Source organism: Sagittula sp. P11, assembly GCF_002814095.1.
Lineage (GTDB): Bacteria > Pseudomonadota > Alphaproteobacteria > Rhodobacterales > Rhodobacteraceae > Sagittula.
This window is the reverse complement of the sequence record NZ_CP021915.1, coordinates 114,023-170,945: the sequence shown is the minus strand read 5'-3', so window position 1 is coordinate 170,945 and position 56,923 is coordinate 114,023. Positions and strand designations below refer to the sequence as shown.

The following is a 56,923-nucleotide window of genomic DNA, read 5'->3' as shown; positions in this document are numbered from 1 at the left end:
ATAATCCATTCGGCCACGGACCCTTCTTCCATTTCCTCGATCAGCGCCGTGCCGCCCGCAAAACGTTCCGCCATTTCCGCGGCGGCCTGTTTCGCCTCGTCGGGGGAAAGACCCAAACGGACGAGCCCGTGATCGGACTTATGCGGATAGTCATCGTGACACAGCTTGGCGACACAGCGCCCGTGGTCGGGGTCACGTCGGGGCACCGGGATTCCAATCCGTTGCAGCAGATCCTTCGCATCGGCCTCGTGGATAACCGTGCGCCCGGCACGCTGCCAGTTTTCCAGCGTTTCTCTTTGGGTCATGCCACTTCTCCTGTCGCGACCGCGAGTGCGGCGAGGCCCGATGCCGCCCGAGCGGGCGAATCATAGACAGGAACGGCTCGTTCGCGCAGCGCCTCGCCCGAGGCATTGCTGCGTGCCGAACCGGTCCAGACGATCAGAATCGGCTTGTCTGTGCTGTCGAACGCCTCGGCCAAGGCCTCGATGAACTGCTGATCTGGCACAAATGTGATAATTGCGATGGCAATATCCACGCCCGGATCGGCGGCAACGGCCTCCAGACAGCGTCCGACATATGTGGGATTCGCCAAAACCACACCGGTCAGATCGACCGGGTTTGTCACCGACCCATAAAAGGGCACATAGCGCGACAGCGCCGTCTGCGTCGTTTCATCCAGCACCGGAACCTCGAAGCCGGCGCTTTCGGCCAAGTCGGTCATTTCGACGCCAAGCCCGCCGGTGACAGAAATGATCCCGACCCTGTTTCCGGCAGGTCGTCGACCCGCGGCGAGCGCCGTCACGGCATCGACGGCGGCGACGGATTCACGGGCGCGGATGACACCGGTTTCGCGAAAGACCGCGCTGATCACCCGGTCGTCCCCGGCCATGGCGCCGGTATGCGACTGGACCGCGCGTGACCCGGCGCGGCTGCGCCCACCCTTGACCGCGACAATATGCTTCCCCGCCTGTGTCAGCCGCTGGGCCGCTTCGGAAAAACGGCGTCCGTCGCGCAGTTCCTCGACGTAGCAAAGAACCACCCGCGTCTGGGGGTCGTTGCCCAGATAATCCAGCAGGTCCGCTGCGGTCAGGTCGGTTTCGTTGCCGCTGGAAACGATGGCGTTGATGCCCACGCCGCGTTCGCCCAGGCGCAACGCCATAAGGCCCGCAAGCGCGCCGGACTGGGAAATCATGGCCACGGGACCAGGCCGAAGATCGTTGAACATCGGGCTGAAGGTCAGTTGCAGGTCCGCCGCGGGGCGCACCACGCCTTCGCAGTTCGGTCCGACCAGTCTGAAGGGCGCGTCTTGCATGATCCGGCGCAAGCGCTCTTCGTTGTCATGCCCTTCTTCCCCGGCTTCGGAAAAGCCCGAGGTGACCCCGACCACGACCTTTACATCGAGCCTGGTGCAGGTCTCCAGAGCGTCCAGCGCGACCCCGACCGGCGTTGCCAGCACAACCACGTCGATCGGGCTGTCAATCTCGTCCAGACTGCGCACAGCCGGAAGGCCTTCGATCTCGCCGCCCGAAGGGTTCACGGGGATAATCGTGCCGCTGTAACCGTTGCTCTTCAGCAGGGCCATGACGGCCTGCCCCAACTTGCCCTTGGTGCGGGACGCGCCGACCACCGCAATGGTGCGAGGGTCGAACAACCCGTCCAGTGCGTCGGCTACCGTGGGCCGGCATGCCGTCATTCGATTCGTGTTTGGCTCTGCCATTCTTTCCTCCGTCAAGTGAAAAAACATCGGCTCGTTTCGGCGATCTAACGGTTGTTCGATTGTTCTCGCAATGGATTCTAGTTCCGAGCAGAATGAGGCTTTCAGAGCCGCAAACTAGGGCTTGACGTCGGAAAATTCGCAGAACGAGGCAGACACGTGAAAATGGAAAATGGGCCACTGAGCGATGTCAGGGTGATTGAACTGGGGCATGTGATCGCAGCACCGATGTGCGGCGCATTGCTGTCCGATTTTGGCGCCGACGTGGTCAAGATCGAGCGTCCGGGGCAGGGTGACATGCTGCGGGTACTGAGCGCGCGGGCCAGTGATGGCGTTGGCGCCTGGTGGAAGACCCTGGCACGAAACAAGCGTCTGATGGCGCTGGATTGGAAGAGTGAAGACGGCCGCGCCATTCTGCGCCGGCTGGTCGAAAACGCCCATGTGCTTATCGAGAACTTTCGACCCGGTGTTCTGGAACGGGCAGGGTTGGCCCCAGAGGTCCTGCATGAGTGGAACCCCGATCTGGTGATCGTGCGGATCTCGGGCTATGGCCAGACGGGGCCGCGCGCCTCGTGGCCGGGTTTCGGTCGGGCCGGCGAGGCCATGAGCGGACTGGCGCACATCACCGGCTTTGCCGACAACGCGCCGATGCACCCCGGCTTTCCCGCTGCGGATTCGACCACAGGCCTGATGGCGGCCTACGGCGCGATGATGGCGCTGCATGCGGTGCAGAACGGCCGCGCCCGGGGGCAAGTGGTGGACCTGGCTATTTTCGAGCCGCTGTTGCGCCTGATCGACTATCACGTTCCGACGCGAACCGGCGCGGGGCTGCCGGTTGACCGAAACGGGCTCCAGGCGCCCAATTCCTACGCCCCGGCGGGGGTGTTTCGCGCCCGCGACGGGAAATGGGTCACAATCAGCGCAGGCAGTGCCGCGACCGGGCGGCGGCTTCTGGAAGCCGCGGGCGGAAAGGAATGGGCGGAACAGCCGCAATTCCAAAGCCTCGATGGCTTCGCGGAGCACATGGACGAGATTGTGGACCGTCTCGGCGCATTTGTGGCACAGCATGACGCGCAGAAGGCGATTGACATCTTCCAGGCCCACGATGCCGTGGCTGCGATGGTCTATGACGTCGATGACATCCTGGCCGATCCGCAGATCGCCGCGCGAAGGGACATTGTTGGGGTGGAGGGCGACGACACCAAGGTCGTCGGACCCGTGCCAAAGCTGGACAAGACGCCGGGACGGCTGCGCTGGCTTGGGCGCCGCGAACTGGGTGCTGACACCCGGGCGATTTTACAAGAGCTCGCGTACGACACCGGGCAAATCGACACCCTAATCGAACAAGGCACTGTGGCCGAACCGGGCCGCTGAGCCGGGTCTGCAAGACGTGAGGAGAAAATCATGACCTATCAGATGACATCCGAACAGCAGGGAATCCGCGATGCGATCCTGCGGATCTGCGAAGAATTCGACGACGAATTCTGGCTGACACGCGATCGCGTAGGCGGTTTCCCGCGAGAGCTGCATCAAAAGCTGGCCCGCGATGGCTGGCTGGGGATTGCAATCCCCGAAGAGTACGGAGGTGCCGGTCTTGGCATCGTCGATGCCGCGATCATGATGCAGGCCATTGCGGAATCCGGCGGCGGCAACAGCGCCGCATCGGCGATTCACATGAATATCTTCGGTCTGAACCCAGTCGTGAAATTCGGCACCGATGACCAGAAAAAGAAATACCTTCCGCCTTTGGTGGCAGGCGATGAACGTGCGTGTTTCGGGGTGACCGAGCCGACAACCGGTCTGGACACCACCAAACTGAAAACACGCGCCGTGCGACAGGGTGACCGATATGTGGTGCACGGCCAGAAGGTCTGGATTTCAACCGCCCAGGAGGCCGACAAGATCCTGTTGCTGGCGCGCACGACCCCGCTTGAGGACGTCAAGAAACCGACAGAAGGATTAAGCCTTTTTTACACCGATCTGGACCGATCTTTCGTCACCGTGCGCGAGATCGAAAAGATGGGCCGCAAATGTGTCGACTCGAACGAACTGTTCATCGACGGGCTTCCGATCCCCGCCGGGGATCTGATCGGCGAAGAAGGCCAGGGCTTTCGTCAGATCCTGCACGGGCTGAACCCCGAACGGGTTCTAATTGCCGCTGAAGCAGTCGGAATCGGGCGGAATGCGCTTCGGCGCGCCGCGGATTACGCCAATGAGCGCGTCGTTTTTGGCAGACCAATCGGTCAGAATCAGGGTGTACAGCACCCCCTGGCCGCCAGCTGGGCGGAACTGGAGGCGGCCAACCTGATGGCGATGCACGCCGGCGCGCTCTACGACGCGGGCAAGCCCTGCGGAAATGAAGCCAACGCAGGAAAATATCTGGCCGCCGAAGCGGCGGTGAAGGCGACACAGACCGCGCAGCTGACCTTCGGGGGGTTCGGATACGCCAAGGAATACCATGTCGAGCGTCTTGTTCGCGAGGCCATCCTGTTCCGCATCGCGCCGGTCACCCCGCAGCTGGTGCTTTCGTTTATCGCGGAACATGCCCTCGGCCTGCCAAAATCCTACTAGTTACGAACATCAAAGGAAGTCCCATGCGAATTCATGGAATGGATGCCATTTTCAACCCTCGCTCGGTAGCGGTGATTGGCGCCTCAAGCGATCCCAAGCGCATCGGCGGAAGGCCGGTGGATTTTCTCAAGCGGCACGGTTTCGACGGCCCGATCCTGCCTATCAACCCGAAATCGCCAGAGGTGCAGGGCCTGACGGCGTATCCGTCGATCTCGGAGGCACCCACGACACCGGACCTGGCCGTGATCGCGCTGCCCGCGCCGCTGGCCGTTCAGGCGGTCGAACAGTGCGCGGCCCAAGGTGTGCGGGGGGCGGTGATCTTCAGTTCGGGGTTCTCGGAGGTCGATGCCGACGGGGCCGCCCTTCAGGCGCGCATGGTCGACATCGCGCGCGAGGGCGGCATGCGGCTTGTGGGGCCGAACTGCCTTGGCATCGCGAATGTGCGCCACAACCTCTATGCGACATTCACGCCCGGGGTCGAAAAACACCTGCCAAAACCCGGCGGCGTGTCGATCGTCAGTCAAAGCGGCGCGTTCGGCTCGTATTGCATGACGCTCGTTCGAATGCGCGGACTTGGGGTCAATATCTGGGCGACGACGGGCAATTCCTGCGATGTCGATTTTGCCGATGCCGTGGCCTATTGCGCGCAGGATGACGATACCCGCGTCATCATGGGATATCTCGAAGGGGCAACCGATCGCGACAGGCTGGTCGAGGCACTTGAGCTGGCGCGGGCCCGGGGAAAGCCGGTGGTCATGATGAAGGTCGGGCGCAGCGCGGTCGGAGCAGAGGCCGCGCAGTCGCATACCGCCTCATTGGCTGGGGCAGACGCGGTTTATGACGCGGCGTTCCGGCAGTACGGCGTTTACCGGGCGCAATCGGTCGATGAAATGTTCGATGTGACTTATGCCTGTGCCGAATCCGCGTCGATGATGCAGGGCGACCGGCTGGGCCTTGTGACAGTCTCGGGCGGGGTCGGGGTGCTGATGGCCGACGAAGCCGAAAAGCTGAAACTGGACGTGCCTGCGCTTCCCGATCATGCACAGAAAAAGCTGAAAGAGGTGCTGCCATTTGCCGGTGTCCGAAACCCGGTCGATGTGACGGCGCAGCTGGTCAACCAGATCGATCTTCTGGAAACCAACATGGATGTGTTGTTTGGTGACGGCGAGATCGATGGGGCCATCATCTTCATGTCGACGGTCGGACTTGTCGCCGACCTGAACGAAGCCATTCGGCGCGGACTGGAGCGCATTCGCGAGAAATATCCCGATCGGCCAATGCTGTTCTGTTCGCTGACAGAGCCAGAGGGGCGCGCCGCGTACGAAAAGTCGGGGTTCATCGTGTTCGAGGAACCGACCCGTGCAGTCCGGGCGATGGCCGCATTGCGCTATTTTGCCCGTTCCTTCGCGCGGGCAGGCGAAAAGGACCCGATACCCGAACTCTCCAACCTGTCGCCGTTGCCGGACGGAATTGTGAACGAGATCGAGGCCAAGGCCCTGCTTGCAGAGGCCGGAATCGGGATCGTGCGCGAAACCCTGGCCACCACCCCCGAAGCGGCAGCTCAGGCAGCGCAAGAAATGGGATTCCCGGTCGTGCTGAAGATTGCCTCGCCCGACATCTTGCACAAATCCGACATCGGGGGCGTCGCGCTTGATCTGCGTTCGGCCGAAGATGTCCGCTCTGCCGGGGCACGAATCTTGGAATTGGCGTCCGAGAAGATGCCCGGTGCGCGGATCGACGGGCTGGTCGTGGCGGAACAGGCAGCACCTGGACTGGAGGCTATACTCGGCGTGACCCAGGACCCGGCTTTCGGCCCGGTGGTCATGTTCGGTCTGGGCGGGGTGTTTGTCGAGGCCCTCGAAGACGTGTCTTTCCGCGTCGCACCATTCGGACCTGTCGAAGCGCGCCGTATGATTGACGAAATCCGCAGCCGCAAACTGCTGGACGCATTCCGGGGCGCGCCCGAACGCGACATCGACGCCCTCGCCGGCGCCCTTGCCCGACTGTCTGCTTTTGCCGCCCATCACGGGGCCGCGCTTGAGACCATTGATGTCAATCCATTGATCGTCGGAGCAAGCGGGCAGGGAGCCGTCGCCGCTGACGGTGTGATCATACCCGCCAATCGAGGAGGCCACTGACAACCGAACCCGAAATCTTTCCTGATCCCCAAGCCGCTTGCGGCGTGCCCCCGGCAGTTTTCTAACAGTTGACAGAATTTACAAGCGCGGCCATCCTTCCGTATGGAACGCTGTGCATATAACTGCACACGAAGGGAGGAGATCATGGAAACCGCGCATCAGACTTCAGCAAGAACAGGCGGCGATCAAATTGTGAAATCGGTGGCGCGCACCTGTCAGACTTTGGTGTATTTCGATGAAGTTCAGCGACCGCTTTCGGTCGTGGAAGTGTCCAAGGAACTGGGGTACCCGCAGTCAAGTACCTCGGCGCTGCTCAAAAGCTTGGTGAAGCTTGGATTTCTGACCCACGATGCCCGAAAGAAGAGTTATTTTCCCACCGAGCGCGTTCCGCTTTTAGGGTCGTGGATGAATCCAGATCTGTTCGGCGAAGGCACCATCCACCGGCTGCTCAAGGCAATTTCGGAACGCACACGGCATGTGGTGGTTCTGGCAACCAAGAATGGGGACGAAGCCGAGTACGTGCAAGTTGTCCGCCCGAAAGATTCGCCGATCCACCACATATCGCTCGGGACACGTCGTCCGCTGGGTAACTCAGGTGTCGGGCGCGTTCTGATGAGTCGTTTCAGTGACGACGAAGTGCGCAGTCTGTTCCGCAGGATCAACGCCTATCGCGCGCCCGACAAACCGGCAGTGGATGTGAAAGCTTTCGTGGCCTCGTTGGCAGAAACCCGTGCCAAGGGCTATTACCTCTCAACCGATCAGGTGGTTCAAGGGAGCGGCTTGATTTCCATGCCGTTTCCTAACCATCTGAACTCGCGGCTTTTCGCTGTCGGGGTTGGCGCTCCAACTGATGTTATCTTGAGATCCGAAAAAGAGATCGTAGGGATCATGCACGAAGAAATCGTTCGAAATCTGAAGAAGATGGGTCAACAGTCCCTGACCGCCTGACCGCCTGGATCAGCCAGCGCCGTAAAAAATGGCCCGGCTTGACGAAGACGGGACTTGGGGGGCGCGGACGAAACGCGCCACTTGCCAATGTCAGGGTCCGTTTTCAGGCGGCGGAAATAGCCTCTTCGCGTCAGGCTCAAGGTTGAGCCTGACCGGCGGGGCGTCGTTAGCACCGGCATCCCCGAAGGCCGGGCGGTGTAGGATGCGCTGCCCAGAGCAGTGCGACCACGGTTTCGGCCCGCCCCAAGAATACCGGCTTGAAGAGAGGCGCCGCGAAAGAGGCCGACCATCATCGTGTTGATCGTAAGCGGCGTCTACGCCCCACCGGAGTTCAGCTCGACGGCTTGAAGTTCCAGGGTAGCAACTCGTCGATCCGGTTCGCGGGATGCCCTGCCGCGATCGCCTCGAGCGTCGCCTTGAGATAGACAAAGGGTACGATTTCGTTGATCTTTGCTGTGGCGATGAGCGAGGCGATGCGGCCCCAGGTCCGACCACCTTCGTCGTGGCCGGCGAAGAGTGCGTTCTTCCGCGTCAGGGCGATCGGCCTGATGAGATTCTCCACGGCATTGGAGTCGATCTCGACGCGTCCGTCCTGCAGGAAGGTCTGTAGCCCGTCCCACTGCCGGTGGATATAGGCGAGTTTCTCTCCGAGGCGGGACTTGGCGGAGATCCGGCGGCGCTGGCTCTGCAACCATTCGCCGAACTGGGCCACCAGCGGCGCGGTGCGTGTCTGTCTCGCCGACAGGCGCTGTCCCGGTCCCATGCCGCGGATCTCGGTTTCGATCCGGTAGAACTCGGCGATCCGGCGCAGCCCCTCGGCGGCGATCTCCGATCCATCACGGTCGAAGACTTCCTTCAGCTTCCGGCGGGCATGTGCCCAGCAGTGCGCAACCGTGATCGGCGCGCCGCCCTTGCGCGAGGGGCGCGTCAGCCGATCGTAGCCGGGATAGCCGTCCAGCTGCAGGATGCCGTCGAAGCCCTGCAGGATCTGCTCCGCGTTCACGCCGGCGCGGCTCGGGCGGTAAGTGAAGACCACGCCGGGCGGGTCATCGCCGCCCCAGCCCCGATCATCTCGGGCCAGCGCCCAGAGGAAGCCAGTCTTCGTCCTGCCTCGCCCGGGCTCCAGAACCGGCGCCGTCGTTTCGTCCATGAAGAGTTTGCCCGAGCCCTTCAGGTGCTCGGCGAGCCGGTCGACCACCGGGGCAAGGTGGAAGGCCGCGGTGCCGACCCAATCGGCGGGCGTGCTGCGCCGAAGGTCGATCCCGGAACGCGCGAGGATCTGGCTCTGGCGATAGAGAGGCAAATGGTCGGCGAACTTGGCGACGAGCACATACGCAATGGCGCCCTCGGTCGGCAGCCCGCCCTCGATCAGGAAGGCAGGGGCTGGCGCCTGGGTGACCCCTTCGGCGTAGGCACGGCAGGCATACTTGGGTCGAACCGTCACGATGACGCGGAGCTGGGCCGGCACGATGTCCAGCCGCTCGCTGCGGTCCTCGCCGATCCGGTGCATCGTGCCGCAGCCGCAGGGACACTCCAGGCTGGCCGGCTCGATCATCTGCTCGATCCGGGGGAGGCTCTCAGGCAGATTGCCCCGATTGCGGCGGGCGACCTTGGATCGCCGCGGACCGGACGAGGCCGTGGCGTCTTCATCCTGCTGGGCCTCTGCCTCGACGACGGCAGTTTCCAGATCTTCGAAGGCCAGCTGCCGCTCGTCCTCACTCAGTTTCTCGGACCTTTTGCCATGCACGACCTGGTTCAGTTCGGCGACGAGGTGCTCGAGGCGCTTGTTGGCTTCCCTGAGTGCATCACGCTCGCGCAGGACGGCCAGAACAGCGTCACGCTGGTCTTCCGGAATGGCCGACAGGTCGAGGGATAGGGCGCTGGACATGGCGGCATCATATCCCGCTCCTGCGTTTGTCAGGCCGGCTTTCCCCGCCCTGAGTCACTCTGCCACAGCGGGGGCGCGCGTCTCCAGAGACCGCACCCGCCGCCAGTCCAGCCCGGCGAACAGCGCCTCGAACTGGGCGCGATTCAGGGTCATCGCACCATCCCGGATCGCGGGCCAGGTGAAGGTGCTCTCCTCCAGCCGTTTGTAGGCCATGACGAGACCGCTGCCGTCCCAGAACAGGATCTTCATCCGGTCTGCGCGCTTCGCCCGAAAGATAAAGACCGTCCCGGTGAACGGATCTTCGGTCAAGGTCGACTGCACCAAGGCTGCCAGTCCATCATGCCCCTTGCGGAAGTCTACCGGCTTCGTCGCCACCAGGATGCGGACCCCTTGAGACGGCATCAGCATGCAGGCGCTTCCAGAGTGCGCACGATCGCGGCGATCTGACCTGCCGACGTGTCAGAAGACAGCTCGATCCGGGTTGTTCCCTTGACGATCCGGATCACCTGCTGGGGCTTCGCGTCGGAAAGCTCGGGCGTCTCAGTCGGATCGCAAATGACCAGAGGCGCGAAGACCGGCTCTCCGAGTTCCGCCGGAGGAAGAACCAGCTGGCCCTGCTTTGCCAGACGCCGCCAAGCCGAGAGCTGGTTTGGGCGGATGTCATATCGCTCGGCAATCGCATTCACGGTCGCTCCCGGCTCCAAAGTCTCTGCCACAGCGCGAGCCTTCACGTCGTCCGGCCAGCGCCGATGACCTGACCCGTAGATCTCGACGCCCAGAGATCTGAGAAACGAATTTGTCGCGCACATTGCGAAACACACTCCCCATCATGAGATGGATATCACCTCGCAGTGCCGGAGCTCATCTACAACGTGGGGCGCAGCCGCCGCTTACTGTTGATCGGCAGGCCACGGAATCCTTTCTTTCGGCCGTGAAAGCGCTGGAGATTCCCACCCACGATTGGCGTTCGATCTTCTCTGTTGCGTCGCCGCGGATTCAGTTCGCGTATTCGCATATATGTGTGATCTCGCGACAGTTGCGCTCCCGGCCACCCATAAACATTGACCGGTTCACCGCACCATGGTGCGCTGATCGACAACGCCACAGGGAGGAAGACTGCCATGACAAGAAACACAAAACTCGATCGGTTTGCCGCAGGGGCGGCGCTGGTGATCGCGGTCGGAACGATGCCGCAAATTGCGGCGGCCGAAGTGACACTCAAGGTTGCAGATACCTTTCCGCCCGGCCACTACATCGTCGAGACCGGCACCACCTACTGGATGGACCGCGTAACCGAGCTGACCGATGGCGAGGTCAAGTTTCAGTATTTCGGTGCCGGTCAGTTGGGTTCGCTGCGCGATATGTTCTCGATGGTGCAGACAGGCGTGGTGGACATCGGCTATGTTCCGCCGGCCTATAACGGGGGCACGATGCCGCTGGCGGGCGTGCACACGCTTCCTGGCCTTTTCTCGCAGAGCGTTGTCGGGACGCCCGCTTTTTTTGAAACGGTGACGTCGGATCCGATCCTGCAAAACGACTTCCTGGCCAACGGGATGCGCCCAGTCTGGGGTGTAATGACCTCGACCTACAACCTGTTCACCCGCGACCAGGATGTTAGCGGCATTGATGACATCAAAGGGCTGAAACTGAAAACCATTGCCGGGAACATGGCGGAGTCGGTCAAGGCCCTAGGGGGCGCGCCGGTTGATATTCCCAGCCCGGAAACCTATCAGGCCATCCGCACCGGCACCGTCGACGGCACGATCTTTCCCACCACCAGCATCTATTCCTACAAGCTGGACGAGGTAATCGATACCGCCGTTCTGGGTCTGGATGTTTTTGTGTATTGGGCGCCCTACGCGATCCGCGAGGAGGTCTGGCAGGATCTGTCGCCAGAGCATCAACAGGCCATTCAACAGGCGTCGCAGGAGGCGATGCAGCGAGTTGCCGAAGAAACCGACCGATCGGCCGCCGAGCTTGAGGACAAGATGCGGGACAGCGGTATCGAGGTCATCGTTCTGGATGAAGCGCAGCGCGAAAAGGTCAAATCGGCCACAGCGCCGGTGTTCGATGCCTGGGTCTCTGGTCTGCAAGAGCGCGGACTGCCTGCGGGCGAAGTGCTGGAGATGTTTCGTGCGAACATCGAAAAGCACCAGACGCAGTAAGGCGCGCAACCGTGTCCCGTCACGATCTTGATCCCCGAGAGGACGCCGTGCCGTCGCCGAGAGTTGGATTGCACGGTCCTCTGGGCCGAGCGATGGACCGGGTGGATACCGGGATGAACTGGCTGTCGCGCGCTGCGATGATGGTCATGCTGGTGCTGATCCTCATACAGGTCTTTACGCGCTATATCCTGAATGACCCGATCGAAGGGGTCATTGGCGCTACAGAGCTATATCTGATGCCCATCATCGTGTTCGGAAGCCTGAGCTATCTGGAAATGTATGATGGCCACGTGCGAGTGGGGATAGTGTTTGATGCTCTGCCCGAAGGGCTGCGGGCCGGTTTCAATGTCGTCTTGCGATTGGCAGCGGCCGCGTTTTTTGCGCTGATCTGTTACGGTGCCTCGCGCGAGGCGCTTAAGGCGTGGGACTTCGGATATCGCACATCCGGCGACATCGACGCGCCTCTCGTCACCACGCTTGTGATTGCGCCGATTGGCTGCGTGCTGATCGTTCTGCGCCTTCTCGTAAATGCGGCGGGTGACGTTCAGCACCTTCGCGGCGCTTCGGATCGGATTGGCTGAGTATGGAATTTCTTGCACCTGTGTCGCTATTGCTGGCGGGGCTTCTCGTCGTCGGGATGCCGATAGGCTTCGCGATGGGCATCGCCGGCACCGTCGGCCTGTATCTGATCGGCGGGCTCAATCTGGCGCTCGGCATCCTGTCGGTGGCCCCGTATCGCAACACCGCCTCTTGGCTGTTGACCGCCATTCCCTTGTTCATCTTGATGGCCGAGATCCTGTCGGCCAGTCGGATTTCGTCGGACATGTTCCGCGCCGCCAACAGGTGGGTGGGCCATTTGCCCGGCGGACTGGCCGTGGCCACGGTCTTTACCAGCGCAGGCTTCGGGGCGGTTTCGGGCTCGTCCACCGCGGCGACGGCCACGATGGCGCGCACCGTCGCGCCCGAGGCTGAGAAATATGGCTATGACCGCGGCATGATCGTAGGCACGGTTGCGGCCGCCGGGACGTTGTCGATCATGATCCCGCCTTCGGTTGTGCTGATGGTTTACGGTATCATCACCGAAACCTCGATCGGCGGGCTGTTCATTGCCGGCATTCTGCCGGGTCTCATTACCGCGCTCAGCTTTGCCGGGATCACGATGGTCTGGGCGACGCTGAACCGCGATCTGGCGCCACCAGTGCAAAGCCATGGGTGGCGTGAGCGCTTCGCGTCACTGCGCGACATCTGGCCGGTGGTTCTGCTGTTCGTCTTTGTCGTGGCCGGGATTTATTCTGGCGCTGTCACCGTGACCGAAGCCGCCGCGGTCGGCTGCTTTGGCGCGATCATGATTGCCGCCGTGTTGCTCAGACGTATGGGCTGGCGCGAATTCATGGGGGCGCTCGAACGTACAACGCGCCCGACTGCAATGATCTTCACCATTATTATCGGGGCGCACATTTTCGGCTATTTTGTCACCCTGACCATGGCACCGCAGGCGCTGGTTTCGTACGTGCAAGGGCTTGAGATCGGGCCGGGCGTGGTGATTTTAATCCTGATCCTGATCTACATCCTGCTGGGCTGCGTGATGGATCAGCTGGCGATCCTGATCCTGACCATGCCGATCGTCTTTCCAATGGTCATGGAGCTTGGCTATTCGCCGATCTGGTTCGGCATCCTGGTGACCAAAACGGTCGAAATCGGGCTGATTACCCCCCCAATCGGAATGAACGTTTTCGTCGCCAGCTCGATCACCGGCGTACCTCTTAAACGGGTCTTTGTCGGGGTGCTGCCTTTCGTGCTGGCCGAGTTCGCGGTCTTGGCCCTGATCGCATTCTTTCCCGAGATCGTAACCGTGTTCTCGGGCGAATACTGACAACCTGAAGGAGCGTAACTTGGAACTGGGACTAAAGGACAAGGTGGCTATCGTCACCGGATCGGGTCGCGGGATCGGCGCAGTGACCGCCCGCGCGCTGGCCGAAGAGGGGGCGAAGGTGGTGATCACCGATATCGACCCCGAAACCACAGAAGCCACCCGCGCCGCTCTTGAGGCCGACGGATACGACGCGATCGGCGTGGTCTGCGATGTCACGAACGAGGCACAGGTCGAAGCCCTCGTCTCGCGCACGATCGAAGCATTTGGCGCCGTCCACATCCTGGTCAACAATGCCGGATTTCCGCGCGACAACTACATCACCAAGATGCCCGAACAGGACTGGGACGCTGTTGTGGGCGTGATCCTGAAGGGTGCCTATACCTGCTCGCGCGCCGTGGTGCCGTACTTCATGGAACAGAAGTGGGGCCGGGTGATCAACATCTCCTCTCGCGCCTATCTCGGCAATCCGGGACAGACCAACTATGCCGCCGCCAAGGCCGGCATCATCGGCTTCACCCGGGCGCTGGGGATGGAACAGGGGCGCTTCAATGTCACCGTAAATGCCATCGCGCCGGGGTTCATCGCCACCGAGATGATCGAGGCGCTTCCAAACTACGACCGGATAAAGTCGCGCGCTCTGGCAATGAATACCGTGCAGCGCCTTGGCAACGAACGCGACATCGCCAACGGCGTGGTGTTCCTCGCCTCGGATGCGGCGGAATACATCTCGGGCGAGACGCTTCACATCACCGGGGGGCGATATGGCTAAACATGTCCCGGCCTCCGCCTGTGTCGAGGATCAAGAGACGCGGATGCTGCGAGACAGCATCCGGGGCTTCATGGCGCGCGAGCTGACCGAAGAGCGCATCTCGCAATGCGAGGCGACGGGCGATCTGCCCTGGGCGATAATGGGCGAGCTACGCCAGTTCGGCTATCTTGGCGGGCTTCTCTCGGAAGAGGCCGGTGGCTACGGCCTCAGCTATCGCACCTGGGCGATGATGATGGAGGAAGCAGGATACCGCTGGCTTTCACTCCGGGTTCTGCTCAACACCGTGAACATCGTGATCGCACTGTTCCACCACCTGGGCGATGCGCGCCAGAAGGAAAAGTGGCTGAAACCCGTCATGGCTGGCCAGATGCCGGTCTGGGTGGGGATCACCGAACCCGACCACGGCTCTGATGTTGCCTCGGTGCAGACCCGCGCCGAGGACAAGGGCGACCACTGGCTGATCAATGGCGGCAAGCTGTGGACGACGAACGGCGTCAACGGCCGGGTCGGAATCCTGGTGGCACGGACATTCACGGAAGGCTGTGATGGCGATCTGAGTCTGTTCATCGTGGACCTCGAGGAGACCGATTTCGAAGCTTCGCGGGTGGGCACGATGTTCATCAAGGCCACCGCGACATCGCAGCTGGCCTTTCAAGACGCAAAGGTGCCAAAGGAAAACCTGTTGGGTCCTGCGGGAAAGGGCCTCAAGGCGATCCTTACGGGGTTGAATTATGGCCGGCTCAACGTGGCGGCGGGCGCGGTGGGCGCGGCGCAGCGGTCGTTGGACCTGTCCACCGATTACGTCAAGACGCGCAAGCAGTTCGGCAACGTGATCGGAAGCTATCAGCTGGTGCAGAAGCTGATCGTCGACATGACCATCCGCACCGAAGCGGCGCGCGCGTTGACTGACCGTGCCGCCCAAGCGCTGGACGCGGGTCTGCCTGGGCGCAAGGAATGCTCGATTGCCAAGCTCTATGCCAGCGAGGCGGCGCATGAGGTGGCCTCGATGGCGCTGCAGGCGCACGGCGGGCTGGGCTATTCGACCGACTACCCCGTCGAACGGTTGTTCCGCGACACGCGCGGCGGGCTGATCCCCGAAGGCACATCGGAAATCCAGACATTGATCATAGGGCGCGAGGTTCTCGGGATCTCGGCCTTCACCTGAGGAGGCGGCCATGCCGATGACCTTTCTCCAGGCCCTGAGGTTGAACGCGCGGCGGTTCCCCACGAAACCCTCGGTGGTGTTCGAGGGGAGGAGCCAGACCTATACGGATTTCCTTGACCGGGTGGAACGGATGATGACGGTGCTGGCGCGGCGCGGCATCGGACCGGGCGACAAGGTGGCGGTGATCTCGGAAAATCATCCCGATTTCCTTGCCGCCTATGTGGCGGTGACGGGGCTAGGCGCAATTCCCGCACCGATCAACTATCGCATCGCGCCCGAAGTCATGGCCGATGTGGTTGCCCGCTCGGACAGCAAAACCCTGCTGCTGGGCGATGCGGCGCTGGATCATGCCGATCTGTTCCGGACCGTGGTGGACGACATCGTCACCATCGGCGACGGGGCCCCGCAAGGACTGCCGCGCCTGTCGGACCTTCTGGCAGACACACCGCCCGATCCGCCGCAAGGGCAGGACGGCACCACGATCATGCTGCACACGTCGGGGACCACCGGCAAGCCCAAGGGCGCGCTGCGCAGTCTCTTCGGCATGGAGGAACGCGCCATCGAGCAGCGTTTCCGCCCCGACGACCGGGCGCTGTCGGCGCTGCCGATCTGCCTGTCGGCCGGCTGCACCTATACGCTGCTGCCGCTTTATCTGGGTGCCAGCGTCTATCTGATGCGCCGCTTCGACGGGGCCGCCGCGCTACGGCTGATCGAAGACGAGCGGCTGACCGCCACCATGCTGCTGCCCGCCATGCTCCAGCGGATGGTCGAGGCCGAGGGGTTCGCGAGCGCCGATCTGTCGTCGCTGGGGACTTTGCAATCTGGCGGCGGCGAGATGTATCTCGACCTCAAGCGTGCCGCGCTCGACAAGTTCGGCGATGCGCTGATGATCTATGCCGCCTCCAGCGAAGCAGGACCCTATGCCAACCTGACCGCTCGGGATCTGCGCCGCAACCTTGCGGGCAACTGCGTCGGCCGCCCCTTCTTCGGGGTGGAACTCAAACTGCTGGACGACGATGGAAACGAGGTGCCGCAGGGCGAGGTCGGCGAGATCTGCACCCGCAGCGAAAGCCGCTACGACGGGTATTACAAGGATGAGGCGCTGACCGCTGAAACCCGGCGCGGCGACTATCTGACCGTGGGCGATCTGGGCCGGATCGACGACGAAGGGCTGCTCTGGTTCACGGGTCGCAAGCGCGACATCATCAAGAGCGGCGGCATCAATGTCTACGCCCCCGAGATCGAGGAGGCGCTGGCCGGCCACCCGGCGATTGCCGAGGCGCATTGCATCGGCCTGCCCGATCCGCACTGGACCGAGGCGATCTGCGCAGTGATCGTGCCCGCGCCGGGCGCGCAGCTGACAGCGGCCGATGTGATCGCCCATGCCGAAACCCGGCTTGACCGATACAAGCGCCCGCGGCGCGTGGTCTTTATGACGGCGGTGCCGCGCAACCTGACCGGCCGCGTTCTCAAGGCTGAACTGAAAGAGGCAGTGCTAGCGCTGCCAGAGGAGGAAACCCAATGACACGGCCCGATCTTTCGGCCCTCAAGGGCCAGCAACTCTACTGGGAGGACCTGAACGAAGGCGACCAGTTCGATAGCCCCACCCGTACCATCACCGAGGCCGACGTGGCTAATTTCGCCTGCCTGTCAGGCGACTTCAACCGGCTGCACGTCGATGCCGAATATGCCGCCGATTCGGCCTTTGGCCAGCGTATCGCGCACGGGCTTCTGGTGGTGTCGGTGATGTCCGGGCTGACCACGCGGATGCTGATGAACACGTTCCTGGAACCCTCGCTTCTGGGGTTGCTCGACATGCAGTGCAGCTTTCCCAACCCCACCTTCATCGGCGACACGATTGGCGTGCGCGTTACCGTAGCCGAGAAGCGCGAGACTTCGAAACCCGAACGCGGCATCCTGTCGTTCCGGCGCGAGGTCATCAACCAGCGTGGCGAAACCGTGGTGGAAGGGGTCTGGAAACTGCTCGTCCGGCGGGCGCCGCAAGGTGGCTGAGCCGGTGGTCGCCCGCGACTTTCCCGATCTTTCGCGGCTCTTGTCGCCACGCAGCGTGGCGATCCTGGGCGCCAGTGAAAGGCCCCGTAGCGTGGGCAGCGACACCTTGCTGAACCTTGCCGAGCATTCCGACTTCGATGGGCAGATCTTTCCGGTCAACCCCGGGCGTGAAAGGGTGCATGGTTTGCGCGCCTATTCTGCAATGTCGGCCTTGCCTGGCCCCGTCGATGTGGCGGTGGTGTGCCTTCCAGCCGATGCGGTGGTGGGCGCCTTGCGCGATTGCGCGGCAGCAGGAACGGGGTTTGCGGTGGTCTTCACCTCTGGCTTTGGCGAAACCGGGGATGAGGGCCGTGCCGTCGAAGCCGAGATGGCTGAAATCGCCCGGCAAAGCGGGATGCGCATCTACGGGCCGAACTCGCCAGGGCTGAGCAACATCAACCGCCGCCTTGGGCTGACCTTTTCACCGGTATTCAAGAACGACACGCTGGGCGGCGGCATTGGGCTTGTCACCCAGGGCGGCGGACTTGGCCGCGCCTTCATCCAGGCAAGCGAACGGGGTATCGGCGTTGGCCTGTGGTGCTCTACCGGCAACGAAGCCGACCTGACCATGGCCGATGTCGTGTACCACATGGTGGGCGATCCCGACATAAAGGTAATCGCCCTTCTCGCCGAAGGCTTCCGCGACGGGCCGCGCTTTCTGGCAGCTGCCCGCGCCGCTGCTCGCGCCGGCAAGCCGGTGGTGGCGATGAAGGTGGGCAAGTCGGACTATGGCGTTGCTGCCACCCGTTCGCACACCGCCGCGCTTGCCGGATCGGCGGCGGTCACCTCGGCACTGTTTCGCCAGCATGGCATCGTCGAGGTGGAGGATCTGGACGAATTGATCGATACGGTGGCGCTGTTCGAGCGCGTCGGCATCGCCCCGCGGCGGGGGATCTGCGTCTATTCCTTCTCGGGTGGCACAGCGGCGCTGGCCGCCGATATGGTGGGCAGCGCCGGGCTGATCCTGTCCGAACTGGCCCCCGGCACCCGCGCGGGGTTGCGTGCGCTGGCCCCGTCTTATGCGGCGGTCGATAACCCGGTGGACCTGACCACCCAGGTCTTCACCCAAGACAAGCTCAACCGCGATTGCCTGTCGCTGGTGGCGCGGGACCCGGCCACCGATGTTGTGCTTCTGCCGATTCCCGCCGACTACGGCCCGATCACCGACCGGTCCGCCGACGACATGGTCGCGCTGGCGCCGGACAGCCCGGCTCTGCTCCTGCCGGTCTGGATGAGCGGGCATCGCGCCGCTGGCTATGCCACGCTGAACGCGGCAGGGCTGGCGCCTTTTCGCAGCCTCGGCAAGGCAGTGACGGCGTTGAAGCGGCTGATCTGGCGCGGCGACTGGAGCCCCTCGGGGACCTCCACGCTTGCTCTACCCGCATTTCCGCCCGGCGAGCTTGACGAGGCTGCCGCCAAGGCGGTGCTGGCCGACCTGGGTCTGACCGTGCCCGAAGGACGGGTCGTGACCAGTGCCAGACAGGCAGGCGAGGCGGCGCGCGGGATCGGCTTTCCGGTGGTGCTCAAGGCGCTGGTGCCCGGTCTTCTGCACAAGACCGAAGCCGGGGCCGTGGCCGTCGGGCTGATGGATGAGCAGGCGCTGGCGGCGGCCTGGGGCGCGATGATGACATCGCTTTCAGCACAGGGGCACAGGCTGGAGCGCGCTCTGGTTGAGCGCATGGAACAGGGGCCGGGCGTCGAGGTGATGGCGGGACTGCACCGCGATCCGGTGTTCGGCCCGGTGGTGAGCTTCGGCCTCGGCGGCGTGATGGTCGAGGCGCTTTCTGACGTCACGCACCGCGCCGCGCCCTTTGGGCGGGACGAGGCGCTGGCGATGATCGACGAGATCCGCGGACGCGCACTGCTGGGTCCGCTGCGCGGCCGCCCCGGCGCCGATCTGGGCGCGCTGGCCGATCTTCTCGTGATCCTGGCCGCCCTGGGTGCGCGCGGCGACATCGCGGAGATGGATCTCAATCCGGTGCGCGCCGGTCCGGCGGGTGCGACGGTGCTTGACGCGGTGATCCTGCGCGCTCCGACCGAGATAGAAGGAAAGGCAAGGCAATGACGGTAAAGACGGACATCGGTTTCACCACCCGCGACCGCATCTATGTGCGCGGGCGCGATCTGGCCGATGAGATCCTGGGCAAGATGGATTTCGTCGACATGATCTATTTCACCGCCACGGGGAAAGAGCCGGATGCCCGCACCCGCGCGATGACCAACGCGATCATCGTCACCGCCACCGATCACGGCCTTACCCCCAGCGCCATCGCCGCGCGGATGACCATTCTCGGCGCGCCGGAATCGCTTCAGGGTGCGGTGGCCGCGGGCTTGCTGGGCGCGGGGAACCATTTTCTCGGCACCATGCAGAACGCCGCGGCCTTTACCCGCGACGAGATCGGCGAGCTGTCCGACAGCGACGACGACGCAGCCTATGCCGCCCGCGCGCAAGAGGCCGTGCGCGCCTTTCGCGCGGCGCGCCGGATCGTGCCAGGCCTCGGTCATCCGATCCATGTCGACGGCGACCCCCGCACGCCGGTCCTGCGCCGGATCGCCGGCGAGAATGGGTTCGACGGGCGGCACTGGCGCTTCATGGCGGCCGTCGAGGCCGCCGCCCGCGAGGAATATGGACGTCTGCTGCCCATCAACGCCGCCGGCGCGGTCGGGGCCACCGTTTCGGACATGGGGCTTGCCCCGATCTGGGCGCGGGCCTTCGCCCTGATTGGCCGATCCGCCGGGCTTCTGGCGCATCTGATGGAAGAGCTCGAAAATCCGCAGGGTCAGAAGATCTGGGACATGATCCTGGAACAGGACGACTCGGCGGAATGCGCCGGGATTGCCGACCCGGACCGCGCAGACAGCACAGGAGAGCAAAAATGACCGGCACTGCACCGCTTTCGGGGCTTCGCGTTCTCGATCTGACCGAGCTTCTGCCTGGGCCCTATGCAACGCAGCAACTGGCCGAGATGGGGGCCGAGGTCATCAAGGTCGAACGTCCTGCGGGCGACGCCGCGCGCGCCATGTTCCCCGGCCTCTTTGCCGCCGTGAACCGCGGCAAGAAAAGCATCGCCCTGAACCTAAAGGATGACACAGACCGCGCGGCTTTCCTGCGGCTGGCCAAACGGGCGGACGTCGTGATCGAGGGTTATCGCCCGGGCGTGACCGCGCGGCTGGGCATCGACTATGAGACGCTTTCGGCGCTCAATCCCGGCCTCGTCTACTGTTCGGTCAGCGGCTATGGTCAGACCGGGCCGGCGCGCGACTGGCCGGGGCATGATCTGAACTACGCGGCGATGGCGGGCGCGGTGGCGATCTCGGGCGCGCCCGACGGACCGCCTGAATACACGACGGGCGTGCCGATCGGGGATCTCTCGGCAGCCATGTATGCCATCATCACCATTCTTGCTGCGTTGCACGGACGCGACGCCACGGGGCGGGGCCAGTATCTGGACGTGGCGATCACCGACGCGCTGGCCAGCTGGGTCGCCCCGCGCTACGGTGTGTGGGACGCCGGACGCCAGGCCGGGCGCGAGATCACAAAGGCCGATATCCTGCGCCGCGCCGCCTATGGTATCTTCGCGACCGCCGACGGTAAATACATCACCATCGGCGCGATCGAGACGCATTTCTTCCGCCGCCTGATCCGTGCCACCGGGATGACGGGCTTCGACGATCCTGCGCTTGACGACTTCGCCGCACGCACCGACCGCACGGATGATATCCGCGCCGCCCTGACCCCGCTGATCGCCGCGCGTCCCTATGCGCATTGGGCGGAGATCTTCGAGGCCGAGGATGTTCCCTTCGCCCCGGTCAACGGGCTGGAGGATCTGGCCCGGGACCCGCAGCTCAAGGCGCGCGGGATGGTGCGCTCAGCCGGCGCGGCCCAGGTGATGGCCTTCCCGGTGCCGATGGCTGGGATGAGTGATCCGGCGGGCCACGTCCCGGCAGTGGGCGAGCATCAGGCCGAAATTCTGGACCAAGCCGAAAAGCTGGAGTGAGGACCGATGCAGTTTGAGCTGGACGACTGGCAGGAAACGGCGCGGCGCAGCTTCCGCAAATACCTTGACGCCGAGGTGGCGCCCCTGGTCGAGGCGCACGAGGATGCCCACCGTCCGCCGCCGCCCGAAGTGTTGCAGAAGATGGGCGAGTTCGGCCTGCTGGGCGGTCTTTTGCCAGAGGCGCAAGGCGGTGCCGGGCTTGATTATCTGACATATTGCGCGCTGCTGTGCGAGCTGTCTCAGGTATGGCCGTCGCTGCGCAGCATCGTCAGCACGTCGAACCTTGTCCTGATGATCGTCGCGCAGCATGGAACGCCGGAGCAACAGGCAAGGTGGCTGGGCGATCTGGTTTCGGGTCGCAAGACAGCCTTTTTTGCGCTGACCGAGCCGAACGTCGGCTCGGACGCCAGCAACGTGGAAACACGGGCCCGGCGCGACGGTGATGGCTGGCGGCTGAACGGACGCAAACTGTATATCTCCAACGGGACCGGGGCCGATCTCGGGGTGGTTTTCGCGCGGTCGGGCGACGGCGAACGCGCGGAGGTATCGGCCTTCGTGGTCGAGGCGGGAACAGCAGGGTTTTCAACCCGAGAGGTCCGCAGCATGGGCATGAATTCATGCCCGCTAGGCGAGCTGCTGTTTGAGGACGTATTGCTGCCCGCAGACCACCTGATCGGCGCCGAGGGCGAGGCGTTCGCCATCGCCAAGCATTATCTGAACGTGGGGCGCTGTTTCGTTTCTTTCACCTGCCTGGGCCTGTCAATTGCCGCCTATGAGGCGGCGCTGCGATATGCGGGCGCGCGAGAACAGTTCGGACGCAAGATCGGCGGGTTTCAACTGGTCCAGCAGATGATCGCAGATATGTTGACTGGCGTGGAAACCTCGCGGTTGCTGGCGTGCCGGGCCGCTGACGCGCTGGATCGCGGGGCACCGGATCGCGGCCGGGCCTGTTCCATGGCCAAGCGTCACAACTCCGATACGGCTCTGCGGGTTTGCGAGACTGCCCTGCAAGTGCACGGCGGGGCCGGATACACCCGTGATTTCCCCGTCGAGCGCTATTATCGCGATGTGCGACATCTCACGATCGCTGAAGGCACCAACCAGCTTCAGGCGCTGCTTCTGGCACAGGGGGCCCTGGGCATCTCGGCGCTACGGGGCTGATCGGTCCGCAGTTTGCGCACGGTCTGTCGCCGCTGCCGGTCTGAATGGCAGGCGGAATGCGGGCACAGGGCGGGTCAGATTCCCAAATACGAACGGCGCACGTGATCGTCGTGGCGCAAGACGTCAGAGGCTGCGGCGAGGGCGATTGTCCCGTTTTCCAGAACATAGGCGCGGCTGGCGAAATCCAGCGCCATGTAGACATCCTGTTCCACCAGAAGAATGCTCAGGCCGGTGCGGCGCCGACCGTCGAGGGCCTCGTACATCTGCTCGACCATCAGAGGCGCGGGGCCGAGCGACGGCTCGTCGAGCATGATCATGCTGGGCCGGGCCATAAGCGCGCCCGATCGCCAGCATCTGCTGCTGACCGCCTGAGAGCCCTCCGGCAAGTTCGCGGGCCTTCTGGCTCAGCATCGGAAAGGGCGTCCTTTCGGTCTTTCGCGTCGAGTGCGGCGCTCGCACCCACGATCAGATTTTGCTCGACCGTGAGTGACCCGAAGACGTGCCGCGCCTCAGGAACATGGACGAGGCCGAGGCGCGGAATCTCGCTGGCGGCAAAACCGCCGATTTCCTTGCCATCGTGGCGGATCGCTCTGGAACGGGCGGCCACAAGGCCCGAAATCGTGCGCAGAAGGGTGGATTTGCCCGCGCCGTTCGGTCCGATCACAGCCACGACCTCGCCCTCGGCCGATCTCGATGCTGACGCCGTGGAGCGCGTCGAGCAGACCGTAACCGGAGACGAGAGACTCGATCGACAGCTTCATCTTGGGCCCCGGTTATAGTTTTCGCATCAGTTCAGAGGATTGGGCTCTTCCACAGCCACCTCTGGCGGCCAGATCGTGACCTTTTTCGTGCCGCCGTTCTTCCATTGCGCGATCAGGTTCTGCGATCCGACGTTCCTGCCGTGTTCGTCGAATTTGATCCGCGAGAACGGCGAGATCAGCTGATCGCCGGGGATGTCGATCTTAAGGATGGCGGCGCGAAGGTTCTCGGTCGTCAGTTTCTGGCCGGACTCAAGCGTCTTCTCCAGCACGGCCTTCAGCGTGTAGACACCGCGGTTGCACATCGACGCATAGCTTGACGGCACGATGCCGTGCCGTTACTCGTAAGCCTTCACAAAACGCTGGGCGCGGTCCATGTCGGGATTTAAGTAGTCCACCGTGCTGAGATTGACGTCCTCGACGAAGCCCCTGTCCACCAGTTGCGGGGTGCGCACATCAACCGGACCGCCACTGATTCCGACAATGTAGGGCTTGAAGTCATGCTGCTGCATTGCCTGGAGCTTGGTCACCACATCTTCGGTGTAGCCGGCCCAGATCACCATGTTGGCACTCGATGTCTGCACCCGCTTGACCGGCGGCAGAAGGTTGCGATCGCTGCGCGAATACGGCGCGCTGGCGGCGATCTCGATGCCCCGCTCCTCCAGCAGAACTTCGATCCGCTCGATGGTTCCGGCGCCGCGCGGGCTGTCTTCATAAAGCAACGCCGGGACGACGTCGCCTTGCGTCATCAGGTGTTCGAAGAATTCCACGACCGTGGCCGCCTCGGTATCGGCTGTGATCTGATCGGAGAAATACCATTTGTAACCGCGCTCGAGGAGCTCGGCCGACACCGCCGGCGAGTTCAGGTGAGGAACCCGCGCCTGCTCGGCGAACTGCGCCGCAGCCGATGTGCCTGCGCTGATCTCGCAGCCAAGGATGACCGGAGCCCGCTCGAGGCGGGTCAACCGCTCCATCACCTGGCGCACCACCCCGGGATTGCCCTGTGTGTCGTAAAGTTGGATCTTCAGCGGCCGACCGGCGACGCCGCCATCGGCGTTGATGTGCTCAAGGGCAACTGCGATCCCCTTTTGCGCATCCTGTCCGGTCACGGCGATCGCTCCCGACATGGCGACGATCGCCGGCATCACGATTTCTTCGGCTTAGGTGTTTGATCCCACGGTTTAATGGTGTGATCCTTTCGCAGGAATGGAAGGAGGCCCTATGGGACAAGTTCGTCACGGAAGCGCCACGACCACGCACGCCGTCAGAACAGCAATACAGCGATCGCAAGCTTCGCTCGCGGCGCTGCGCCCTTGGGTCGCGGGTCGACTGACCGCCAGACTACGGCGCGCATTGCTGACTCGAAGGGTGCGATACCGCAAAGGGAAAAGAAAATGGACAGTCAGCCGCAGCAGCCAGCCGAGGGGGACGGACCGCTTGCGGGTTACAGGGTGCTTGATCTTTCGGTCAACGTGCTTGGACCGGTGGCGATCCAGATCCTCGGCGACATGGGGGCCGACGTCATCAAGATCGAGTCACCCGACGGCAACTACACACGCCAGGTGGGACCGTCGCGCAACCCGAAGATGGGGGCACTGTTCCTCAATACAAACCGCAACAAACGCTCGGTCGTGCTCGACCTGAAGAAACCCGACGCGCGGGCCGCGCTCCTTGATCTGGTGCGTTCCGCGGACGTGCTGGTGCATTCGATACGCCCCGGCGCCGCCGAACGGCTGGGCGTCGACTACGAGGCGATCCGCGCGGTCAATTCCCGCATCATTCATGCCTCGTCTTCTGGCTTCCGGCTGGATGGTGAGCGCCGCGACTGGCTTGCTTTCGACGATGTGATCCAGGGCGCCAGCGGCGTAGCCGGGATGATGGCCCGGGCCACCGATGAGCCGCGCTATTACCCACGGTAATCGCCGACAACTATGCGGTTACATCCAGGCATCGTCCATCGCGATGGCCTTCGTCTGGCGCGAGCGCACCGGCCACGGGCAGCAGGTAAACGTGCCGATGATGGATGCGATGGTCAACTTCAATCTGATCGAGCATCTCTGGGGCGCAACGCTCGACCGGCCCGATCTGGGCATGGGTTACAGCCGGGTATTCTCGCCCCATCATCGGCCTTATCCAACGCAGGACGGGCACATCTGTGTGATGGCGGCGATGGACAACCAGTGGCTGCGTCTCTTCGACGCCATAGGCCGGCCCGAGCTGCGCGACGATCCACGATTTGCCACAGCAGAGTTGCGCACCGATCACATTGACTAGTTATATTGGTTCCTCGCCGAGGCAATCGCGGGGAATACAACCGCCGAGTGGCGCCGCCGGTTCGACGCGGCCGACGTGCCGAATGGACCGGCCAACAGCCTGGAGGATCTGCTGGTTGATCCCTATCTGGTTCAAACCGGGTATTTCGAGCGCCACGAGCACCCGACAGAGGGCGCCGTCGTGACGCTCCGGATACCGGTCCAGTTCTCGGACAGCCCCGGCCGGGTGCGCCGGCTGCCACCGCGGCTGGGCGAGCACACGGAGGAGGTTCTGTCCGAAATCCGCCTTCCGCGCGCCGACGCCTGACGGAACCAGGCCAGGCGGGCAGCCGGTGCCCGGCTGGCCAGGATCGGTTCGCGGCCAACCGGACCCGCCTGTCCCAAGCTTCCGGCTCCGCCCATTTTACTGCGCGGTATAGCCGCCATCGACCACCATTTCGGATCCGGTCATATAGGATGCCTCGTCGGACGCCAGAAACGGCACCGCCCCGGCTACTTCTTCCGGTTGGGCCGGGCGCTGCATGATCGTTGTCCCAAGTATATCCTTCTGACCGTCCGGGTCAGCCAGTCTGAAAGGAACCATCGCCGGAATCAAATGTGCGGAAGATCCTGTACGTTATCCATCCAGGATTTCTTTCGAGATGGTCATTCATGCGTCCTTTCGATGAAGCATGGACCGGATCAGTCATACACAAAAGGTCGGACACTCTCGCTGCCGCCCATCTGCGCCATATCGCCGAAACCCAATTCGCCCGCGCCGTTCGCGCATCAACTCGTCGCCGAGATCGGGACCGGCGAGGCGCATCTACGCCAGATCAATGTGGCCGAACGTATGCACGGCTCGCCCGGACTTCAGCTGCATAACGGACGACCAGGCTGAGTGTCGAAGGGCAGGATTCAGATGCACCCACCGGCTGACTTCTGCGCGTTTTTGGTGGCCTGGCCCGACACAGGAGCCGGGCCGACCACGATCTGGTATCAGTTCCTTTTCAGCGCGGACCGGAAGGCTTCCAGGATCTCGGTTCCGGGCTTGCCTTGGGCATCGAGTTGCTCGGCCCATTCGGACCCAACCGTCGACAGGATCTGGTTCAGCTTTTCGACATCTCCGGCGGGCAGGTCAACGAAGGTCACGCCCGCCTCGGCGATCTGCTGCTTGACTTCAAGGTTCTGGCGGTCGGCAGTTTCGCATCCTTCCCTAGTCAAATCTTCGCCGATCTCGGTGATCGCCTGCTGGACGTCTTCGGGCAGACTGTCCCACTTTTCCTGCCTGATCACGTAGGTCGCGACAAAGGAACCAAAGTTCATCCCCTGCGTACCCCAGTCAAGGAATGTTTCCATTCCGTAAGGGGTGACACTGGGATAGGGGAAGAGCCCGGCGTCGATCGTCCCGCGCGACAGCGCCTCGCGCACTTCGGGCGCCGGCATCTGCACCGGCACGCCGCCGATTTTCTGGACGGTCAGGTCAAGCGCGCCGCCAGTGCTGCGGATCTTCAGGCCGTCCATGCTGTCCAAACCGGTGATCTCACGGCTCGACGTCAGCAGGTTGTAGGGCGGCAGCACCATCGCCATCAGCAGGCGCACGCCGTTCGGCGCGAATTCGGCCTGGTCTAGCGCGCCGCCGGGCTTGGCGATCTCCCAATAGGCCATCGTGCCCTCACACGACGTCGAAAACGCCTCGGGCAACTGCCCGACCGCCGAAAGGGGCATCTTGTCGCTGACATAGGAGGGGCCGACATAGCCGATATCGGTCACGCCGGTCTGGGTCAGCGAGAGCAGGTCCTTGGCCTTGCCGAGTTGCTGAGCCGGGAAGTACGCGAACTCGGTTTTCCCGGTCCGCTCGCTCACCCGTTCCATGAAAGGTTCGATCAGGCTCTGGGCAATGTAATGGCCGGTGGGCAGGCTGTCGGCCGCGCGCAGTTCGATCTCCTGCGCTGCAACCGGCTGCACGGCGAGCGGTAGCAAGGCAACGCTCAGGGCCCAGCCCGCTGTCCGTAAGGGCGATGGGAATTTGGATATTCTGGTCATGATTTCATTCTCCTCCTGTCTTTTAGGGTTATGGACTGGCGCTATTGCGCAGGCCGACGTCGTCAGTTCATTGTCGAGGGCAGCCACAGCACCAGCACGGGAAATGCAGTGAGCAACGCGATCACCAGCAAATGCGCCAGAACATGCGGAAACGTCCCGCGAAAGATTTCGCCCAAGGGTCGCCGGGTATATCGGGCCACCACAAAGACATTCATGCCCAGCGGCGGAGTGACCATGCCGACCTCGGCCGTCACCACGACGATCACCCCGAACCAGATCGGGTCGAAGCCCAGCGACAGGACCAGCGGCAAAAGCACCGGCACCGTCAGGATGAGGATGGCGATCTGGTCCATGAAGGCACCCAGAAAGACGTAGATGATCAGGATCACCACCATCACCCCCATCGGCGAAATACCAAGGCCGCCGATCCATTGGGTCAAATCGTTGGTCACCCGCGTGAGGGTGAAGAAATAGCCAAAGATATGCGCGCCGAGGATCACGAAAAGGATCATGCAGGTGGTCTGCGCCGCCCGTCTCAGGCAACCCCAGGCTTGGCTGAATCCCAGTTTGCGCTCGTGCAGCGCCAGCAGCATCGCGCCGAAGGCGCCGATCCCCGATGCCTCGGTCGGCGTGGCAATGCCCGAGTAGATCGTGCCGGTGACGGCCAGGAACAGCAGCAGCATTGGCCCGACACGCGACAGCGACGCAAATTTATCGCGAAAGCTGTAAGGCTGGCCGGCAGGCGCGACCGAGGGATCAATCCGCACCAGAACCGCGACCGTGGCCATGATGGTCAGAGCGACCAGAATCCCCGGTATCACCCCCGCCACCAGCAGCTGTCCGACCGAGACATCGGCAATGATCCCATAGAGAATCAGCGCCACAGATGGCGGAATCAACATCGCCAGTGTGCCCGAAATCGCCACGACGCCGCTGGCCAGCTTGGGGTCGTAGCCTTCGTCGATCATCGCCGGGATCGAAGTGGATGCCAGCGTTGCCGCCGCTGCCGTGCTCGACCCCGAGATCGCGCCAAAGCCCGCCCCGGCTACCGCGGTAGCCATGGCCAGGCCGCCGCGGAGACGGCCGACCCAAATGGTTGCAGCGCGAAAGAGATCTTGCGCCACGCCCGAGATGATCACGAATTCGGCCATCAGGATGAACATCGGGATGGTGATGATTTCGTAGGAATTCGCGGTACTTAGGGGTGCAGTCTTCAGGATGCCGCCCAGTACCGCCATGCCGCCGAACAGATAGAGCCCTACAGACCCCGAAATCGCCATTGCCAAGGCCACCGGCAGCCCGATCACAAGCAGCCCGGCCAGAAGCGCAATTACCAGAGCCACCGTCACAGGACGTCCTCCCCTTGGAGCGCGGTGGTCTCGGGCGGGGGCGGCATTTCAACCAGATCGTGGCGCGAGAAGATGGAAAACGCGTGCCCGACCACCCGGTAGATCAGGCGCAGCGTCAGCAGCGCGGTGCCAATCAGGACGACCAGATAGGCCGGCCAGGTCAGCCATGGGACCAGCGCGGCGATCCGGTCCTGCCCGGCATAGGCGCTCTGGAAGCGGCCCCAGGCCTCGAACGCGATCAGCGCCATGACAACTGCCCCTGCAGCATAGCCCACCGCCTGCCCCAGATGGCGAACCCGTCGCGGAAGTATGTTTTGGAACAGATCGATTGCCACGTGCCCGTGATGATGGAGTGTGTCGGGCAGCATCAGGAAGAATACCGTGACCACAAGGTAGAGACCGATCAGGTCGTAGGACCAGCCCAGTGGCATCGAAAGCGCGTAGCGCATCGCAACATCCACGACCACGATCAGCATGATCACCGCCAGTGCGACACAGGCCAGCGCCGCAAACCCGGTCTCTAGCACGGCCAGCCCCCGCGAAACGGCCAACAGGCCGCGCGCGCCCCCCCTTTTCTTCGGCGGTTCCATTGCGGCCACCCCCCCTTTTTTTGGCGCTATTTCGGGCCATTTCCATCGGCGATTTCCACGCCGGAAACGAGCCGCCTTAGCCTCATTGTGGCGCCAAACTTAGCAAGGCCCCCTTGCATGTCAACGCTCCCCGTGCAAAAAAACTAGCAATACAGTCTTTTAGTCTTTTGTAGCGTGCGGTCGGTGCAGCCGATCCGGTGCCGGGGGGGGGAATCATGTTTCAAATGCTCGACGGGGTGCGCGTGGTAGAGCTGGGCCATATTCTCCTGGCCCCCTACGCCACCCAGTTCCTGGGCGATTTCGGCGCTGATGTGATCAAGGTCGAAGCGCCGGAAGGCGACTATTATCGGCGCCTCGGCGCCTCGCGCGTGCCGGGTATGACCGCTCAGTGGATGGCGGTGAACCGGAACAAACGCAGCATTGCGCTTGATCTCAAATCCCCCGAAGGGCGTGCGGCGCTGCTGGAGATGCTGAGTCAGGCGGACATCGTGGTTCACAATATGCGAGTGCCTGCGATCGAGCGGCTGGGTCTTGGATATGACGCCGTGCGGGAGGTCAATCCGCGCATCGTCTACTGCGCCGCGATCGGGTTCGGGCAGGACGGGCCCTATGCCGACTTGCCCGCCTTCGATGACCTGATTCAGGCCCGGTCGGGTCTGGCCGAGGCCAACGGGCGCAACGCAGGTGCCCCCGCCTTTGTGCCGATGGTGGCCGCCGACAAGATCACCGGGCTGGCGCTGGGTCAGGCGATGCTGGCCGGCCTGTTCCGGCAGCGCACCACCGGCGAAGGGTGCTACATCGAAACGCCGATGTTCGAAACGATGATATCGGTGATGTTGAGCCAGCATTTCAACGGGGCGGCCTTCCGGCCTCCGGAAGGCGGGTTCGGCTATGCGCGGGTCATGAGTCCATTCCGCAAACCAGCGCAAACCAGCGACGGTTTCATCGCGCACGGGATCTACAAATTCGATCAATGGCAGCGGTTTCTGCGTGCTGTGGGTCGCGACGACGTGGCCGACGGCCCCATGATGACCGACGCGGCGACCGCACAGCGGCATTTTCCCGAACTCTATGAACTTGTTGTAACGCATATCCTGCCGCAGCGGACCACCGCAGAGTGGCAGGCGCTGTTCGATGCCCTCGATATTCCCAATGCCCCAGTGATGGCGATGGAGGACCTGCCCGACGATCCGCATGTCCGCGCCGTTGGCCTGATAGAAGATTATGACCATCCCCAGCAGGGGCCGATGCGCCGGGTCCGAAGCCCTTATACGATGCGCGGCGTCGAGATGGGCCCCGATCTTCCGGCACCTGCCCTTGGCGCACAGGGCACGGCGATCCTGGAAGAGTTCGGCTTCTCACCGGAAAGGGTTGCTCAACTGATAAAGGCCGGTGTCGTTGTGCAACCCGAGCAGGACTCGTCGGTAAACGACGGTCTGACAGGAGCGGTGCCTCGGTCCGGCGACCAGCCTTGAGCGGCACCCGGACCACCGGCGTCGGCCACTGTCCCCGCCCGGAGGAAGGCTCGGCCAGGGAACTGCTTCGGCAGCGTGACGGCATCCCCTTGTATCTCAAGCTCGCAAGCCTATTTCGCGAAAAGATTCGCTGCGGCGATTGGCCCATACACAGCCAGTTGCCAACCCTTCCGGCCCTGCGCGACGAATACGGCCTGGCGCGCGAAACCGTCCGCCAGGCTCTTGGGGTTCTGCGCAATGAGGGCATGATCGACAGCACGCGCGGACTGGGCACCTTCGTGACTGCGGCGGCCGAGGAGAGCGAGCCACGTGCGCCCGCCTACGATCCGCTGACGCTCGGGGCACAGGTGCGTATAGATATATTGTCGCGTGCGCCCTGTAAGGAGCTTCCCGATCTTGGCCGCGACCTGACGGGGATGGAAACGCCGCTGGTTCATGTGCGCAAGCGCCATCACGCCGGGCAGCAGCCGTATTCGCTGGTCGATCTGTGGCTGCCGCAACGCTATTTCGAGATGCTGCCCGAGGGCGCTGACGAAACGCAGCTATATTCGCAACTGCTGCGCGACCACACCGGCATGACGGATCTGTCGGGCGACCAGATCATCACCATCGTTCGGGCCGACATCGCCACCGCGCACCTGTTGGGCATCACCCTCAGCGAGCCGGTGGCCCATGTGGTCTCGCGCTTGTTCGATCCCGAAGGCCGCCCGGTCATGGCTCACCTCGTGCAGATCCGCAGCGACGTCTTTTCCGCCGAGCGCCAGTTCGGCAATCTCGCCACAGGAGATCCCGGCTCCTGGCGCCCGCATATGGCGGAACCCGCCCCGCCCGAGCATTCGGGCGAACCACACCCACGTCAGAAGAAGGAGTGATCGCATGGATTTCGATCTCACCGAAGAGCAACGGGCCATCCGCGACGCGGTGGCCAGGATCTGCTCGCGTTTCGACGATGCCTACTGGCTGGAACGCGAACGAACCGGGACCTTCCCCGAAGATTTTGCGGCCGAGATCGCAAAGGGCGGTTTCTATGGCGTCACGATGGAAGAGCAGTATGGCGGATCGGGCCTGGGTATCACAGAGGCATCGCTGGTCATGCAGGAGATCGGGCGTTACGGCGCGGCGGCCAGTTCCGCGGTGCATATCAATATCTTTGGGCTGCAACCGGTGGTCGGCTTCGGCACCGACGAACAGAAGGCTCGAATGCTGCCGCCTCTGATCCGCGGAGAGCACCGCTCCTGCTTCGGCGTAACCGAACCGGACGCCGGCCTTGATACCACGCATATCTCGACCTTTGCGCGCCGACGCGAAGACGGTGGGTATGTGGTCAACGGGCGCAAGGTCTGGACCTCGACCGCACAGCGCGCAGATCACATCCTGCTGGTGACCCGGACCACGCCCATCGAGGACTGCGAGCGACCGACCGACGGCATGTCAGTGTTCTACACCGATTTCGACCGCAGCAAGATCGACGTGCATGAAATTGCCAAGATGGGCCGCAAGGCGGTCGACTCCAACGCTATCTTCATTGATGGGCTGGAGGTGCCCGAAGAGGACCGCATCGGCGCGGAAGGTGAGGGTTTCAAGGTCCTGCTCCACGGGCTGAATGCCGAGCGGATCATTGTCGCCGCGGCTGCGGTCGGGTTTGGGATGTACGTACTGGAAAAGGCGGCCGCCTATGCGCGCGAACGCGTCGTCTTCGACCGTCCAATCGGCCAGAACCAGGCGATCCAGCATCCGCTGGCCTCGGTGTGGATGCGCCTTCAGGCGGCGGAACTGATGACCTACAAAGCCGCCACGCTTTACGATCAGGGCAAGCCCTGCGGGCTGGAGGCCAATACCGCGCGCAACCTCGCCGGCTCGGCGGCCTACGAAGCGGCATTCCGCGCGGTGCGCACCCACGGCGGCTTTGGCTTCGCGCAGGAATACCACGTCGAGCGTTACTTTCGCGAAAGCGTACTGAACTTCATCGCGCCGGTCAGCGAGGAGTTGATCCTCTCCTACGTGGCCGAGAAGGCATTGGGGATGCCCAAGTCCTACTGACTCTTCGCCCGTATCGCGATCACTCCGGGTCGTGCCCACCCTCGACGCTGACGAGCGCCGACGGTGGGGCGGCCAAGGCCCTTTTCAGAACGCGTTAAGCCCGGTCAGGTTGCGCCCGATGACCAGTTTTTGGATTTCGGTGGTGCCATCGGGAATCGGCATGACCTTTGCATTGCGGAAGTGCCGTTCAACGGGGAACTCTTTGGTGATGCCGTTGCCGCCGTGGATCTGCACCGCTTTGCCGGCGATTTCGACGGCCATTTCGGTTGCATACCATTTCGCCATCGAGGTCTGGGTGTCACAGCGCACGCCCAGGTCCAGAAGTTGCAGCCCGCGCTGGCACAACAGGCGCGCGGCATCCAGGTGCGTGGCCATGTCGGCCAGGTAGCCTTGAATCAACTGGTGCCCGCCGATCGGCTTACCATGTTGTTGGCGATCCTGCGCATATTTGACGGCACATTCCAACGCCGCCTGCGCTATGCCAATGCTCGTCAGGCCGACAAACACGCGAGCGCTCTCAAACAGTTTCAATGTCTGGAACAGGCCGCCGCCTGCATTACCCAGAACATGGTCAGCGCTGGTTTCGGCACGGTCGAAAAACAATTCGCAGGTCGATGCACCGACAAGCCCCAGCTTGCGCAATTCGCGGCTCTCGTAGTTGCCGGTATCGCGGTCGACGATGACCATGGAAATACCGTCGTCCAGATTGCAGACAACGATGGCGAAATCCGACTGGGCCCCATTGGAAATCCAGAGCTTCTGGCCAGTGACGAAAATCTTATCGCCCTCGCGGTCCGCACGTGTCTTGACCTCGCGTACGTTCGAACCGACCTCTGGTTCGGAAATACAGGTGGCACAGATCCGTTCGCTGCGCAGGAGCGGCTTCAGATAGGCCTCTTTCTGCGCCACATTTCCCAAGAGGTTGACCGCGAACACGGCATGACCCTGAATCAGCACCGCGATTGCCAGATCGGCCCATATCCGGGCCAGTTCCTCGTATAGGATGCCATAGGTCATGCGGTCGATTCCGGCACCGCCGTCCTCTTCGGGGATCAGGCCGCTGATCAGCCCGAATTCCTCGACCTTGGCGAACAGGGACTTCAGGGTTTTCGCATCGGGGGGGTGGCCGAGGTTCTCGTATTTCTCGGCCAGCGGCGCGAACTCTGCCTCGGCCATCTTGCGGAAGTTTTCCAGCAACATGCGTTGCTCATCTGTATAGATTGCCTGAGCGGCGGCGATCACGTTTTCCATGGTTCGTCTCCTTGTTTCAACGGCCCAGAATGGTGACGCAGGCGGCCGCTTCTTCTACCCCGTGCAACCCCCCGCCGTTTTCGGCGATGGCGTTCTTTGCCCCTTCGACCTGACGCGCGCCAGCTTCGCCGCGTAGTTGCGTGACCAGTTCGAAAACCTGCCCTATCCCTGTGGCACCGACCGGGTGGCCCTTGGATTCCAACCCGCCCGAGGGGTTCACCGGAATGCGTCCACCGATCTTTGTCTCGCCGCGCAGACTGGCGGGACCGCCCTCGCCGAATTCGACAAATCCGAGGTTCTCGATCTGGATCACTTCGCCCACGGCCGTGGCGTCATGCACTTCGGCCACCGATATATCCTCGGGGCCGATCCCGGCCTGTTCATAGGCCTCAAGCGCGGCAAGCCGGGTCAGGTGGTTCTTGTAATCTTCCGGCGGACGATCGGTGCCCGAGCGCAGGATCGCGGCCTTGACCTTGATCGCGCGCGCGGGATCTAGGCCCAGACGTTTTATCCCCTCGCCGGTGCATAAAACGGCCGCAGCGGCCCCGTCCGAGATCGGGGCGCACATCGGCAGGGTCAGCGGATAGGTGATCGGCGGCGCGGCCAATACCCGATCGACGCTCATGGCTTCTCGGTATTGCGCCAGTGGATTATGCACGGAATGCGCATGGTTCTTGGCGGCGACGGCGGCGAACTGTTCCTGAGTTGTGCCAAAGGTCTTCATGTGCAGCCGGGCGAAGCCTGCGTAGACATCCATGAACACGCTGTAGGGCTTGGGCGATTTCGATCCTTCGGGTTCCTCGACCCCTGCACCCAGATCGGCCAGCCGTTGCGCGACCTCTTCGCTGTTGCTGACGTCCCAGCCGCTGTCGAAGGCCGAAAACATCAACGCACGGTCGTCAGAATACATCTTTTCGGCGCCCACGGCGAGACAGCAGTCGCCATTGCCGGCCTTGAGGAAATCGACTGCCAGTTTGAACCCGGTCGAGGCGCTGGCGCAGGCGTTTTCGACATTCACCACCGGAATGCCCTGAATGCCCATTTCACGCAGCGCGATTTCGCCGCGGATCATGTGCTGGCCCTCCATGTGGCCCTGCACCGCGTTCGAGAAGAATGCGCCGTCGATACGATCTGCCGTCACTCGGGCATCGGAAAGCGCGGCGGCGACGGCCTCGCCGGTCATGTCCTTGATGGTTTTGTCCCGGAACTTTCCGAACGGCGTCATCCCGATGCCAACGATGTAAATGTCCTGCATCGTTTGTCCTCCTGACCTAGTATCCGCGAAACTGCGGTTTTCGTTTTTCATTGAACGCCGACAGACCCTCGTGCATGTCCCAGGATCGCATGTGCGCGCGCAGGTTCAGCATCTCTTCGGAAAGCGCGGCGGTTTCGTCCACGTCCAGCGACCGATTGGAAACCGTCTTCATGCGGCGTAAGACCGCCGGGCTTTTTTCTGCCAGCCTGTCGGTAAAGGCCTGCACCGCTTGTCGCAGGTCTTCGTCCGCGACGACCTTGTTCACCAGTCCCCAGTCCATCATGTCCCGTGCCGAAACGTTCTCGCCCGAGAACAGCAGGTATTTCGCGCGGTTCAGGCCAATCCTACGCGGCAGGATCGCCGCACCGCCGGCCCCGGGAAAGACGCCAAAGTTGGAATGTGCGTCGCCCAGTTGCGCGCTTTCGGCGGCAAAGACCAGATCGCAGGCCATCACCATTTCCAAACCGCCCGCCATCGCCAGCCCGTTCACTGCGGCGATCACCGGTTTCGGGCCATGTCGCATAAGCCCAAACGTGTGATCGACAAGATCCAGAAGATCCGGCTCGCCTGGTGCATGTTTGGCGCCAGCAACTTCTTTCAGATCGGCACCGGCGCAGAATGCCCGGCCAGAGCCGGTCAGGACAATTGTACGCACCCCATCGTCGGCCAGCGCCGATTCCAGTGCTGCCGCCATCTCGCGCAGCATCTGCGTTGACATTGCGTTGAGCTGTTCGGTGCGCTGGAAGGTAATCCATTCAGTTTTTGCGACCCGCTCAACGAATAGCGTCTGCTTTGCCTCACTCATGCTAAGCTCCTGATAATTATACATATTATTGGTTTTTCGCCTTGTCTTTTGCGGCGATTTACGCTGCACTCGGGCGGACCCGCACGTGGAAAACAAAAGAACTGGAGATTGATATGAGCACTGCACCCCTGGCCGGCCTGAAAATCCTCAGCCTTGCCGAACAGTTTCCCGGTCCCTATGCCACAATGCTGTTGTCCGACATGGGAGCCGAGGTGATCATGATTGAACGCCCGGGCATCGGTGATCCGGCCCGGCAATTTCCGCCCTTGTTCCGGGCACTGAACCGAGGCAAGCGCAGCGTTGCGTTGGATCTGAAATCGGCCGAGGGGCTGGCACGGTTTCGCGAACTGGCCAAGGAATCGGATGTCATCGTCGAAGGGTTCCGCCCTGGCAAGCTTGCGGCCTTGGGTGCCGGTTTCGAGGACATGCGTAGTGTCAACTCGCGGCTGGTTTATGTATCGATTTCGGGTTACGGGCAGGACGGCCCCTATCGTGACAGGGCTGGCCATGACCTGAGCTATGAAGGGGTTGGCGGTTTGCTGGCCGATCAGGCCGATGCAAAGCAGCCCGGCCCTGTGCCGCCGATCCCCCTTGCGGATGTTGGCGCGGCGTTGTTCGCGGCGATCGCAATCCTGTCGGCGGTGGTGTCGAGCCAGCGCACAGGGCAGGGGCGTTACGTGGACGTGTCCATGTCGGATGCGGTGGTTTCGATGTTGACCGCATTCCTCGTTCCCGCCGCCAATGGAACACCGCTGGGCGAATTTATCGCCGAGCCGGGCTATGGCGTGTTCACCTGCAAAGACGGCAAGCTCTTGACCTTGTCCATCGCGCATGAGGACTGGTTCTGGAAACCGTTCTGCGATGTGATCGACAGGGCGGATCTTGCGCCGTTGACAGGCCGCGACCGTGTCGCCCGCAAGGCCGCGCTGCGCGAAGAAATCGCGGCGATTCTGGTTGGCAAGACGCGCGCCGAATGGGGCGACCTTCTGGATAAGGCGGGGGTGCCATGGGGTCCGGTCAATTCCCTGGTCGAAACGTTGGACGACCCCCATGTGCGTGCGCGCCAGCTGCTGCGCAAGATTACGCATGACGGCGGCAAGGCCGAGACTTTTATTGTCCAGCCGTTGAAATTTGATGGCTTCGAAACCGCAACACCGAATCTGCCCCCTGAACTCGGGGCAGATAATGACAGCGTTTTTTCGGACGACGCCACCTAGAGGCGGCGGTTGGTCGATGTCTACTCTAGCAGGCAAACGAATACCCACCATTCACTGGATAGGTCTGTCCGGTGATCCAGCTGGCAGCATCCGAGCAGAGGAACAGGATCATTCCGGCGGGGTCTTCCGGCTCGCCCAGACGGCGGATCACGTATTGCGACAATGCCCGCTTCTCGGTCTCTGCATCCGGGATCAGGTCGGCGACAGCCGGAGTTCTTGTGCCCCCCAAGGCGACGCAATTCGCGGTGATCCCGAACCGGCCGCCGGCCTTTGCAATTGCCCGCATGAAGCCGGCCGCACCGGCCTTGGCCCCGGAATAAACCGCCAGATGCGGTTCACCGACACGGCCGGCGTCGGAAATGACGGTCACAATGCGCCCATAGCCACTGTTAACCATCAACGGCATGGCGTGACGGGTGCAGTTCAGCACCCCATCGAAATTGGTGGCCATCCAGCGGCGCCATTCATCGGGATCGGATTCCCAAAAAGGGACCAGATCGTCGAGCCGCGATGTCGGCCCGGCGTTGCCCGCATTGTTGACCAGAATATCCACGCCGCCAAATGTGGTCTGCGTTTCGGCAAACGCCGCGCCAACCGCGTCGAAATCCGAGACGTCGAAGGCGAGCGGCAGAGCCTTTGCACCCGCTGCCTCCACTTCCGCGGCAACGCTTTCGGCCCGTTCGGCGTGAAAATCGTTGACAACGATGGCACCGGCTCCGTGTTCCGCCAGATAAAGCGCGACTTGCCGACCAACGCCTTGCCCCGCTCCGGTTACAAATGCGGTACGACCTTTGATGGAAAGCAGGTTACTCATCTTCGCTCCTTTCTATCCCAGCCATCTCTTCCGGCGGCGATAGTGTTTGATATCTCGATAGCTTTTGCGCTCGCCCGATGCGGTTACGCCGAGATAGAATTCCTTGATGTCCTCGTTGTCAGCGAGCTTGTCGGCAGGGCCGTCCATCACGATCCGGCCGTTCTCCATCACATAGGCATAGTCGGCGATCGATAGCGCCGCGGCGCTGTTTTGTTCGACCAGGAAGAAGGTCGTGCCTTCTGACTTGAGCTGCTTGAGCACTTCATAAACATCCCGGACCATCATCGGGGCCAATCCCAACGACGGTTCGTCGATCGCGATGATCTTGGGGCTGGCCATCATGGCCCGGCCGATCAGCAGCAGTTGTTGTTCGCCACCAGACATGAAGCCAGAGGTGCGGTTGCGCAGGTCCGCAAGCCGGGGCATCAAGGTGTAAACATGGTCCAGGCGCTTTTTCAGCTCGGCGGAGTTGGGCACCATGTGCCCGCCGACGATCAGGTTTTGCTCTGACGTCAGATGCCGCAAAACGCGCCGCCCTTCCATCACATGGATGAGACCGTTCTTCACGACTTCCGAGGCTTCCATGTTCTGAATGGGAGTTCCGTCCAGAACGATGGACCCCGCCGAAACGGTTCCATCCTCGGATTTGAGCGTTCCCGAGATGGCTTTAAGCGTCGTGCTTTTTCCTGCGCCATTGCCACCGAGCAGAGCAACACATTGTCCCGCACGGACTGTCATGGACACGCCTTTGAGCGCCAGGATGACGTCGGAATATGTCACCTCTACGTTGTTGAGTTCCAGCATGGTCATATTGCCCGGGGCTAAGGATCAGAACGGGCGCCGCGACTGCGGCGCCCGGATTAATTCACCATTTCTCAACTTGCGGAACGTCGACACCCGTTGCCGCGATGGTGATTTTCCCATCTTTGACGGTGCCCACATTCACTTTGAGGCCTTCCAATGGGAACGGTGCTTCTGGCGTAAAGGACAAGGTCGGCAGGAACCCATGGGTTTCTTCGGTGGTGATCGGTTTGGCAAAAAGCGCCTCACGTACCATCTCTCCGGTCAGGCCCTCGGCGCCGTTCGCCTCGATCGCGTGATCGATCACGGTCACGGTATAGAGACCCTGAGATACGCCCATTGCGGTCACGACGTTCCAAGGTGCTTCGAGTCCGTAATCGGCAACCAATGTCTCGTAGAATTGTCGCGCGGGAGTGTCCTCATCGGCCGCAATCACCATGCCGTAGGCTTCAAAGTCCCCCTCCATTTGCTCAAGCCCGCCAAGCGCGCTACCCGAGGCTGGAAGCCCGTTATGCGAACTCATCATGATCGGGATGTTCGCCCCGTTGGCCTGCAGCCCACGTTTCGCGGCAACCACGATAGAGGTGTTCGTTTGGATTACCAGCACCTCGGCCCCGGCTCGTACAACGCGGCGCATTTGCCCCGTCAGATCGGTGGGTTGAACTTCGGTATAGATGACCTCGACGAGGTCGATCTCCTCGGGGTGCTCTTCGGCATAGAGTTCAATGCCCTTTGCCATGTCGACATAGGCAGGCGATGCTTCTGAGGCGAGGATCGCAACCTTGAGCGGTTCGTCTCCGCCGCGCTGTTCACGCATCCAGTTCAGAAAGCCGACACTTTCGTGCGAATAGGTCGGGCGTGGGTTGAAAATCCAGGCATCCGGTTGCCAGGCAAAACCGTAGGCCGCTGTGGCCATGAACATCGGGATTTTGTCTTCCGGCAGGCGTTCGGAAAGGGCCGCGACGTCGGGCCCGCCGAGGCCGACAACCGCAATCGGGTCCAGTTCCGATTTGATCCCGGGCCAGAGACTTGCCACCTGTGCCGCGTCATAGCGGGTTTCGTAGTTTTTGTAGTTCAGCGTGACGCCAAGTTCCTTGCCGCGGGTTTCATTCCACCAGGTGAACACAGCCTCACGTCCGCCGGCCAGAATGGGCATGATGTCAGCATAAGGGCCGGAAAAGTCCGACAGCAGGGCCAGATTATAGGTCTCTTCGGCCTGCGCCTTCAAAGGCATGGTCGCCGCGGCCGCCAAGGCAGCCGCAGCCAGAAAGCCGCGAAGACCTCGATTCGATTGGTAAGTCATATTCTTCCTCCCAGGTTTAGAGCCGCTCTATTTCTCAGTAAGGAAACGGCCAGATACGGTATGACGACTTCAGGATGTTCCAGCGGTGCATCAGCCCCTTGGGTTCGAGGATCATAAACAATGCGATCACGCCGCCAAGAACGACATTCATGCCAGCGAACACGATGTCACCGCCAAGGAATGATACCGAGTCGGCGATATTGGGGCCGACCGTCGCGATAATTTCCTGGATGATGCGGATAATGAAGACGCCGATCAGGGCCCCCACGATTGAACCCATCCCGCCGACGATGATCATCGCGACGAAGAAGATCGAGTGAAACAGGGTGAACTGGTCTACCCCCACGAAGCGGATCAGATAGGCCCAAAGCGCCCCGCCGACGCCCGCATAGAAAGCGCCGATCAGGAAGGCATTTGCCTTTGTGGCCGCGACATTGATCCCCATTATACCCGCGGCCACGTCATCATCCCTGACCGCCACGAAGGCACGGCCGAAGCGTGACCGAACGATCCCGAACGCGCCCGCCACCATGATCGCGGTGACCGCGAAATTCAGATAGAACTGCGAAGATTCGCTGACAAATCGCAGCCCGAAAAGCTCGGCCGGGGGCACGGTGATACCGTTCGATCCACCCAGCCAGGTAGACGGCAGGTTCAATACGGCAAAGTGGAACAGGAACTGAGCTGCAATCGTGGTCAGTGCCAGATAGAACCCCTTGATCCGCGCCGCGGTCAAGCCAAAGAGAAAGCCGAACAGCGCAGCCGAGAGCCCGGCCAGAGGAATGGTCAGCAGAAACGTAAGGCCGGTCTTCGAGGCCAGTATCGAGGCCGTATAGGCCCCGACCCCCATGAAAGCCGCCTGACCCAGGTTGATCTGGCCCGCATAGCCGGTGCAGATCTGAAGCCCGACGGCGATGACGGCGCTGATCATCATCATATTCAGGATAGCGATGATACGGCTGCTCACCAGGTAAGGCGCCAACAGCAGTAGAGCCATGAATACGACGAGGGCCAGAAACTGCCAGCGCGTTCGGATCAAACGTCTGTCACTGCGATAGCTTGTCGGGAATACGCCGGAAGGGTCCATGGATTACACCCGTTCAATTGTGCGCCAGCCGAACAGGCCGGTCGGTCGGATCAGCAGAATGGCAAGCATGATGATATAGGGGACAACGCTGCCCAGTGACCCTCCGATCAGCGGGTCAAGATAGTTGGTTGTCAGGCTCTGGACGATGCCGATAATCACGCCCGCAAGGATCAGCCCGCCGATGGATTCCAGCCCGGCAAACAGCGCCACCGGCAGGGCCGCGAACCCGATATCCGAGGCCAGGAAGGTCAGCGATTTGCCGCTGAGAAAGATCATCGCACCAATTGTGGACAGGATTGCCCCGAGAACCCAGGCAAAGGCAATCGAGCCTTTCACCGAAATGCCCATCGAGGAGGCCACGACGTGGTCTTCCGCCACGGCGGTCATCCGCAGGCCGGACCGGGTCCGGTTGAAGAACCACGACAGGCCGACGGCGGCGACAATGGTGATGATCCCGCCTATCAGGAGGTTCATCGGGATCAACATGTCGCCGAGGAACAAGGGTTTCAGCGGGAAAATGATCGGGAAGGGCCGCACGGCGGGACCGAACACAAGCAGCACCAGACCGCGCAGCAGGATCAGAAGACCGACGGTGACCATGACCATCGAGAAAACCGATTCACCGATCAGCTTTGTCAGGAAAATCCGTTCGATTGCGTACCCGACCAGCCCGGCCAGAACCAGCGAAAGGGGTATCGACAACCAAAGGCTAAGCCCCGCTTGCATCGTTGTGAACCAGACGATGAACCCGCCGATGATCACAAGCTCGCCCTGCGCGAAGTTGAACACCTTGCTGGCGCGATAAATCACAACAAAGCCCATGGCCACCAGCGAATACAGAAGGCCGATCAAAGCCCCGGTAATGATGTCATTGATGAAATAGACCATTGTCGCCGACCTCCTTTAAGATTTGGACTGCCGCTTGGCAGCCTTCGATGCGTTTTCAACATCCGACACGCGAACCGTGGTCTTGAGAACGCCTTGACGACCGTCCTGATAGGTCACAGCGATTTCGAGATCTGTCTCGTCATCGCCAGCATAGATCGCCTCGACGAGCTTGGCATACCGTTCCTCCAGAAAGGCCCGGCGAAGCTTTCGGCTGCGGGTCAACTCGCCTTCATCCGGGTCGAGTTCCTTGGGAAAATTCGCAAAACGTGCCACGCGCGAGCCTTCGGGCAGGAGCGCATTGATGCGCGCCACTTCGCCTTTGATAAGGTCCAGAACTTCGGGTTTCTGCGACAGATCGGTGTAGGTCGAAAAGCTGATCTTGTTCTCTTCCGCCCAACGCCCGAGAACTTCCATATCGATATTGATAAGCGCGCTGACGAAATTCCGGCGTTCGTCGCCCAATGTCATGAGGTCCTTGATGAAGGGGCTATACCGCAACCGCGTTTCGATGAACTGCGGCGGATAGCTGTGACCGTTTGCCAGGCGGCGCATGTCCTTGACACGGTCAAAGAACAATAGCTCGCCGTCGTCGGTCATCGAGACCGCATCACCGGTCTTGTACCAACCGTCTTCGGTCAGCACCTCTGCGGTCTTTTCGGGCTTGCCGTGATAGCCGCCGAAGCCCGATCCGCCACGCACCTGAAGCTCCCCTTCGTCCGAGACCCTGTATTCCAGCGGTTCGCCGTAGTTCGTGTTGCTTTGCATCCAGCTGCCGCTGGTTTCCAGCTGATAGCTTTCGCCGACATGCGCGGTCAGAAGGCCGATTTCGGTCGCGCCATACACGTTGCGCAGCTTAACCCCCATCGCGTGGAACATACGAAAGACGTCAGGTGCCATCAGGGCGCCGCCGCTCATTGCGTTTTTGGCCTTACCAAGGCCAAGATTGTCGCGCAGGTGATGCAGCACCAGAGCTTCGGCAAAGGGAAGCTGCAGGCGTGCGGCAAGGCTGGGGCTACGCCCTTCCAGCCGCTCGACGTAAACGTTGCGGCCAACCTTCATGCCCCAATTGTACATCGCATTGCGGAACTTGCCCGCGCCCAGCATCCGGGCCTGAACGATGGAGGCGAGGTTTTCCCACTGGCGCGGACTGAACACCAGTGCATCAACCGCCAGTTCGCGAATGTTGGTCAGTACGTCTTCAGGGCCTTCGGGAAAATTGACGACCATGGGCGCGATCAAACCGATCGACAGGCCGAAAATCTGTTCCGTGACCCAGGCAGGCGAAATGTAGGTCAGGTATTCGGTGCCCGGCGCGATTTCGATTGCCCCCATCACCCGCGAGCAATTGTCGAACAGGTAGCGATGGCTGATGACAACGCCCTTGGGTTTTCCCGTGGTCCCCGAAGTATAGGACAGCAAGGCGGTATCGTCCGCCCGTCCACGTTTTACGTGTTCTTCAAATCTGGCGGGTTCCTTGGCGTGGATCTGACGCCCTGCCGCGCTCACACTTTCAAACGAATGCAACAGGGGATGATCATAGCCCCACAGACCGGAATCGTCCCAGTAAACGACCGCCAGGGCGCCCGAGTACTTGCCCGCAATCTCGATGCATTTATCGACCTGCTCCTGATCCTGCGCCAGAAAAACCCGCGTTTGCGAGTCTTCGGCCAGATACAGAATCTCTTCAGCGTTTTGATCCGGATAGACAGACAGGACTTTGCCGCCTAACGACTGGACGGCGTATTCAGCCCAGAAATGTTCGGGTTCGTTTTCGCCAATCATCATGACGGATTCGCCAGCCGACAAGCCCAGGTTCTCCAACCCGAGAGCCAGGGCGCGAACCCTGTCAAGAACATCGGCCCAGGTGAATTCACGCCAGATGCCCAGGCGCTTGTGCCGTTCGGCGAGGTTGGTCGGTGTGGATGTCGCTCGCGCGAGCAAAACCTGCGGCAGGGTTTCGCTATGTGTCACTGCTGGGTCCGAAAAGACCATTGCTGTCCGTTGTTTGACCATGCCGCTACCCCAGATATGCCTTTATGACAGCCGGGTCCTTCTGGATTTCTTCCGGGGTGCCTTCGGCGATGACCCGCCCGAAATCCAGCACCACGATCCGGTCGGCAAGGTCCATCACGACGCCCATGTCGTGCTCCACCAGAACTACCGGAATCTTGCGCGCCTCGCGCACATCGAGAATGAAGCGCGCCAGGTCTTCTTTTTCCTCCGAGTTCATGCCGGCCATCGGTTCATCCATCAGCAGGATCGACGGTTCCTGCGCCAATGCACGGCCCAGATCGACACGCTTGCGCAACCCATACCCCAACGTGCCCACGGGCCGGTTGCGGATTGCCTCGATCTCGAGAAAATCGATGATCTCCTCTGCGGCTTCACGATGTTCCGATTCCTCGCGCATCACGGGACCGAACTGGAAAAAGGCCTGGACTACATTCGATTTCATCAGCATGTGGCGGCCGATCATAATGTTTTCCACCACCGTCTGCCCGGCAAAAAGATGGGTGCCCTGAAACGTCCGCGCCAGACCGCGCCGGGCGATCTGGTCAACACGCAGGCCGGTCACGTCCTGCCCGGACAATTCGACACGGCCCTTCTGCGGACGGTAGAAGCCCGCAGTCACGTTCAGAAGTGATGTTTTTCCGGCACCATTCGGACCGATAATTGCAAGCAATTCATCGTCGGCCACGGAGATGCTCACATCGTCGAGCGCGGTCACACCGCCAAATTTCAAAGTTGCGCCACGCACCGCAAGCGGTGACGATACGTGCCCGTTATTCGTGGTCATGTTACAACCCGTGCTTTTCCCCAACACCTCATGGAGGCACGCATAGCCTGACCGCACGGTTTTCCGTTGGTTACGAGTTTTCCTCGCATCGTTCCTCCTCCCACCTCTTAATTCAGAGGTTTGCCTGGTCTATTTTACCAAGTCTCTCCGCGCAGCCTAACAGATGTTAGAAAAATTGGTCAACAACTGAATCCGCTACCAAAGGAAACCGATCAGACAGCCGCGTACTCTGCGGAAAAGCTTCGAAGACCGTTTTGATCCTGACACCAGACTGTCCCGGAGGTGCCGGTCTCTTCATTGTGCAGTTGCAATTCGCAGGGCAGGGTGAGTGGCGCGAGGCCGCGGAACGAAAACCGGTGGGGCGATGTTTTCAACGCATCCGCCGCCAGATTCAGAAGCAGCGTGGCCTGCAATGGGCCATGCACAACAAGCCCGGAATAGGCTTCGGTTTCGGTGGCGTAGACGTAATCATAGTGAATGCGATGGGCATTGAACGTCAGCGCCGAATAGCGAAACAGAAGAACAGGATCCGGTGTCAGCGTCGATCTAAGCGTGGTGGGGTCACCCGCGTCAGCTGCGCTCTCGCCCGTGCGGGGGGTGGAAATCTCACGATAAACGATCGTTTGCTGCTCCCGGATACAAAGCCGGTTGCCACTCAGATACTCATGTTCGACGGTCACAAACACCAATGGTCCACTACGGCCCTGCTTGGCCACAATATCCCTGATCGAAGAGCGCCGGGTGATGGTTTCGCCGATTTTCAGCGGCGCGATATGTTTAACATCGCCGCCGGCCCACATCCGGGCGGGCAGCGGGACAGGGGGTAGGAATCCACCCCTTGCGGCATGGCCGTCTTCTGACAGGGCGGTCGCTGGCACGGTATCAAGGGAAATGCACCAATGAATTCCCAGCGGGACATCGCCTGATCCGTCCCAAAGATGCGGACCGAGCGTGGCGCGGAATTTGTCGATCAGCCCCTCCGTCAGAACGTCTTCTTTAGTCTCGGTGCGTCCCAGCCAGGGCGCCAGCGCGTCAAGGTCGATCTCACCCATAATCCTGGCCTTCAGAACGATCTTGGCATGCCGAGGATATGTTCTCCGACATATGACAGGATCAGGTTGGTCGAGATCGGGGCGACCTGATAGAGGCGCGCCTCGCGGAACTTGCGCTCGACATCGTATTCCCGTGCGAAACCGAAGCCGCCATGGGTCTGGATGCAGGCATTGGCCGCTTCCCAGCTGGCCTCCGAAGCCAGCAGCTTGGCCATATTCGCCTGTGCTCCGCAATCCAGCCCAGCATCGAACCGCCTGCAGGCTTCAAAGCGCATCAGATTGGCGGCCTCGATGTTCACATAGGACCTGGCGATAGGGAATTGCACGCCCTGGTTCTGGCCGATGGGGCGGTCAAAGACCATGCGGTCGCCGGCATAGGTGCGGGCCTTGTCGACGAACCAGTATCCATCACCGATACATTCCGCCGCAATCAGGGTACGTTCGGCGATCAGCCCGTCAAGAATATGGTAAAATCCGCGCCCCTCGGTCCCGATCAGGTTCTCGGCGGGGATTTCCAGGTTGTCGAAAAACACTTCATTGGTTTCGTGGCCGGGCATATTGGCGATGGGGCGGACCTCCATGCCGTTGCCGATCGCCTCTTTCAGATCGACCATGAAGATCGACAGGCCCTGCGATTTCTTCTTGACCTCGGCCAGCGGCGTGGTGCGTGCCAGCAGGATCATCAGGTCGGAATGCTGGATACGGCTGATCCAGACCTTCTGGCCATTGATCTCATACCGGTCGCCCTTTTTCACCGCCGTGGTCTTCAGTTTGGTGGTGTCGGTGCCGGTGGTCGGTTCGGTCACGGCCATGGATTGCAGGCGCAATTCGCCGCTGGCGATGCCGGGCAGATATTTCTGTTTCTGCTCCTCCGAACCATGCCGCAGCAGCGTGCCCATATTGTACATCTGCCCGTGGCAATGGCCCGCGTTGCCGCCGCAGCGGTTCACCTCCTCCATGATGATCGAGGCTTCCGTCAGGCCCAGACCCGAGCCGCCGTATTCTTCTGGGATCATCGCGGCGAGCCAGCCCTCGCGGGTCAGCGCATCGACGAATTCCTCGGGGTAGGTTTCATCCTCGCCGAACTTGCGATGATATTCTGGCGGAAACTGCGCGCAAAGTGCGCGCAAGGCGTCGCGCAGATCGGTGTGAGTGTCTGGGGCTGACGTCTGCATCGGTTACTTCGCTCCTGAACCCGACGTTTCAAGAATTTCCTGCTCGGCACGCTGCCAAAGCTCATAGGAAATCGGGTTTTCGCTCTCTTCGAGGATATGACCGACCAGACCGATGGCGCGTGCCATGACGCCAAAGCCCCGCACGATCTTCCAGGGGAAGCCAAATTCACAGCAGATTGCTCCGATCGCCCCGGTGGCGTTAATCGGCAGCATCTTACCCGATTTTTCTTCGGCAACGGCCTGAATTTTCTGGATCAACTCGATGTATTCACCGGACTTGCCGTTCTCGGCAGCGATCTGGAACAGGCGAGGTGTGCGCGGATCGACCGGCTTGTGCACCGGATGTCCGAGCCCCGGCACGATCATCTTGCGGGCGCGGAATTTTTCCACCGTCTCGACGGCCAGCGCATCCAGATCGACACCGGTGCCCAACTTGTCCTGTGGCAGTGCCTCGTAAAGCATTTTCGAGGCACCTTCCATAGAACCGACAAAGACGGTGCCCAGCCCACACAAGCCAGCCGCCACAGCCGCCTGAAGCGATTCCGGCGCCCCCATATAGGTCATCCGCGCCGCCAGGGCCGATGGCGTGATGCCATGTTCGACAAGGGTGATGATGATGGCGTTGAAGACGCGGCTTTCCTCGAGCGTGGCCTTGCGGCCCGTCAATTGCAGAAAGGCCAGATCGCCCAGGTTCATGTGGCCGAGGATTTCGTTCGGCAAGTCGAGCCCGCGCACGCAGATCTTGTCGGGGGTGCTCCAGGCAATGTCGGAGCTGATTTTTTCTTTGCGTTTTCCCATTAGACCGGATCCCACGAAAAGACATCCGCCGAAACTTCGAGCGGTGTGAATTGCGATTTGAGCGCGGGAATGGCGCGCTCGGCGATTTCATCGGCGGTCCAGCCGTCACCGGAGTGGACGGACCGGAGCGGGCGGGGCTGGTTGAACAGGAATATCTCGTTCATCCGCACTGCAAAGATTTGCCCCGACACATCCGCCGCGCGGTCGCTCATCAGGTAACAGGCCATCGGCGCGACCTTGGCGGGGGTCATCTTCTTGACCTTCTCGACCCGCGCCTTCTGTTCCTCCGTGTCGGTCTTGATCGACGATATCATCCGGCTCCAGGCGAAGGGCGCGATGCAGTTTGACCGCACGTTCCAGCGTTTCAGGTCGAGCGCTACCGATTTCGAGAAGGCCGCGATGCCCAGCTTTGCCGCCGAATAATTCGCCTGCGCCAGATTGCCGATCAGCCCCGAGGTCGAGGTCATGTGCACGAGCGCGCCGCTTTCCTGTTCGCGGAAATAGTCGGCGGCCGCGCGGCTGGTATTGAAGGCACCATAAAGATGGACCTTCACCACCGCGTCGAAATCCTCATAGGTCATCTTGTGGAAGTAACCGTCGCGCAGAATGCCGGCGTTGTTTACCACCGCGTCGATGCGACCGAATTCCTTGACCCCGGCTTCGATCATCGCGCGCGCGGCATCGGGATCGGTGACAGAGCCGCCATCGGCAATGGCATCGCCCCCAGCGGCCCTGATCTCTTCGACGACTTTCTGCGCCGCAGTTTCTGTCTGACCGGTGCCTTTCAGGGATGCGCCCAGATCATTGACCACCACGGCGGCGCCTTCGGTAGCTGCCATCAAGGCGATATCACGCCCGATCCCACCGCCGGCCCCGGTGACCAGAACGACCTTTCCGTCAAGTGCTTTTGTCATCTTCTTGCTCCCTCAGCGTGACTTGCGGTATTTGTCCAACCCGCCGGTGTGCATGACCCGGCCCATGAGCGGCACACCGATGATCTCTTCTGCTTTGACCGCCGCTGCGATCAGCTTGTCCAGATCAATGCCGGTTTCGATGCCGAGCTCGTGACACAGGAACACTGCATCCTCGGTGCAGACATTTCCTGCGGCGCGCGCGTGGCCGTGGCCCGCGAAAGGACAGCCGCCAAGACCGGCGACGGAGCTTTCGAACATGTCCACGCCCATCGACAGGGCCGCATAAACGTTGGCGATCCCCAGCCCACGTGTGTCATGGATGTGCATACCGATGCGCGCCTCGGGCGCCAATTCGCGCAGGGCGCCGATCATCCGTTTGACCGCCTCGGGGTTTCCCCAACCCATGGTGTCGGCGACCACGAGGATCGGCACGGGGATGTTCTCTTCTTCGCATAGCTGAAGGATAAAGCGGAAATCGTCCAAGATGCGTTCTTGGGGGATGGGGCCCTCGAGGTTGCAGCCGAAAGCGGTCATCACATAGGCCGCGTCGACGGTATATCCCTCTTCCTTGTAAAGACGGACCCAGTCACGTTGTTTTTCCCGCATCTCGGCCGAGGAACAATTGTTGTTCGATTGGGCGAATGCTTCGGAAGGATAGAACAGCAGACGCGGGTCGATATCGACCTCATGCGCGGTCAGGGCCTTGCGAAACCCTTTGTCGTTCAGCCACAGCGATGTGTAGTTCACGCCCGGTTTGCGCTTGATACGCTGGAACAACTCGCCGGTGTCCGCCATCTGAGGAACGTATTTCGGGCTGACAAAGCTGCCGACCTGAATGCGTTTCAAGCCGGTTTCGCTGAGCATGTCGATCAGTTCGATCCGCTCTTCGATCGGGTAAATCTTCTTTTCGATCTGAAAACCCTCACGCGGGCCTTCTTCACGAAATTCTACGAATTTGGGAAAGTCGCTCATTTCATCACTCCTCGGATGGCAGGATCTCGGCGATGACCTGGCCGCGATCGACCATGTCCCCATTCGAGACGGATATATTGCTGGCGATCCCGGCCGCGGCCGCCCGGATCGAGATTTCGAGTTTCATGGATTCCATGACCGCGACCACGTCGCCTTCGGCCACGCTCTGACCGTCGGAGACCTTGATTTCGACAATCATGCCGGTCAGCGGAGAGGTCACGGCGCGATCCGCCGCGGCATCGCCGCCGGCAAAGGCAAGGGGCGCGGCGGGCCGAAAGACCAGGCGGCCTTCGGGCGTATCCAGTTCGATCACGCCCGCGTGCAGGCGCGCGTCGATCAGATGGACGGTGTCGCCTTCGCCGACACGCCAACGGCCCGGGGTCAGTTCACGTGCCGACAGTATCAGCGCCTCGCCTTTCTCCGAACGGATGGTGTACTTGGCACCCGGTTTGACAGGACTGACGCGCAGTTCTTCGGATACCTCGTCAGAATCGGTAAGCGTCACGCGCTGCCCCGCTTCAATCGCATCGCCGCCCAGTCCAAGCCGCCAGCCGGTAAAGGCATCACGGTTGGTCCAGGGATTGGCGTCTGTGTCGCTGCGCGACTGGGTCACGAAGAGAATGGCAGCGGTCGCCTTCCACAGATCTGGGCGGGTCAGGCCGGGTGCCTGTGTCAGCTCATCCAGCCTGCCGTCGATCCAGCGGGTATGCACCTGCATCCGTTCGAATTCATGGTTTCGCGCCAGCGCCGTCAGAAAGGCGCGATTGGTTTCGACACCTTCGACCGCGACATGATCAAGCGCCGTGGCTAGACGTGCCAATGCGGTTTCCCGGTCGGGCGCGTGCACGATCAGCTTGGCGATCATCGGGTCGTAGTAGGGCGTGACGGCATCGCCTTCTTCGACGCCGCTGTCGATGCGCAGGCCCGATGGCAGGCTGAGCGTGGAGAGCGTGCCCGTCGACGGGGCGAATTGCATCGCCGGATCTTCGGCGTAAAGCCGCGCCTCGACCGCGTGGCCGTTGATCGTCAGATCGTCCTGCACCAGTCCAAGGCCCGCGCCTTCGGCAATCCGCAGGTGAAGCGCGACAAGGTCCAGCCCGGTGATCGCTTCGGTGACGGGATGTTCCACCTGAATGCGCGGGTTCACCTCAAGGAAGAAATACTCGCCACCCGCGACCAGAAATTCGACCGTGCCCAGCCCGCGATAGTCCAGCGTTTCGCCCAAGCGCACCGCGTCGCGTGCGATGTCGTCCAGAAGCGTTCGGGGCAGACCCCAGGCCGGGGCTTCCTCGATGACCTTCTGGTGGCGGCGCTGAAGCGTGCAATCGCGTTCGAACAGATGCACCACATGGCCCTTGCCGTCACCTGCGATCTGCACTTCAACATGGCGCGCCTCGGGCAGGAAACGCTCCAACAGCAGCCCTTCGGAGCCGAAGGTGGATTTTGCTTCGCGCAGCGCGCCTTCGATGTCCTCGACCAGCGTGGTCTCGTCAGTGACGAGCCGTTGTCCGCGCCCACCACCGCCGCCGACCGCCTTGAGCAGCACCGGCAGGCCCATTTGGCGCACCTCCTCGGCAATCTGCTCGGGATCGGACCGCGCACCTTCGGCGCCCGAAATCACCGGGACGCTGGCCGCCACGGCGGCCTCTTTGGCGCTGGCCTTGTCGCCGAAACGTTCAAGCGTTTCCGGCGTCGGCCCCATGAAGATCATGCCGGCGGCTTCGACCGAACGAGCAAAATCGGGGTTTTCGGCCAGAAAGCCATAACCGGGATGGATCGCATCCGCGCCCACCGATTGCGCGGCGGCAATCACCGCGTCGATCTTCAGGTAACTTTCGGAGGCCGGTCCGCCGCCGATACAGACAGATTTGCCGATCTCGCGGACATGCAGGGCATTGGCGTCGGCCTGCGAATGTATGCCGACAGGTGTGATACCGCTGGCCCGCGCAGTGCGCGCGATCCGGCAGGCAATTTCGCCGCGGTTGGCGATCAGAAGCGTTTTGATTTTCACGGTTCGCTCCTCACATCCTGAACACGCCGAAGTTGGTCTCGACCTTGGGTCTGCGCGATGTCACATCTAGCATCAGCGCCATGACGTCACGGGTCTCACAGGGCTCGATCACGCTGTCGATCCAAAGGTTGGAAGCAAAATTATAGGCTCCCTGAAAATCTTCGTATTCCTCGCGGATCGGTGCCTTGAAGGCCTCCTCCTCCTCGGCGGTCCAGTTTCTGCCTTCGCGTTCGTTGATCTGCGCGCGGACCTGAGCTAGCACGCTGGCGGCCTGTTCCGGCCCCATGATCGCCGACCGTCCCGTCGGCCAGGCGAACATTGCGTCCGGCTGGAACGGGCGGCCCAGCATCGCCAGGTATCCGGCCCCGTAAGAGCCACCGGTGATGATTGTGAATTTCGGCACCCGGGCCGAAGACATGGCCGTGATCATCTTCGCACCGGCTTTTGCGATGCCCATCTGCTCGACCTCGCGCCCGACCATGAAGCCGTTCACATCGGCCAGGAACAGCAGCGGAATATCACGCTGCACGCAGAGATTGATGAAATGCGTGGCCTTCAGCGCGGCTTCGACGAAAAGCACACCTGTATTGGCGAGAATACCGACCTCGTGGCCGTGGATGCGACCCCAGCCGGTCATGATCGTGTCGCCATAAAGCGGTTTGAATTCGTGAAAATCGCTCTCATCGACCAACCGAGCCACGATTTCGCGGTTGTCGGTCGGTACCTTGGGGTCGCGGCTGATGAGTCCATAAATCTCTTCGACCGGGTAGGCGGGCGCACGGGGCGCTTCGGGCGTCTTGCGGGGTTGGGGTTTTTCGCCAAGATGGCTGACAATTTCGCGCGTGATGGCCAGAGCATGGGCGTCATCTTCAGCCAAATGGTCGGTCACGCCGGAGACGGACGAATGCATCTTGCCGCCACCCAGTTCTTCGGCTTCGACCTTTTCGCCGGTTGCGGCAAAGGTCAATTCCGGTCCGCCCAGATACATAAAGCCCTGACCGCGCACGATCACCACTTCGTCACAGAGCGCGGGGATATAGGCACCACCCGCAGTGCAGGGCCCCATGACCACGGCGATTTGCGGCACACCATCGCCGGACATGCCAACCTGTTGGTGAAAGATGGACCCGAACTGGCCTTCGTCGGGAAAGATGTTTTCCTGATCCGGCAGGAAGGCGCCGCCGGAGTCCACGAGGGTGATAACGGGCAGACGGTTCTTCCATGCGATCTTCTGCGCCCGCACATGTTTGCGCGATGTCATGCCGAAATAGGTGCCGCCCTTTACCGTGGCATCATTGGCGATGATCATGCATTGACGGCCCTCGATCACACCGATCCCGGTGATGATGCCCGCGCCCGGCGGCACGCCATTGTATTTGTTCAACCCGGCAAGTTCTCCGAGTTCCAGAAATGGTGTGCCCGGGTCGATCAGGCGTTCAATCCGTTCCCGCGGCAGGATCTTGCCCTTCTCCACATGCCGGTCGCGCGCCTTTTTGGGGCCGCCGACACGTTGCAGCAGCCGCAGCGCGTGCAGATCGGAGAGTTTTTCACGGTAGTGTGCGTCATTTGCCCGAAAGTCGTCGGACCCGGTATCAAGCAGGGATTTCATTTTGGTCATGGCAGGTTCGGATATTCCCTGAGAACAAAGGCGACCTTGGCGGCGCCGGGTTTTTCGAAAGTGTCAGCCGCCACCAGGTGAACGTCGGCCTTGAAGACAAGCGCGTCGCGCAGGCGTTGCTCGATCTTCTTCTTGAGGGCGGCGTCATCGGCCGGATCACGACCGGGGCCGCGTTCGACAATCACCGTCAGCGCGCCCTGCGTGGTGTGGCCCTCGAAATCAGCGACGATCCGCATGACGCCATTGGTGTCTGGCACCATCTCGGTGATTACGCTGTTGATGGCGGACGGGAATACATTGGCCCCGCGCACGATCAGCATGTCGTCGGTGCGACCGGTGCAGCGGATCTTGGGGCCGGTGCGCCCGCAGGCGCATTCGGTGTCGATGACCTCGATATAGTCGCCTGACCGGAACCGCACGAGCGGGCTCGCCTGGCGGCCGATCGCGGTATAGATCATCTCGCCCTCGGCGCCCTTTTCCCAGGGAATGATCCTGCCGCTATCGGGATCGAGCAATTCGGTGATGATATAGTCCATGTTGACCATATGCATTCCCGACTGTTCGTCGCACTCGGCCCAGTAAGTCACGCCCAGATCGGTTCCGCCCAGCATTTCGGTGCATTTCGCCCCCCAAGCCGCTTCGATCTTGGCGCGGATAGCAGGGATGCCGCCGCCGGGTTCGCCACCGACGATGACCTGTTCCACGCCCAACTCACTAGCCTTGCAGCCCAGCACTTCGGGCGCTTTTTCGGCCAGGTGCAGAACGAAATTCGGAGCACCAACGATGCAGCGCGGGCGCGTATCCGCGCAGGCACGCAGCAGCCGTTCGGCACCGCCATCCGCCCCCACCGGCACATCGATCGCGCCCATATACTGCAACCCCTGCATCACGGGGATGCCGCCGACAAAGCCCTTGGCCAGCGAAAACGCGTGCAACACCATGTCGCCGGGGCGCATGCCATTGGCAAAGAAGCAGCGCGCTGTCATCTCGTGCCACATCTCGGCGTCGGATTCTGTCAGGGCCACATATGAGGGGCTGCCGGTCGTGCCCGACGAGGCCTGCATCTGGATGATGTCCGACATGGGCGCGGCACGGTGCTTGCCAAAGGGCGGCTCGGCAGCGAGGCTTTCGCGGATCTCGGTCTTGTAGGTATAGGGCAGTTTTTGCAGGTCTGCGATGGTGCGGATATCGTCGAAGTCCACACCGGCCTCGGCGAACTTTTCCTGATAGAAGGTCGAGTTCGCCTTGAGATACGCCATCTGATCGCGCAGCCGCTCTTCCTGAATACGGCGCACCTCGTCGAGCGGTGTGCCCTCGATCGTGTGCCAGAAGCGATCATTTACCTTGTCGGCGGCATCCTGCCGCCTGAAGCGCATTCCAAATTGCATGTCGTTCTCCATGTCGGGCAGAGCGATCAATAAGACCGCGGCAGACCCATGACCTTTTCGCCGATGAAGCTGAGGCACAGCTCGCGGTTCACGGGCGCCGTGCGCAACAAGCGCACCAGCGGGTACATCTCGTATAGTCCCGTATCCTCGGTGAAGCCCGATCCGCCATGCGCCTGCAGCGCGGCGTCCACCGCTTCGATCCCGGCTTCGGCGGCGGCGTATTTTGCCATGTTTGACGACGCCCCTGCCGGCAGTTTGTTGTCAAACTCCCAGGCCGCGCGACGGGTCATCAGGCTGGCCATCTCGACCGCTGTGTGCGCCTTGGCCATCGGGTGCTGCACGCCCTGATGCGCACCGATGGGTTGGCCGAACACATTGCGTTCGGAGGCATAGGCCACGCCCTTGTTCAGGGCGAACCGGCCGATGCCGCAGCACAGGGCGGCCAGGATGATGCGTTCGGGGTTGAGACTGTCGAACAGGATCGAGAACCCTTCGTCCACCTCGCCGACCACATCCTCCGGGCCCAGATCCACCTCGTCGAAGAACAGGGTCCACTGTTCCTCGGGCAGGGGGATCGAGATCTTCACCCGCTGCTTGTCGACGCCCTTTTTCTTCAGATCCACTGCGAACAGGGTAAAGCCGTCGGTCTTGCGGCTGACCTCGGTATGCGGCTTGGTTCGCGCCACGACTAGGCAATAGTCCGAGACCTCGGCGCCAGTGATAAAGGTCTTTTCGCCCGACAGGCTGAACCGGTTGCCCCGACGTTTGGCCAGCGTAGTGGCCTTCATCGTGTTCGACCCGGCGCCCGGTTCCGTGATCGCAAAACAGAACTGGATATCACCGCGGCAGGCCGCCGGCAGCAGCTCTTTCTTGTGGAATTCACTCCCGTGGCTGGCGATATGAGCCAGCGACATGGTCGGCCCGACCACCATCATCAAAAGCGGAATGCCGTGATTGGCGGTGCCTTCCATGAACAGCGCCATTTCGGTCATACCGAGGCCCGCGCCGCCGTATTCCTCAGGCACCATGATGCCGAGAAAACCGTCGTCGGCAACCTGCTTGAACATATCGTGGGGAAACTCGTGCTTGCGCGCGTGTTCCAGCCAATAAGCATTGTCATATGTCTGCGCCAGCTGACCGCCATATTCGTAAATCTGGCGCTGTTCATCGTTCAGAGTGAATTCCATGTTTCGTCCTCAAGCCTTGAATTCGGGGGCGCGCCGGTTCTCGAATGCATCGAGCCCCTCGGCGACGTCATCGCTGGGCAGTGCGCGCACGGCGGCGTCACGCTCAAGCCGCATCTGCTGGTCGATGCCGAGATCTGCACCTTCGCGCGCCAGCCGCTTCATTTCCGCGATACCTGGGCGCGAGCGGGTCGCGATCTTTTCGCAATATTCCAGCGCGGCCTGGTGCAGATCCGCATCCGGTACGATGTAGTTGACCAGCCCGACCTCCTTGGCCTCGTCGGCTTTGAGCCAGCGCGCTGAGAACATCAGGTCAAGCGCCCGGCGTTCCCCCATTAGCCGCGTCAGCCGCTGCGAGCCACCCCAACCGGGAATCAGCCCGAATTGCGCATGCTGATCGCCAAACTGGGCGCTTTCGGCCGCAAAGCACACGTCGCAGGCCAGCATCAGTTCGATCCCGCCGGCCAGACACAACCCCTGCACTGCGACTACGACAGGGAGGGAGGAGGTTTCGAGCGCACGCAGGTTTTTCATGCCAAAGGCGATGAAATGGTCCAGCGCGGCGGGATCGTTCAATTTACCTTTCACTTCCACCAGATCGGCGCCGGTGCAAAAGTTCTTGCCTTGCGCCCGGATCAGGA

General features: G+C 61.9%; 53 protein-coding genes and 1 pseudogene (2 of these 54 cut by a window edge). 21 read left to right on the top strand and 33 right to left on the bottom strand.

Annotated elements, in window-relative coordinates; translation table 11 throughout:
* Positions 1–305: the start of an acetate--CoA ligase family protein gene (locus CDO87_RS24475; protein ID WP_027264356.1), read on the bottom strand. Its footprint begins 367 nt before the window's first position; 305 of the gene's 672 nt are visible here — the first part of the coding sequence; it begins with the start codon at positions 303–305; its stop codon lies off the left edge, out of view.
* The gene (locus tag CDO87_RS24470; protein ID WP_223228102.1) at positions 302–1,717 is read right to left on the bottom strand and encodes an acetate--CoA ligase family protein; all 1,416 of its coding nucleotides are present in this window, start codon (positions 1,715–1,717) and stop codon (positions 302–304) included. Before CDO87_RS24470 ends, CDO87_RS24475 begins: the two co-directional genes overlap by 4 nt.
* Before the next feature lie 162 nt (positions 1,718–1,879).
* Between CDO87_RS24470 and CDO87_RS24465 the strand changes: the two genes are divergently transcribed.
* The 4 genes from CDO87_RS24465 to CDO87_RS24450 all read left to right on the top strand — a co-directional run bounded on the left by CDO87_RS24465 (position 1,880) and on the right by CDO87_RS24450 (position 7,371).
* Positions 1,880–3,088 (top strand): CaiB/BaiF CoA-transferase family protein, encoded by a 1,209-nt coding sequence (locus CDO87_RS24465; protein WP_027264358.1) that lies wholly within the window; start codon positions 1,880–1,882, stop codon positions 3,086–3,088.
* A gap of 30 nt (positions 3,089–3,118) precedes the next feature.
* Positions 3,119–4,285: an acyl-CoA dehydrogenase family protein gene (locus tag CDO87_RS24460; RefSeq protein WP_027264359.1), complete on the top strand. Its 1,167-nt coding sequence runs from the start codon at positions 3,119–3,121 to the stop codon at positions 4,283–4,285.
* Between the two features lie 38 nt (positions 4,286–4,323).
* On the top strand, positions 4,324–6,423 hold the full coding sequence (locus CDO87_RS24455; RefSeq protein WP_036051580.1) for an acetate--CoA ligase family protein: 2,100 nt from the start codon (positions 4,324–4,326) through the stop codon (positions 6,421–6,423).
* Positions 6,424–6,567: 144 nt separating this feature from the next.
* Positions 6,568–7,371: an IclR family transcriptional regulator gene (locus CDO87_RS24450; RefSeq protein ID WP_027264361.1), complete on the top strand. Its 804-nt coding sequence runs from the start codon at positions 6,568–6,570 to the stop codon at positions 7,369–7,371.
* Between the two features lie 331 nt (positions 7,372–7,702).
* Here the strand turns inward: CDO87_RS24450 and tnpC are convergent, their stop codons facing one another.
* From tnpC to tnpA, 3 genes are read right to left on the bottom strand one after another with little or no spacing between them, the layout of a single operon-like run.
* A complete protein-coding gene (tnpC, locus tag CDO87_RS24445) occupies positions 7,703–9,259 on the bottom strand; it encodes an IS66 family transposase (protein ID WP_027264362.1) in 1,557 nt (518 codons plus the stop codon).
* Positions 9,260–9,313: 54 nt separating this feature from the next.
* Positions 9,314–9,667, bottom strand: a complete 354-nt coding sequence (gene tnpB, locus CDO87_RS24440; protein ID WP_027264363.1) for an IS66 family insertion sequence element accessory protein TnpB — start codon at positions 9,665–9,667, stop codon at positions 9,314–9,316.
* Positions 9,661–10,068, bottom strand: a complete 408-nt coding sequence (gene tnpA, locus CDO87_RS24435; RefSeq protein WP_027264364.1) for an IS66-like element accessory protein TnpA — start codon at positions 10,066–10,068, stop codon at positions 9,661–9,663. The genes tnpB and tnpA overlap by 7 nt, the downstream gene beginning before the upstream one ends.
* A 312-nt stretch (positions 10,069–10,380) precedes the next feature.
* On the opposite strand from tnpA, the gene dctP (CDO87_RS24430) reads away from it, so the two are divergent.
* The 11 genes from dctP (CDO87_RS24430) to CDO87_RS24380 all read left to right on the top strand — a co-directional run bounded on the left by dctP (CDO87_RS24430) (position 10,381) and on the right by CDO87_RS24380 (position 22,442).
* Entirely contained in the window at positions 10,381–11,424 is a 1,044-nt protein-coding gene (gene dctP, locus CDO87_RS24430; protein ID WP_027264365.1) for a TRAP transporter substrate-binding protein DctP, read from the top strand.
* A 113-nt stretch (positions 11,425–11,537) separates the two neighbouring features.
* Entirely contained in the window at positions 11,538–12,005 is a 468-nt protein-coding gene (locus tag CDO87_RS24425) for a TRAP transporter small permease (RefSeq protein ID WP_157815108.1), read from the top strand.
* Positions 12,006–12,007: 2 nt separating this feature from the next.
* Positions 12,008–13,297 (top strand): TRAP transporter large permease, encoded by a 1,290-nt coding sequence (locus tag CDO87_RS24420; RefSeq protein ID WP_027264367.1) that lies wholly within the window; start codon positions 12,008–12,010, stop codon positions 13,295–13,297.
* 19 nt (positions 13,298–13,316) lie between these two features.
* Positions 13,317–14,066: an SDR family NAD(P)-dependent oxidoreductase gene (locus CDO87_RS24415; RefSeq protein ID WP_027264368.1), complete on the top strand. Its 750-nt coding sequence runs from the start codon at positions 13,317–13,319 to the stop codon at positions 14,064–14,066.
* Positions 14,059–15,231: an acyl-CoA dehydrogenase family protein gene (locus tag CDO87_RS24410; protein WP_048534161.1), complete on the top strand. Its 1,173-nt coding sequence runs from the start codon at positions 14,059–14,061 to the stop codon at positions 15,229–15,231. Before CDO87_RS24415 ends, CDO87_RS24410 begins: the two co-directional genes overlap by 8 nt.
* Before the next feature lie 10 nt (positions 15,232–15,241).
* Positions 15,242–16,756, top strand: a complete 1,515-nt coding sequence (locus CDO87_RS24405; RefSeq protein ID WP_027264370.1) for a class I adenylate-forming enzyme family protein — start codon at positions 15,242–15,244, stop codon at positions 16,754–16,756.
* Positions 16,753–17,244 carry a MaoC/PaaZ C-terminal domain-containing protein gene (locus tag CDO87_RS24400; RefSeq protein WP_027264371.1) on the top strand — a complete coding sequence of 164 codons (492 nt, stop codon included), beginning with the start codon at positions 16,753–16,755 and terminating at the stop codon, positions 17,242–17,244. The genes CDO87_RS24405 and CDO87_RS24400 overlap by 4 nt, the downstream gene beginning before the upstream one ends.
* A complete protein-coding gene (locus CDO87_RS24395; protein WP_198952314.1) occupies positions 17,237–19,348 on the top strand; it encodes an acetate--CoA ligase family protein in 2,112 nt (703 codons plus the stop codon). The genes CDO87_RS24400 and CDO87_RS24395 overlap by 8 nt, the downstream gene beginning before the upstream one ends.
* Entirely contained in the window at positions 19,345–20,163 is an 819-nt protein-coding gene (locus CDO87_RS24390; RefSeq protein WP_036051583.1) for a citryl-CoA lyase, read from the top strand. The genes CDO87_RS24395 and CDO87_RS24390 overlap by 4 nt, the downstream gene beginning before the upstream one ends.
* Positions 20,160–21,281, top strand: a complete 1,122-nt coding sequence (locus CDO87_RS24385) for a CaiB/BaiF CoA-transferase family protein (RefSeq protein WP_027264373.1) — start codon at positions 20,160–20,162, stop codon at positions 21,279–21,281. Before CDO87_RS24390 ends, CDO87_RS24385 begins: the two co-directional genes overlap by 4 nt.
* Before the next feature lie 6 nt (positions 21,282–21,287).
* On the top strand, positions 21,288–22,442 hold the full coding sequence (locus CDO87_RS24380; RefSeq protein ID WP_027264374.1) for an acyl-CoA dehydrogenase family protein: 1,155 nt from the start codon (positions 21,288–21,290) through the stop codon (positions 22,440–22,442).
* Between the two features lie 74 nt (positions 22,443–22,516).
* On the opposite strand, the gene CDO87_RS27525 is transcribed toward CDO87_RS24380, so the two are convergent.
* From CDO87_RS27525 to CDO87_RS24365, 4 genes are all read right to left on the bottom strand, one after another.
* A complete protein-coding gene (locus CDO87_RS27525; protein WP_051372688.1) occupies positions 22,517–22,774 on the bottom strand; it encodes a hypothetical protein in 258 nt (85 codons plus the stop codon).
* The gene (locus CDO87_RS27520) at positions 22,756–23,112 is read right to left on the bottom strand and encodes an ATP-binding cassette domain-containing protein (RefSeq protein WP_198952313.1); all 357 of its coding nucleotides are present in this window, start codon (positions 23,110–23,112) and stop codon (positions 22,756–22,758) included. The genes CDO87_RS27525 and CDO87_RS27520 overlap by 19 nt, the downstream gene beginning before the upstream one ends.
* A 117-nt stretch (positions 23,113–23,229) precedes the next feature.
* Positions 23,230–23,526 (bottom strand): hypothetical protein, encoded by a 297-nt coding sequence (locus CDO87_RS24370; RefSeq protein ID WP_133119767.1) that lies wholly within the window; start codon positions 23,524–23,526, stop codon positions 23,230–23,232.
* Positions 23,527–23,538: 12 nt separating this feature from the next.
* Positions 23,539–24,345, bottom strand: coding sequence for an ABC transporter substrate-binding protein (locus CDO87_RS24365; RefSeq protein WP_071974356.1), 807 nt, complete (start codon positions 24,343–24,345; stop codon positions 23,539–23,541).
* A gap of 249 nt (positions 24,346–24,594) precedes the next feature.
* Between CDO87_RS24365 and CDO87_RS27395 the strand changes: the two genes are divergently transcribed.
* Positions 24,595–25,119: a CoA transferase gene (locus CDO87_RS27395; RefSeq protein ID WP_250637868.1), complete on the top strand. Its 525-nt coding sequence runs from the start codon at positions 24,595–24,597 to the stop codon at positions 25,117–25,119.
* Positions 25,094–25,780, top strand: a pseudogene (locus tag CDO87_RS27390) (CoA transferase). The gene CDO87_RS27395 and the pseudogene CDO87_RS27390 overlap by 26 nt, the downstream one beginning before the upstream one ends.
* A 96-nt stretch (positions 25,781–25,876) precedes the next feature.
* Here CDO87_RS27390 and CDO87_RS24355 read toward each other — a convergent pair.
* The 4 genes from CDO87_RS24355 to CDO87_RS24340 all read right to left on the bottom strand — a co-directional run bounded on the left by CDO87_RS24355 (position 25,877) and on the right by CDO87_RS24340 (position 29,437).
* A complete protein-coding gene (locus CDO87_RS24355; RefSeq protein ID WP_027264377.1) occupies positions 25,877–26,056 on the bottom strand; it encodes an SDR family oxidoreductase in 180 nt (59 codons plus the stop codon).
* A gap of 395 nt (positions 26,057–26,451) precedes the next feature.
* Positions 26,452–27,498, bottom strand: a complete 1,047-nt coding sequence (dctP, locus tag CDO87_RS24350; protein ID WP_036051585.1) for a TRAP transporter substrate-binding protein DctP — start codon at positions 27,496–27,498, stop codon at positions 26,452–26,454.
* Positions 27,499–27,560: 62 nt separating this feature from the next.
* On the bottom strand, positions 27,561–28,847 hold the full coding sequence (locus tag CDO87_RS24345) for a TRAP transporter large permease (protein WP_027264380.1): 1,287 nt from the start codon (positions 28,845–28,847) through the stop codon (positions 27,561–27,563).
* Complete coding sequence (locus CDO87_RS24340) at positions 28,844–29,437, bottom strand: TRAP transporter small permease (protein WP_083545805.1); 594 nt, start codon at positions 29,435–29,437, stop codon at positions 28,844–28,846. Before CDO87_RS24340 ends, CDO87_RS24345 begins: the two co-directional genes overlap by 4 nt.
* Positions 29,438–29,652: 215 nt before the next feature.
* Between CDO87_RS24340 and CDO87_RS24335 the strand changes: the two genes are divergently transcribed.
* The 3 genes from CDO87_RS24335 to CDO87_RS24325 are packed head-to-tail and all read left to right on the top strand — an operon-like array spanning position 29,653 to position 32,952.
* Complete coding sequence (locus CDO87_RS24335) at positions 29,653–30,912, top strand: CaiB/BaiF CoA-transferase family protein (protein WP_071974357.1); 1,260 nt, start codon at positions 29,653–29,655, stop codon at positions 30,910–30,912.
* Positions 30,909–31,784: a GntR family transcriptional regulator gene (locus CDO87_RS24330; protein ID WP_027264381.1), complete on the top strand. Its 876-nt coding sequence runs from the start codon at positions 30,909–30,911 to the stop codon at positions 31,782–31,784. Before CDO87_RS24335 ends, CDO87_RS24330 begins: the two co-directional genes overlap by 4 nt.
* A 4-nt stretch (positions 31,785–31,788) precedes the next feature.
* A complete protein-coding gene (locus tag CDO87_RS24325) occupies positions 31,789–32,952 on the top strand; it encodes an acyl-CoA dehydrogenase family protein (protein ID WP_027264382.1) in 1,164 nt (387 codons plus the stop codon).
* Between the two features lie 84 nt (positions 32,953–33,036).
* Here the strand turns inward: CDO87_RS24325 and CDO87_RS24320 are convergent, their stop codons facing one another.
* The 3 genes from CDO87_RS24320 to CDO87_RS24310 are packed head-to-tail and all read right to left on the bottom strand — an operon-like array spanning position 33,037 to position 36,263.
* A complete protein-coding gene (locus CDO87_RS24320; protein ID WP_036051588.1) occupies positions 33,037–34,203 on the bottom strand; it encodes an acyl-CoA dehydrogenase family protein in 1,167 nt (388 codons plus the stop codon).
* 16 nt (positions 34,204–34,219) lie between these two features.
* Positions 34,220–35,458 (bottom strand): thiolase family protein, encoded by a 1,239-nt coding sequence (locus CDO87_RS24315; protein WP_027264384.1) that lies wholly within the window; start codon positions 35,456–35,458, stop codon positions 34,220–34,222.
* Positions 35,459–35,474: 16 nt separating this feature from the next.
* Complete coding sequence (locus tag CDO87_RS24310) at positions 35,475–36,263, bottom strand: enoyl-CoA hydratase/isomerase family protein (RefSeq protein ID WP_027264385.1); 789 nt, start codon at positions 36,261–36,263, stop codon at positions 35,475–35,477.
* A 113-nt stretch (positions 36,264–36,376) separates the two neighbouring features.
* Here CDO87_RS24310 and CDO87_RS24305 point away from each other — a divergent pair, with 113 nt between their 5' ends.
* On the top strand, positions 36,377–37,480 hold the full coding sequence (locus CDO87_RS24305) for a CaiB/BaiF CoA-transferase family protein (protein ID WP_036051655.1): 1,104 nt from the start codon (positions 36,377–36,379) through the stop codon (positions 37,478–37,480).
* 25 nt (positions 37,481–37,505) lie between these two features.
* On the opposite strand, the gene CDO87_RS24300 is transcribed toward CDO87_RS24305, so the two are convergent.
* The 17 genes from CDO87_RS24300 to CDO87_RS24220 form a co-directional block, all read right to left on the bottom strand.
* Complete coding sequence (locus tag CDO87_RS24300) at positions 37,506–38,294, bottom strand: SDR family NAD(P)-dependent oxidoreductase (RefSeq protein ID WP_027264387.1); 789 nt, start codon at positions 38,292–38,294, stop codon at positions 37,506–37,508.
* Between the two features lie 12 nt (positions 38,295–38,306).
* On the bottom strand, positions 38,307–39,098 hold the full coding sequence (locus CDO87_RS24295) for an ABC transporter ATP-binding protein (protein WP_027264388.1): 792 nt from the start codon (positions 39,096–39,098) through the stop codon (positions 38,307–38,309).
* Between the two features lie 61 nt (positions 39,099–39,159).
* Entirely contained in the window at positions 39,160–40,398 is a 1,239-nt protein-coding gene (locus CDO87_RS24290) for an ABC transporter substrate-binding protein (protein WP_027264389.1), read from the bottom strand.
* Between the two features lie 34 nt (positions 40,399–40,432).
* A complete protein-coding gene (locus CDO87_RS24285; protein ID WP_027264390.1) occupies positions 40,433–41,485 on the bottom strand; it encodes a branched-chain amino acid ABC transporter permease in 1,053 nt (350 codons plus the stop codon).
* Positions 41,486–41,488: 3 nt separating this feature from the next.
* Entirely contained in the window at positions 41,489–42,373 is an 885-nt protein-coding gene (locus CDO87_RS24280) for a branched-chain amino acid ABC transporter permease (RefSeq protein ID WP_027264391.1), read from the bottom strand.
* Between the two features lie 15 nt (positions 42,374–42,388).
* Entirely contained in the window at positions 42,389–44,386 is a 1,998-nt protein-coding gene (locus CDO87_RS24275; protein ID WP_223228100.1) for an AMP-binding protein, read from the bottom strand.
* 4 nt (positions 44,387–44,390) lie between these two features.
* On the bottom strand, positions 44,391–45,170 hold the full coding sequence (locus CDO87_RS24270; RefSeq protein WP_028288584.1) for an ABC transporter ATP-binding protein: 780 nt from the start codon (positions 45,168–45,170) through the stop codon (positions 44,391–44,393).
* A gap of 212 nt (positions 45,171–45,382) precedes the next feature.
* Positions 45,383–46,222: a MaoC family dehydratase N-terminal domain-containing protein gene (locus tag CDO87_RS24265; protein ID WP_027264394.1), complete on the bottom strand. Its 840-nt coding sequence runs from the start codon at positions 46,220–46,222 to the stop codon at positions 45,383–45,385.
* 11 nt (positions 46,223–46,233) lie between these two features.
* Positions 46,234–47,397: an acyl-CoA dehydrogenase family protein gene (locus CDO87_RS24260; RefSeq protein ID WP_100931409.1), complete on the bottom strand. Its 1,164-nt coding sequence runs from the start codon at positions 47,395–47,397 to the stop codon at positions 46,234–46,236.
* A gap of 3 nt (positions 47,398–47,400) precedes the next feature.
* Positions 47,401–48,195, bottom strand: coding sequence for a citryl-CoA lyase (locus tag CDO87_RS24255; RefSeq protein WP_027264396.1), 795 nt, complete (start codon positions 48,193–48,195; stop codon positions 47,401–47,403).
* Positions 48,195–49,109 carry an SDR family NAD(P)-dependent oxidoreductase gene (locus CDO87_RS24250; RefSeq protein WP_027264397.1) on the bottom strand — a complete coding sequence of 305 codons (915 nt, stop codon included), beginning with the start codon at positions 49,107–49,109 and terminating at the stop codon, positions 48,195–48,197. Before CDO87_RS24250 ends, CDO87_RS24255 begins: the two co-directional genes overlap by 1 nt.
* Before the next feature lie 12 nt (positions 49,110–49,121).
* Positions 49,122–50,081 carry a hydroxymethylglutaryl-CoA lyase gene (locus CDO87_RS24245; protein WP_027264398.1) on the bottom strand — a complete coding sequence of 320 codons (960 nt, stop codon included), beginning with the start codon at positions 50,079–50,081 and terminating at the stop codon, positions 49,122–49,124.
* Positions 50,082–50,085: 4 nt separating this feature from the next.
* The gene (locus CDO87_RS24240; protein ID WP_100931408.1) at positions 50,086–52,092 is read right to left on the bottom strand and encodes a biotin carboxylase N-terminal domain-containing protein; all 2,007 of its coding nucleotides are present in this window, start codon (positions 52,090–52,092) and stop codon (positions 50,086–50,088) included.
* Positions 52,093–52,102: 10 nt separating this feature from the next.
* Entirely contained in the window at positions 52,103–53,710 is a 1,608-nt protein-coding gene (locus tag CDO87_RS24235; protein WP_088652161.1) for an acyl-CoA carboxylase subunit beta, read from the bottom strand.
* A complete protein-coding gene (locus CDO87_RS24230) occupies positions 53,707–55,098 on the bottom strand; it encodes a phenylacetate--CoA ligase family protein (RefSeq protein WP_100931424.1) in 1,392 nt (463 codons plus the stop codon). The genes CDO87_RS24235 and CDO87_RS24230 overlap by 4 nt, the downstream gene beginning before the upstream one ends.
* A gap of 26 nt (positions 55,099–55,124) precedes the next feature.
* Positions 55,125–56,285, bottom strand: a complete 1,161-nt coding sequence (locus CDO87_RS24225; RefSeq protein WP_088652160.1) for an acyl-CoA dehydrogenase family protein — start codon at positions 56,283–56,285, stop codon at positions 55,125–55,127.
* Positions 56,286–56,294: 9 nt separating this feature from the next.
* Positions 56,295–56,923: the 3' portion of an enoyl-CoA hydratase/isomerase family protein gene (locus CDO87_RS24220; RefSeq protein WP_088652159.1), read on the bottom strand. 151 nt of this gene lie beyond the right edge of the window; 629 of the gene's 780 nt are visible here — the last part of the coding sequence; its start codon lies beyond the right edge, outside the window; it ends in the stop codon at positions 56,295–56,297.

What these genes read in the sequence shown, in the direction of transcription:
- CDO87_RS24340 (WP_083545805.1), bottom strand. Translation starts at nt 29,437, where the DNA reads ATGGAACCGCCGAAGAAAAGGGGGGGCGCGCGCGGCCTGTTGGCCGTT.
- CDO87_RS24270 (WP_028288584.1), bottom strand. Translation starts at nt 45,170, where the DNA reads ATGACCACGAATAACGGGCACGTATCGTCACCGCTTGCGGTGCGTGGC.
- CDO87_RS24305 (WP_036051655.1), top strand. Translation starts at nt 36,377, where the DNA reads ATGAGCACTGCACCCCTGGCCGGCCTGAAAATCCTCAGCCTTGCCGAA.
- CDO87_RS24260 (WP_100931409.1), bottom strand. Translation starts at nt 47,397, where the DNA reads ATGCAGACGTCAGCCCCAGACACTCACACCGATCTGCGCGACGCCTTG.
- CDO87_RS24425 (WP_157815108.1), top strand. Translation starts at nt 11,538, where the DNA reads ATGAACTGGCTGTCGCGCGCTGCGATGATGGTCATGCTGGTGCTGATC.
- CDO87_RS24300 (WP_027264387.1), bottom strand. Translation starts at nt 38,294, where the DNA reads ATGAGTAACCTGCTTTCCATCAAAGGTCGTACCGCATTTGTAACCGGA.
- CDO87_RS24465 (WP_027264358.1), top strand. Translation starts at nt 1,880, where the DNA reads ATGGAAAATGGGCCACTGAGCGATGTCAGGGTGATTGAACTGGGGCAT.
- CDO87_RS24245 (WP_027264398.1), bottom strand. Translation starts at nt 50,081, where the DNA reads ATGAGCGACTTTCCCAAATTCGTAGAATTTCGTGAAGAAGGCCCGCGT.
- CDO87_RS24280 (WP_027264391.1), bottom strand. Translation starts at nt 42,373, where the DNA reads ATGGTCTATTTCATCAATGACATCATTACCGGGGCTTTGATCGGCCTT.
- CDO87_RS24380 (WP_027264374.1), top strand. Translation starts at nt 21,288, where the DNA reads ATGCAGTTTGAGCTGGACGACTGGCAGGAAACGGCGCGGCGCAGCTTC.
- tnpA (WP_027264364.1), bottom strand. Translation starts at nt 10,068, where the DNA reads ATGTGCGCGACAAATTCGTTTCTCAGATCTCTGGGCGTCGAGATCTAC.
- CDO87_RS24400 (WP_027264371.1), top strand. Translation starts at nt 16,753, where the DNA reads ATGACACGGCCCGATCTTTCGGCCCTCAAGGGCCAGCAACTCTACTGG.
- CDO87_RS24225 (WP_088652160.1), bottom strand. Translation starts at nt 56,285, where the DNA reads ATGGAATTCACTCTGAACGATGAACAGCGCCAGATTTACGAATATGGC.
- tnpC (WP_027264362.1), bottom strand. Translation starts at nt 9,259, where the DNA reads ATGTCCAGCGCCCTATCCCTCGACCTGTCGGCCATTCCGGAAGACCAG.
- CDO87_RS24365 (WP_071974356.1), bottom strand. Translation starts at nt 24,345, where the DNA reads ATGCCGGCGATCGTCGCCATGTCGGGAGCGATCGCCGTGACCGGACAG.
- CDO87_RS24405 (WP_027264370.1), top strand. Translation starts at nt 15,242, where the DNA reads ATGCCGATGACCTTTCTCCAGGCCCTGAGGTTGAACGCGCGGCGGTTC.
- CDO87_RS27525 (WP_051372688.1), bottom strand. Translation starts at nt 22,774, where the DNA reads ATGGCCCGGCCCAGCATGATCATGCTCGACGAGCCGTCGCTCGGCCCC.
- dctP (WP_027264365.1), top strand. Translation starts at nt 10,381, where the DNA reads ATGACAAGAAACACAAAACTCGATCGGTTTGCCGCAGGGGCGGCGCTG.
- CDO87_RS24410 (WP_048534161.1), top strand. Translation starts at nt 14,059, where the DNA reads ATGGCTAAACATGTCCCGGCCTCCGCCTGTGTCGAGGATCAAGAGACG.
- CDO87_RS24310 (WP_027264385.1), bottom strand. Translation starts at nt 36,263, where the DNA reads ATGAGTGAGGCAAAGCAGACGCTATTCGTTGAGCGGGTCGCAAAAACT.
- CDO87_RS24455 (WP_036051580.1), top strand. Translation starts at nt 4,324, where the DNA reads ATGGATGCCATTTTCAACCCTCGCTCGGTAGCGGTGATTGGCGCCTCA.
- CDO87_RS24235 (WP_088652161.1), bottom strand. Translation starts at nt 53,710, where the DNA reads ATGACCAAAATGAAATCCCTGCTTGATACCGGGTCCGACGACTTTCGG.
- CDO87_RS24385 (WP_027264373.1), top strand. Translation starts at nt 20,160, where the DNA reads ATGACCGGCACTGCACCGCTTTCGGGGCTTCGCGTTCTCGATCTGACC.
- CDO87_RS24355 (WP_027264377.1), bottom strand. Translation starts at nt 26,056, where the DNA reads ATGGTTCCTTTCAGACTGGCTGACCCGGACGGTCAGAAGGATATACTT.
- CDO87_RS24420 (WP_027264367.1), top strand. Translation starts at nt 12,008, where the DNA reads ATGGAATTTCTTGCACCTGTGTCGCTATTGCTGGCGGGGCTTCTCGTC.
- CDO87_RS24250 (WP_027264397.1), bottom strand. Translation starts at nt 49,109, where the DNA reads ATGACAAAAGCACTTGACGGAAAGGTCGTTCTGGTCACCGGGGCCGGC.
- CDO87_RS24265 (WP_027264394.1), bottom strand. Translation starts at nt 46,222, where the DNA reads ATGGGTGAGATCGACCTTGACGCGCTGGCGCCCTGGCTGGGACGCACC.
- CDO87_RS27395 (WP_250637868.1), top strand. Translation starts at nt 24,595, where the DNA reads ATGGACAGTCAGCCGCAGCAGCCAGCCGAGGGGGACGGACCGCTTGCG.
- CDO87_RS24275 (WP_223228100.1), bottom strand. Translation starts at nt 44,386, where the DNA reads ATGGTCAAACAACGGACAGCAATGGTCTTTTCGGACCCAGCAGTGACA.
- CDO87_RS24450 (WP_027264361.1), top strand. Translation starts at nt 6,568, where the DNA reads ATGGAAACCGCGCATCAGACTTCAGCAAGAACAGGCGGCGATCAAATT.
- CDO87_RS24460 (WP_027264359.1), top strand. Translation starts at nt 3,119, where the DNA reads ATGACCTATCAGATGACATCCGAACAGCAGGGAATCCGCGATGCGATC.
- CDO87_RS24325 (WP_027264382.1), top strand. Translation starts at nt 31,789, where the DNA reads ATGGATTTCGATCTCACCGAAGAGCAACGGGCCATCCGCGACGCGGTG.
- CDO87_RS24320 (WP_036051588.1), bottom strand. Translation starts at nt 34,203, where the DNA reads ATGGAAAACGTGATCGCCGCCGCTCAGGCAATCTATACAGATGAGCAA.
- CDO87_RS24290 (WP_027264389.1), bottom strand. Translation starts at nt 40,398, where the DNA reads ATGACTTACCAATCGAATCGAGGTCTTCGCGGCTTTCTGGCTGCGGCT.
- CDO87_RS24390 (WP_036051583.1), top strand. Translation starts at nt 19,345, where the DNA reads ATGACGGTAAAGACGGACATCGGTTTCACCACCCGCGACCGCATCTAT.
- CDO87_RS24295 (WP_027264388.1), bottom strand. Translation starts at nt 39,098, where the DNA reads ATGCTGGAACTCAACAACGTAGAGGTGACATATTCCGACGTCATCCTG.
- CDO87_RS24315 (WP_027264384.1), bottom strand. Translation starts at nt 35,458, where the DNA reads ATGCAGGACATTTACATCGTTGGCATCGGGATGACGCCGTTCGGAAAG.
- CDO87_RS24335 (WP_071974357.1), top strand. Translation starts at nt 29,653, where the DNA reads ATGTTTCAAATGCTCGACGGGGTGCGCGTGGTAGAGCTGGGCCATATT.
- CDO87_RS24255 (WP_027264396.1), bottom strand. Translation starts at nt 48,195, where the DNA reads ATGGGAAAACGCAAAGAAAAAATCAGCTCCGACATTGCCTGGAGCACC.
- tnpB (WP_027264363.1), bottom strand. Translation starts at nt 9,667, where the DNA reads ATGCTGATGCCGTCTCAAGGGGTCCGCATCCTGGTGGCGACGAAGCCG.
- CDO87_RS24285 (WP_027264390.1), bottom strand. Translation starts at nt 41,485, where the DNA reads ATGGACCCTTCCGGCGTATTCCCGACAAGCTATCGCAGTGACAGACGT.
- CDO87_RS24470 (WP_223228102.1), bottom strand. Translation starts at nt 1,717, where the DNA reads ATGGCAGAGCCAAACACGAATCGAATGACGGCATGCCGGCCCACGGTA.
- dctP (WP_036051585.1), bottom strand. Translation starts at nt 27,498, where the DNA reads ATGACCAGAATATCCAAATTCCCATCGCCCTTACGGACAGCGGGCTGG.
- CDO87_RS24230 (WP_100931424.1), bottom strand. Translation starts at nt 55,098, where the DNA reads ATGCAATTTGGAATGCGCTTCAGGCGGCAGGATGCCGCCGACAAGGTA.